Source organism: Methylocapsa aurea, from assembly GCF_000746085.1.
Lineage (GTDB): Bacteria > Pseudomonadota > Alphaproteobacteria > Rhizobiales > Beijerinckiaceae > Methylocapsa > Methylocapsa aurea.
This window is the reverse complement of the sequence record NZ_JQKO01000004.1, coordinates 1-57,671: the sequence shown is the minus strand read 5'-3', so window position 1 is coordinate 57,671 and position 57,671 is coordinate 1. Positions and strand designations below refer to the sequence as shown.

Below are 57,671 nucleotides of genomic sequence, written 5' to 3'. Positions count from 1 at the left end.
AGGGCGTACTATTCGGCGTTTCGATGCGCGTGCAGAAGAACGGCTATGTCGAAATGCTCGACGACGATCCGATGGGATTTATCGTCCGGCTTCAATGACAGAACGCAAGCCCGCCCCGATCTCGACAGTGCCGGAACAAAAAAACCTGCCCACTCGGATCAACGGGGAATGCCGGGCGGGCGGCATCGCACCGGCGGGGGGACCCACAAGAGGTGGGCCAAAAGGAAAAGGCCGCCAAACGGCGGCCCGTCCCTCCTCCCGGTCAATATTCGCTCGGCAACAGGATGGTGTTGTTGATGAAATACAGGGTGATTTCCGCCAGCGGAAAATCGGTGAACTCGATCGCCTTGGTGAACACGACGCCGCCATTGCCGTCTTCGCAATTGAGCGTGGCGGTGTGATCGAGATTGACGGTGAGTTTCCAGCTCTGAAACTCCTCGGCTGCAATGAGCTTGTCGAAACGTTGCGCGAAGGCGATTTCATCGATCAGCCAATGGGCGCCGCCAGTCTCGGCGACGTATTTCACGCCGTCGGTGTAATGAATGTCGCGCACCATTGCGTGACGATACCATTGCTCGCTTCCGGTGAACTGGATCAGGTCGTCTCTGGTGAGTGTTTTCGTATCGGTCATGGTCGTTCTCCTTTGCTTGGCGAGCCGCGCGATTACGGCCTCGTGGGGCAAAAGGGACCGGGACCATTGGACGAGGGATCAAACGCCGCGCGTTAGCGCGCCGCCCTGCGGGGCGGAGCTGCACGAGCCCGGACTTGATCCGGGGGCGGAAGCGAGCCGCGTTGATCGGGAGGCGGGACCGGTCATATGTTCCCACATGAGAGGCCGTCTGCGTGACCGCCTAGGGAAGGACGCTGGGAACCGATAGAAGTGAGCCTTACGACGGGACTGTTCTGCAAAATAATCGAGGTCGCAAATTTTACCAGAATCCGACACGCCGGATTTATTCCAATTCGTGTGGAGGAGACGGCATCCGTTTCTGTGACCCAAATTCCTATAAGTTGAATATACTTGGTTTACATGGCGATTCGCTTTGCGAAGAAGTGGGGCTTGGAAGATTAAATGTTCTTGAACGATCAAGAGACCGCAACAGATCTCCTCTACTACGAGGCGATTGCCAAGACCGTGGTCAAGCTCATCCGCGAGTCCCCTGAAGCGCCTGTTACCATAGGGGTCCACGGAGACTGGGGCGCGGGAAAGTCCAGCGTCCTCAAGATGACCGAGGCCGCCTTCGCTGACGACAAGCGCGTGCTTTGCCTCTGGTTCAATGGCTGGACCTTCGAAGGCTTCGAGGATGCCAAGACAGTCGTCATCGAAACCATCGTCGATGAACTGCGCCGCGCTCGGCCGGCTTCAAGCAAGGTCGCGGAAGCCGCCCGCAAGGTATTGAAGCGGGTCGATTGGCTGAAACTCGCGCATAAGGCAGGCGGATTCGCTTTCACAGCGGCAACCGGCATTCCGACCTTCGATCAGGTCAAAAGCTTTTTCGATATGGCAACGGCCGTATTGGCCAAACCGCAGGATCATCTATCGCTCGAAGATATGAAGAGCGTGGCGGAACAGGCCGGCGATTTCATCAAGAGGGCTCCTGAGGATGCCGACCATCTTCCTGAACACATCCACGCTTTCCGGGAAGAGTTCAAGGAATTGCTGGACGCCGCCGATATCGACCAACTCGTAGTCATCGTCGACGATCTCGACCGCTGCCTTCCGCAGACGGCCATCGCGACCTTGGAAGCAATCAGGCTCTTCCTGTTCGTCGAACGCACCGCCTTTGTCATCGGCGCCGACGAGCTGATGATCGAATACGCCGTCCGCGAGCACTTTCCCGATCTGCCCCCTAGCTCCGGTCCCGTAAGCTACGCACGAAATTATCTCGAAAAGCTGATTCAGGTGCCGTTCCGTATCCCCGCTCTCGGTCTCGCCGAGACCCGCGTCTACGTCACCCTGCTTCTCGCCGAGAATGCGCTCGGCACAAGCGATAGGCGCTTCATCCAACTTCTTGGGGCGGCTCGGGAGGACATGAAGCGTCCCTGGAAGAGCCGGGGGCTCGATCGGAAAACGGTTGAGACGGCGATGGGCGGAACCGTGCCGCCCGAGATCGATCAGGCGCTCGTCCTTAGTGCTCACGTCACCAAGATCTTGAGCGAAGGGACCCGTGGCAATCCGAGACAGATCAAGCGGTTCCTCAACTCAATGATGCTCCGCCACGCGATCGCCGAGGAGCGCGGCTTCGGCGCCGAGATTCAGCGGCCGGTTCTGGCCAAGATCATGTTGGCCGAACGCTTCTATTCCGAGTTCTATGAGCAGATCGCTCGGCTGACCGCAGGCGCCAACGACGGCAAACCCGAGGCGGTTGCCCGTTTCGAAGACTATGTTCGCAATCCCGCCTTCGAAGATGACGACGACGATAAGCCGGTCGGCAAGGGCGCTCGGAAAGCACCGCGCCCCAAGGCAACACCATTGCCTGCAGAAGCCGAGGAATGGACGAAGAACGAATGGGCGAAGGGCTGGGCGGCAATCGACCCTCTGCTCGCGGGCGTCGATCTTCGCCCTTACGTCTTCGTTACGCGGGATAAACGCAGCTCCCTTGGCGGACTCGCCGCAGCCAGCCATCTTGAGGGTCTTGTTGAAAAGTTGATGGGTCCCCGCATGATGGCCCGGGGTGCCGGACAGGAGATCGCCAAGCTGACCGGCCCGGAACCGGAAGAGGTTTTCGACGCCATCCGTGGGCGCATATTGCAGGAAGATAGCTTTACAACAGAGCCGAAAGGCATTCAGGGGCTAATCGCGCTCGTCGCGGCACATCCGCCGCTCCAGCGCCGTCTGCTCGGGCTTGTTAGAGAACTGCCAACCGCGAAGGTTGGGGCTTGGGCTGCATCGAGTTTGGGAAATTGTTTCACCGAGACGAACACCGCTGCCGAATTTCAAGGCGTCCTGAACGGTTGGGCCGAGCAAACCGAGAACAAGGTTCTACAGACTGCAGCCCACGCAATCGCCTCGATGAAGAAGGCCTGACCGGATGGGAACGTCGAAGGGATATGGCGGCCCCGCAACCGGTCTCGTACCTTCCTGGGTCGATGACCCGGTGCCGGGCGTGGCCCCCGCCGGGCCAGCGCCAGCTCCCGGCGCCCCCAATCTAACTGCCCCCGCTCAACCCTTACCAGGCGCGCCGGCAGTCCCGCGCGCGCCAGACGTCTCTGGCGCGGGTAGATTGGGAGGCGCGCGCGGTAGCTTCTCTCGGTTCGCCAGAACGAGCAGTCGGAGTGCCTTGGGCAGCGCCCTATCTAACTATGTGCGCAACGGGACCGGCGGAGCACGACGCGCAGCGCGGCGCATGGGGGCTTCCCGCGCAACGGGCGCGCGCCTCCTCGGGGTCGTCCGTGATGTCCAACGCTTCGGCGCGGCAGAAGCGCTGCGTCAGCTCAACCTGCCGGGGCTCGCTGGACGGCCAGCGGCAGACGTCTTCATGGCACTCCTGGAGTTCGTATGTCCGCCGGGCGGTGCGATAGACGAAGCGATCGCCCGGCAGGCAATGCTGGAAACGATCGGCGATCTCGCAGAGTCGGGGGTCGGCGACTTCGGCACTATGACGCCGGACCAGATGCAGGAGTTCTTTCTCGATTTCATTGCTCGTTCGATCGAAGGCCGCGTCGTGGCGGACCTGGGTGGACGTGGCGTGACTCTTCCTGATGATGTCGCTGCCGTCGAAAGCGCACAGCAGCAGCTCCATGACTTCGTGACTGGATGCACCCGCGGGGAACTTTCCGACCGATTGGACGGCGTCGATCGATTGAGCGACCGCAACATCGAGCGGGTCGTCGATCAAATCTATGAAGCGGCGTTCGAACTCGTCGCGGCCGCAGGGGAGGCAGCGAAATGAGACACCACAGCATCGTCTGCCGCCTCGGCGTAGGAGACACAGCACCAGTGAGGCCGGCGCGTTTCGACAGTCATGTCACCGAGATTCACTTCGTCGACGGTGACCATAGGCTCGGATTCGGCCTCGGACAAGCTCTCGATCAGCTTGGGGAACTCGGCCTTCGCCCTTCGGAACGAGCGGTTGATCTGGCCCTGCTTGCGGCCGTTCTCACCGCCGCTGATACCCGCGTATCACGAAAGACTGAATCTCAGGATTCCTGGACGCGAGAGATCGATCTACACATCCCGGTAGCAGATCCCGCAATCTGGGAGGATCTGGTTCCGCTGCTCCGACGAATGCTCGACTTCCTCACCGGCGATCGTTGGGGGCTATATTTCCGGCCAAGGATCGCCGGCCTGTCACTGCTGGTGACGCTGCCGAAGAAACTTCGCACCGCGAACCCGACGGGGGTCTGCTTGTTCTCGGGCGGTCTTGACAGCTTTATCGGGGCAATCGACCTTTTCGCTGCTGGCGCGAAACCGATGCTTGTCAGTCATTATTGGGACGGCATCACCAGCAAGCATCAGAAGTACTGCGGCGGAGTCTTGAAGCGACATTTTCCCGGAATTGAATTCAATCATATCAGGGCGCGTGTCGGCTTCCCAAACGACACCGTTGAAGATTCACCGTCTGAGAATACACTGCGGGCTCGGTCTTTCCTGTTTTTCGCCTTGGCTGCGCTCGCCGCCGACGCCATCGGTGGCGACGTCGTCATCCACGTTCCGGAGAATGGTCTGATCTCACTTAACGTACCGCTTGATTCGCTCCGATTGGGTGCGCTGAGCACTCGCACAACCCATCCCTATTACATGGCGAGATTTGACGATCTGCTGCGGGGCCTCAAAATAAGCGCCCGCGTCGACAACGCCTATCGGCATCAGACGAAGGGTGCGATGGCCAAGGGATGCGCTGATCTGGCATTTCTCCGCAAGCAAGCGCGCAACACCATGTCTTGCTCGGCGCCGGCGAAGACTCGATATGCCAAGGAGGAAGACCAGCGCCAACCCAAGCATTGCGGGTATTGCGTGCCCTGCCTGATCCGCCGGGCGGCGATGTTGGAAGGCCTGGGCTCGGATGACACGCCCTATCAGATCCCTGACCTCCATGCCCGTGTGCTGGACTCTAACAAAGCTGAAGGCGAACACATCCGGTCCTTTCAATTGGCGCTGTCCCGTCTTGCCAAAAAACCGGGCCGCGCCAGATTCGACATCCATAGGCCGGGCCCGCTCGGCGACTACCCCGGCGATTTAGGCGCCTACGAGACGGTCTACGCTGAGGGGCTGCGCGAGGTAGGTCGCTTGATTGCCGGCGTCAGGGTCAAACCCCTGTGACCGATCCTGCTCCGACACGCCCGAAGTGGGTCGATCTCCATTGCCATCTTGATCTTTATCAAGATCACGCTGCATTGATCGCGGAATGCGACCAAGACGCGGTCGCGACACTGACGGTTACCACTACCCCTAAAGCCTGGCCCCGCAATCGGGACATGGCAGCATCTTCCAAGCACGTCCGGGTGGCCCTTGGCTTACATCCCCAACTCGTCGCTGAACGTGCAGGCGAGCTTCCGCTGTTCTATCACCACCTCGCCGAAACCCGCTACGTCGGTGAGGTCGGGCTTGATGCCGGACCGCGCTTCTACAAGAGCTTCGAGGCTCAGGAGCGAGTCTTCGAGTCTGTCTTACGCGCTTGTGCAGAACAGGGCGGAAAAATCCTGACCATCCATAGTGTCCGCGCCGTCTCCAAGGTGCTGGCCCATATCGAGCGGAGCCTGCCGGGCGGTAGCGGTCGCCCAGTCCTGCATTGGTTTACAGGTACACCCGCCGAGGCACGTCGCGCCGTTGACCTCGGCTGCTATTTTTCTATAAATGTCGAAATGCTGCGATCTCCCAAGCACAGAGCGATGGTCGCCGGGCTGCCGGGCGACCGACTCCTGACTGAAACCGACGGTCCGTTCGTCGAAATTGATGGACGGCCAGTGAGGCCATCCGATGTGAAGCAGACTGTGATTGAACTCGCATCTCTGCGGCAAAATTCGACCGAAGTAATGGCGCGCCAGATTATATCGAACCTCGCGACTCTCGTTGGGCCTTAGTGTTTGATTGCGACGGCTGATGCAACCTTGCCTGACAGCCAGATTGGCGTTCCCATGAAGCAGACTAAAAAAACCGGGCCGCCCGAAGGCGGCCCCGGACCGGACGGCGCTAGCTTTGCAGCCCGATGAGATACGCTGCTGCCTCGGAGGCCTTGGACGCGGCGGTGAAGATCGCCTTCTTGTCTTCCTTCATCACGGTCAGCCAATGAGCGAGATATTGCGCATGATCGGCGCGGGGCTCGTCGCTGATCTGAAGATCGGCACAGAGGAAGGCGGCGCCCAGCTCCGCGACAAGCTCCTCCATCGCATAGGCATGATCGCCGAAGCGTTTTCCAAGTCGGCGATTGCAGCGGGGTTCGGCCGAAGTCCAGTGCGTGAGTTCATGCAGTAGCGTGGAATAATATGATTCCGCAGGCGAGCTGGTCGGCGACCCGATGAAAGCTTCGCGCGGGGGAAGCTGGATGCTGTCCGTCGATGGACGATAGAAGGCGCGGGTTCCGCCGTGGTCGATCCGCGCGCCGGTCGCGGCAACGAAGGCCTCGGCCTGCTCGATCGGAGTCATTGTGATGACTGGCGGCGCGTCGATCGCTGGCGGCTGATAGCCGTCCACCTGCTCGACGGCGAAGACCGGCGTGGCGCGGGCAAACAGGCGGGTTTCAGTCTCGGCCTCGCCCGTATTGGGGGCGATCTCAAGCTCCTTGTAGAAGACGACATAGGCGGCTTTCTCGCCCTTGCGGACCTGGGCGCCGGCCTCGGCCCATTGGCGGTAAGTGCCCCATGTGCCGGAACTGAAGCCGGATGCTTCGGCATAGGCCCAGAGGGCGACGACGTTGACGCCGCGATAGGCTTTCTTCGAGGCGATGTTGACCGGGCGCATGATGTTGCCCGTGCCGCGATGCCAGGGAAGGCGAAACTCTCCGGCGCCGCGCTCGATGGCGCTGACGATCTTGTCGGTGATGTGCTGGTGAATGTCGAAGCGTTCTTTTGTCATGGTCGTTCCCCTTTGCTTGCGGGCCGCGCGATTGCGGCCTCGTGGGGCAAAAGGGACCGGGACCATTGGGTGAGGGATCAAACGCCGCGCGTCAGCGCGCCGCGATGCGGGGCGGAGCTGCACAAGCCCGAAGGGTGCGGAAGCGAGCCGCGTTGATCCGGAGGCGGGACCGGTCACCCGTCCCACCTGAGAGGCCGTCTGGGAGGCCCGCTTAGGGGAACGATTCAGGAAATGGGTGCGGATTATATTCAGCAGCCGTTTTCAAAAATTTTCTGCCACGAGCAAAACCGGCTGGCGAGGTCGGACTTCCGACACTCTAGAACGAATCCCCGAGCGACCGGCGATATCCGTAGTTTTGGCTATCAAAATGTGTATCCAATGGGTACACTCCAAGAATGGGAACGAAGGATACAGGCTTTCGCATACGCGTCGAGCGTGATCTAAGGGATGCATTCTTGGAGGTGTGCCGCGCGCAGGACAAGCCGGCAGCGCAAGTAATCCGGGAATTCATGCGTCGTTGCGTCGCCAGACGGCGCGGTGGCTCAAGCTTGGCTCCGTCATCGGTGCGTCAGGTGGGGAGCACGAATAGACGATGAGCGAGATAACGGAACAGCTTGAACGCTTTCTCGACTACATAAAATTGCTCAAGGGGGACGAGAAGGGCGAGGCGCAGGTTTTCTGCGATCGCCTGTTCCAGGCATTCGGCCACAAGGGATATAAGGAGGCCGGTGCAGAGCTCGAATTCCGCATCAAGAAGAAGGTGACGCGCGGGACAAGTTTTGCGGACCTGATCTGGAAGCCCCGTCTACTTATAGAGATGAAAAAGCGTGGTGAGAACCTCTTTCTACATTACAAGCAAGCCTTCGATTACTGGATTCACGCCGTTCCGAATCGCCCACGTTACGTCGTACTGTGCAATTTCGATGAGTTCTGGATTTACGACTTCGACAAACAGATTGATGAGCCAGTCGACATTGTAGCTATCGCGGATCTTCCCCGTCGGTACACAGCACTTAACTTCCTCTTTCCGGATAATCCGGATCCGCAGTTTGGGAACGACCGGGAAGCGGTTTCCCGTGAGGCCGCCGACAAAGTCGCTCAACTCTTCAATACTCTCGTAGCGCGAGGGATAGACCGCGCAAGGGCGCAGCGCTTCGTCCTGCAGATGGTGGTAGCGATGTTTGCCGAGGACATAGGCCTGCTGCCCGCGGGCATCGTCTACGGCCTAGCGGATGATTGCCGGCGCAAGGGTCAAAGTCCGTATGATCTTTTCGGCGGCCTATTTTCACAAATGAACTCGACCAAACTGGCGACCGGCGGCAGGTACAAGAGCGTTCCCTATTTTAACGGCGGCGTCTTTCAGACCATCGACCCGGTCGACCTGAAGCCAGCAGAACTTGAACTCATTTGCGCACCCGACGAGGGAGCGGCGACTAAGGACTGGTCGAAAGTAAATCCTGCGATATTCGGCACAATTTTCCAGCAGAGCATGGATGCAGAGGAGCGTCATGCGTACGGCGCTCACTTCACATCTGAAGCGGACATTATGCGCATAATAACGCCGACCATATCGAGGCCGTGGGATGAGCGGATTAGCAAGGCGTCTACGATGAAGGACCTGCTGGCCTTGCGCGGCGACCTCATGAGCTTCAAGGTGCTCGATCCCGCCTGCGGCAGCGGCAATTTCCTTTACCTAGCTTATCGCGAGTTGGTGCGGGTGGAAATCGCACTAATGGCAAAGCTGAAGGAGACGGTGAGCGCCTCGAATTTTCAGGCGCAGGCAAAGACTATTTCTCTTATCAGTCCCAAACAGTTTTACGGGATTGATCGGGACTCCTTCGGGGTCGAATTAGCCAAAGTCACGCTGATGCTTGCCAAGAAGCTTGCCCTCGACGAGGCTATAGAAGTGCTGGAGCGGGATCAGATTGAACTGGCTCTGCACGGGGACGACGCGCTGCCCCTCGACAATCTCGATTCAAACATTCGCTGCGGCGACGCTCTATTCGTTGACTGGCCGGAGGTGAACACCATTATCGGCAATCCGCCTTATCAGTCGAAAAATAAGATGATCGAGGAACTCGGACGCGCGTATGTCAACAGAGTACGAAAGAAAATCCCTGGCGTTCCGGGACGCGCGGACTATTGCGTCTACTGGTTTCGCAAGGCACACGATCATCTCAAATCAGGAGAGCATGCCGGTCTAGTCGGAACAAACACCATCCGCCAGAACTATTCTCGAATGGGCGGGCTCGATTACATCGTGAAAAACGGCGGAACGATCACGGAGGCCGTTTCGTCCCAAGTGTGGAGCGGAGACGCAGTTGTCCATGTCTCTATCGTCAATTGGGTGAAGGGAACCTACAAGCCAAAGAGGAAGCTGTTTCGGCAAATCGGTGACCACAAGGACTCGCCATGGGAAATAAGGGACCTAGAGCGTATCGGGCCGTCCCTTTCGTTCGAGGTTGACGTTAGCACCGCCAGACCGATTTACGCGAACGCGTTCTCTACCGCATGCTATCAGGGACAAACGCATGGGAACGATGGATTTCTGCTAAGCCCCGAGGAAGCGAGAAACCTTATCAAGGGCGATAAGGGGCTAAAGCCTTATCTTCACCCCTACATGATTACGGATGACCTGATCGGCACCAAGGACGGCTTGCCGACCCGGTATGTAATTGATTTTGAAACTCTCGGCCTGCTTGATGTGCGGAAATTTTCGACAGTTTACAAAATCCTTGAACAGCGCGTTCTCAAGGCAAGGGTGAAGGCGGCGGAGAAGGAGAAGCTGAGCAATGATGAGGCCTTGCTTGATGACGAAGAAGGCAAAATAGCCAAGGATCACGCGAATGCGCTGAAGACCTGGTGGTTGCTTTTCCGCCGACGGGGTGAATTGCTCTCGCATATAGCTCCGCTGGAGCGGTACATCGTATGCGGCCGCGTGACAAAACGGCCGATATTCGAATTTATCTCGCCGGAAATTCGCCCCAACGATTCGTTAACGGCCTTTCCTTTGGACGATGATTACTCGTTTGGAATTCTCCAATCCGGGATCCACTGGGCGTGGTTCACCGAACGATGTTCGACAATGAAGAGCGATCCCAGGTATACCTCGAACACGGTATTTGACTCTTTTCCGTGGCCGCAGACACCGACACTCTCCTCTGTCAAGAACGTCGCAAAGGCGGCTGTTTCGCTCAGAAAACTTCGCCGCGATCTCATGAAAAAATACGATCTTTCCCTTCGGGAGGTGTACCGGACACTGGAAACTCCGGGAGCTTCGCCGCTCAAAGCCGCGCACGCCGATTTGGATGTGGCTGTGCGGGAGGCATATGGCATTAAAAAATCCGAGGACCCGCTGGTCTTCCTTCTGGATCTCAACCAATCCGTTGCAACAAAGGAAGAGGATAACGAATCAGTTGTCGGACCTGGGCTTCCTCCGATCGTGAAGAGGAAGGCTGGGTTTGTAAGCGCCGATCGGTTAGCGATGACGAAATAACAGACGGAAGCGCCACTGTTTTTCCTTGGGATGGCTGTGCCCCGTACCAAGGAATCTAGTTCTTAGCGGGCCTTTCCTCAGAGATTCGCCGCTGCTTCACGGCCTCTTCTCCTTGGTGCTGGGCGCTCGGGGACCGGCTCTTCCGATGGTGAATGCACGCTTCCTCTTGTTCGGATCTGAAACGCAAATACAGTAGACCGCGTTGGAGAGGCCCATTTCTGGCTCATCCTCAAACAGCCATGTGGTTGGCCGTGCCCGCAGCTCATCGCCCAGCACGGATACGATCTACAAAGAGCGGGAAAGATGCCAGATTTCGGCGGAATAGAGGCCGTTTTAATCTACAGCCAACCCTGGTCCGCCTGGAGGAAGCGGGCGGCCGATTCCGTAACGTGTGTGCGCACCAGTTCCGATCCCGTCGTCGCCTTGAAGTCAGCGGGCAGTGCCGAGAGCGAACGGGCGATCTTGAGCAACCAGAATTGCACGGCGGTCGCTTCACTCGCAGACATGTCTTTCAGTCGAGCCGATACGAATAGCGGGATGCCCTCAAGCACCTTAACGGCATAGGCGCGGTGGCTGTCCTCGGTCAGCATGCCATCTATGCGCTCCAACCCGGCCAGAACTTCTTCGATGTTCGTAATCGTACCACCCGGCCTTTCCTGGGTCGCGAACAACAGCGCAATCCGGAACGCCTGCGTATCGATCTGAAAGGTCTGAAAGCCGGGAAGCTCATTAGCCTTGCGATAGGCGGTCTGAATATATTCCCGCGCCGCGTCGAGTTTGGGGAGTTCGGCCATTGCAATGGCATATTGCAGCCAGAAGAGGGGTTCATCGTTGACCCGTTCGTCGTAGCGTAGCCGTTCATAAATCCGGAGGATCACAGCCATCGCGTCCGTCTTGTCCCGCAGCATACGGTGAAGACTGCTATAGGCCATCATGTTCGACATCAGGACCCGATAGGCACGCTGGGGTTTGCGCTCCGCTGCGGCCAGCGTCACCTCGGTGACCGCGTCGGCGATCTCCTCGGGCTCGATGAACGCCTTGATCACGAATGCCGAAAAGACTGCGGACCTGGCACGGAAACTGTCGGCCGACAACTCGAAGATTTCTTTGGCGAGGTCCTCCACGGGCTTCAGCGCCACAAAGGGATCGGCGCCAATAACCGATCGGATAAACCCGGCGCTGATCGATCCCTGGTATGCGGCGATCAACATTGTCATCACAAGGATGCGCCGCGTGATGCGCGTCTCGAACAACGGCGCCAGCGACTTTTCGATCCGGTCCCGGATCGACCGGTTGTTGAACAGCTCGAGGAGCATGTCTCTCAGATCGCTCGGTTGCTTCCCGCCGGTTGCAGGTAAAGGCAGGCCGGCATACTTGCAAAGACGGGTAAACGCTGCCATCTCGGGGTTGGTCAGCTGATTCAGGCTGATCCGTTCGAACGGCTTGGGCAGCAGTTCGGCGAATTCATGATAGCGCACCTCGAATGTGCCGGTGCGTACCTCGATGACAAACTTGACGTCGGGCAAAGCGGCACGGAGACCCTGCAGAGCGTCCTGGCTGGTCGAATATTGCTCGACGAAGATAACGAGGCGCTCGACGCTCCGAAGCGCAACGACCTCGCCCGCGATCTCGGGATGACCCGGCCGAAAAAGGAGGCATGTCCAGCCGCGCTTCGAGAGCTCGAATGCGAGCAGATGCAGGAATAGTGTCTTGCCATTTCCAAGCCTGCCATCGACGACAAGCGCGCGGCGATGCTCAATCGCGTCCGCCGCCGATCGAACGGCTTCCGCGCGCGCAATCGCATATGTCTCTCCCGGCTGAGATCTCGCTAGCCGGCCCGGATCAAAATTTCCATATACAAGCAGGTCGTATACCTCGCCCGCGGTCGGTTGCACGATGGAACTGCGATCCCGCACCGGATTTAACGGCCTGAATGACTTGAGCCGGGACAAGTCGGTCGGTGCCTCGGCTCTGGGGGCCTTCTTCAAGGCATCCGCGAAGCCATTCGTTCCGATGAACAGGGTGCGTCCATAAGGCGCTGTTCGTCGCAGAAAAACATCGTCCTGGTCTGGCCCTTGAATGAAAAGCGTCCGCGTCGCGAGCCCTGAATCTTCGAGGAGCAGAGCCGCAATATGGTAGTCGGCGAGGCTGTATCCTATAATGTATAAGGCGCTCGCGAACACCAGATCGCGCTGGAACTGGTCGTACCAGGGTGATCGGACAACATACTGATTGACGTAGGAGGCCTCGCCCAGAACCAAGCTGGTGCGGACATTCTCCGGGGTAACGAGCCTTATGCTGCCATGCAGGTGAACAACCGCGCCGTGTGGCAACTTGTTCGGGACCGGCTCAGACACGTCGTATCCATTCGGGGGCAGCTTCTTGCCAAGCCGGTAGACCTCGACGGCATCGTCGTAATTGGTCGTGTAGATCCTGCGCCACGGCTCATCCAAAATCGCCGCTTGCGCGTTGTCCAGAGAGGCGATCCGGAATATCTGGTAGACTTCGTCTCGAAGCCTCTGCGAATCGTCGCTCGCAAACTCCTCGGTCAGTACCTGAAGATCATAGCTCGTATCGGCTGGAAACTTGAGCTTCTGAATGAAATGCCGCCGCAGGCCATTTCCGTTCGGCGGCCTGCCGCCAGCGATGTTTTTCGCGCCAAGACTAAAGCCTGACCCAAGAAATATGATCGAAGTGCTCGGCTCGACTTCACCGATGGTATTGATTGATTCGGACACAATGCCCCTCCAATTCAAATGAATAGTGGTCTATCGATGCCGCTATCGCAAGCCGCAAATAGTCTTTGCATAACTCGGTCAGCATGGCGCAATAATGAACGGCGGGCGTTTTCTGGGAAGACGAACCCGTGGGCCGAGCTGAGGTCTGCTCAACCGGAAAAGCGTCCGGTTCGGGTGTCGAAGCGGACAGCCAGGGTCCACCGTAGGGAGCCGGACATCGTTAAATCGCGTTTGGGCGAACAAATGCGCCCTGCAACCGCAAGGGAAACTCCGCGATTTCCGGTGGGGGGGAATGGCTGTAGCGGGCCTCCGCTACCACCGTTACCCCACTATGCCGCCCATGCGGGCGGAATTTTGGTTCTGCGGTCAGTTCCGCCAGATAGCCTCGCAATTCAATATCCAGGGGAGTGCGGGGCGCGACGGGGTGGACGATCACCGCGTTGACCAGCGCCCGGAAGGAATCCGCCGAAGACCCGGCCATGATATCGCGGCCCGATTTTAGCGCGGCCGACAACTGATCGATCTGTTCGAGATAGCGCGCAATCGCCATCGGATGCAGCGCCGTGGCGTCGATCGGCTCGGGCATGTCCGCCAGCTCAGCCTCGATCCGCGCTCTTTCTCCTTCCAGATCCAATAGCCGGTTGCGAATCGCGCCAATATTTGCGCTTTCGTCGGCCAGCGCATCGACCAGACGCTTCAGAGATCGCGTCGTCTCGTTGCGGCGGCGCTCCGTATTCGCTCGCGCGACGACGGCCTCATGCGCGAGTTTGCTTCGCTCGGCATGATAGATCTTTGCGAATTCCGCGATCATCCTTGGATCGCGCAACTCCGCTCGCAGACCCTCCACGGTGACGCGCTCGATGTCCTCGAGATAATAGAGGCGCGCGTGCGAGCAGGATCGGCTCTCGCGGAAGGCGGAACAGCGCACGCGCGTTTTGCCTGTCTTGTCGCGATCGTGGATTGCCATGCCGGCTCCGCAGCAGCCGCATTTTAGCAGGCCCGAGAGCAAGCGCTTCGGCCGGCGGCTTTTCGCCGGCGCTTCCCCGCACCTGGCGCCGCGCTTGGCCCTGACGGCAGCCAATGTCTCATCATCCAAAATCCTCAGATGCAGCGCCTCGGCGGACAGCCATTCCGACTCCGGGTTCGGCCGCGAGACCCGCCGGTCTGTGTCAGGGTCCTTCACCATCCTGACGCGGTTCCAGATGATTTTTCCGGCATAGAGCTCGTTTTGCAGAATGCCATTGGCGCGCTGGCGGGACCCTTTATCGTCGCGGCGTTCCATTTTGCGCCGCGCGGCGGAGCAACCGCGTCCTGGTTCAGCGCGCCGGCGATATCGCGCGGCGTCGCGCCGGCGGCGTAGGCCGCGAAAATGCGGCGCACAATATCGGCCTCATCCGGGATGATCTCCATTTCCCCTGGCTTCCCAGCGATGGGCCGATATCCATAGGCTCGGCCGCCGGCGTGACGGCCGTCGCGGATCACGCCCGCCATGCCGCGCTTGACCTTCTTGGCGCCGTCCTCGCGGTAGAGCTGGGCGACCAGGCCCCGCAGGCCCACGGTGACCGTATCAGCTCTTCCGTCATGGACGGCGCGCAGCTCGATCCCGGCATAGGCTAGGCGCTTGTGGATGCCAGCCAGATCCTCCATGTCGCGCGAGAGCCGGTCCAGGGCCTCGACGACGACAACGTCGACGCCTCCCGCCCGCGTTCGCTCCATCATCGCGAGCAGGCCGTCTCGGCCGAACATCGAAGCGCCGGACCGCGCTTTATCCTCATAGGTTCCGGCGATCGTCAGGCCGCGTTTTGGCAATAGTCACGGCAGAGCTCTATTTGATCTTCAATGGATTTTTCGCTTTGAAGGTCTGTGGAAAACCGCACGTAAATGACCGCTTTCATTCCTTCGCCTCGCCCGCGCGCCTAGCGGCCATCCGCTCCAGCGCGAGGCGATGATCCCGCCTTGCGGCCTCGCGCGCAAGAGCCCGCACCAATTCAATCATCCGAGGATCGATGGGGCGTTCTTCCGGGGCTGAGCGGGGACGCGGCGCGCGGCGCATTCTCAGACGAGGTCCTTATCGACCGCCAGCCGCTCGGGCATAGTGACAATTGTCGAACCGTCCTTGGCGCGCTCGATCTCAATAGCCGCCTTTGGCAGCCAGACCGCTTTTTGGCGGTCCCCGTCATCTGAAACAAGGATCGCGCCCTCGTCCGGCCGGACTGCCTTTGTTTCATGGTGGCTGATGAGACCGTCTCAAACTTGGGGGTGCTATAGGTTTCTGGTCGTTATTGACCTGGGGACGTGGAATGAAGTGGCGGGTTTTGCTGGAGCTGACAGAGGCAAACGGGAACGTGGAGACGCGTGAGCTGGTGACTGGCCACCGACCGACAAGCGCGATCTTTCCAGAGGACATTGGGCTGACCTTGGCCGAGGGCAAGTCAGTTCTGGCCGCCATGCAGACCGAGCTGGTTCAAGCCCAAGCCGATGAATATTGTGATCATAGGCGCATTTGTTCGCATTGCGGCTCCCGTCGCGCCATCAAGGACGGGCGCACCCGGCAGCTGACGACATTGTTCGGGGTCGTGAAAGTCGAGGCGCCTCGCCTCAATCCCTGCCGTTGTGGAGTCGCCTCGCGCCGAATTGTCAGCCCGCTGGCTGAGATCATGCGGGATCGATGCACACAAGAATACGAGCGCATTCTCGTCAAAATAAGGAGCTTGGCCGCTTAAGGCCGCGCGGCGGCCTTGATGGCCGAGTTTCTACCCCTGGATAAAGCGCCTGCGGTCGAAACGGCGCGACGGCGAACCCTTTGGGTGGGAGCGAAATTGGAGCAGCAGAGCCTGGCCGCCAAGCCATTGGCCAGTCCGCCATCGGCTCAGTCGATCGTGGTCTCGCTCGACGGCGGCCATGTGAAGTCGATCAGAAGCTATCAGATGCGATCGTTCGAGGTCATGTTGGCTTGCGCCAGTAACGACCGAGGGAAGCAGCAGCTGTTCTGCAGCGTCCCGGTCGAGGCGGATCGGCAGCGTCAGCAGCTCAGCGCCGTCCTGCGCGACCTTGGCGCAACGCCCGCGACTCTGGTGACGGTGTTGAGCGACGGAGTAGAAGGCCCACGCTTTCTGGGTGAATCCGCGAGCCCGGGTCCGGCGCGTCATGTTATGGACTGGTTTCATCTTTCGATGCGAGTTCAGCACGTGACCCAAACGGTTCGAAGCTGGCCGCGCGGGACCAACGAGGATCTCCCGCAAGGCGATCTGCTCGCGAAGAAGATTGAACGGATCCGTTGGCTGCTATGGCACGGCCGCCCCCAAGGGGCTCTTGATCTAATCGACGAGATTTTGCAGGACATCGAAATGCCAAAGCGCCAAGTCCAGCTGACCGCGGCCTATCTCAAAGAAACTCACAGGCATCCTGCGAGATCTCGAGACTTACGTCTCGGGACAATTCTCCTCGATCATCAATTATGCCGCCGCGCGGCGTTCAGCCGAGCTAATCTCGACGGCCCAAACCGAGAGCGCAGTCCATAGACTGCTGCATCGGCGGATGACGGCAAAGCAGCAAATGCGCTGGTCGCCGAGAGGAGCGCACTTCATGCTCAAGGTTCTGACCGCCGTCTTGAACGGAACATTCGAACGCGACCATATCGCTCTCGGCCTGTCGACGCGCTCCCCCATATGCCAGGCGGGTTAGAACCCCCAAGTTTGAGACGGTCTCAATGGCGGCCTTTGAACAAATCATCTACGCTCAGCATGCCGCTCCCTTATCGGCAAATATGCCTCCCTTGCGCTGTTTGCACCAGAGCCTTAGCTCTCTGATTTTATTGCTTTGTGCAGCTACGCCAAATCAGGAACTAATAACTAAGTCATAGCGTTAAAGGGATACATTGGCGCTCACGCAATTGTCGTGCATCGGAGGCCAGCGTCAACTTCGGGGGGGCAACGAGGGAGAGAGGGCATGAAAATTCGAGGGCAAGACATCCCACTTCCAACCAGCATGGTGGGCAATTACCCCAACCCACGTTGGTGGGATGCTACGTGGGCGCGACATTTCAAGGGTGACCGGGAACCGCCGGATTCCATGAGCCGCGAAGCTCTCGAAGACGCCGTCGCAGCGGTTGTCCTGGATCAGGAAAACGCTGGCCTCGACATCATCACGGATGGACGCGTCCACGGCGACAACTACGCTGATACCGCAGTCTACCATTATTTTCGGCGGCTGGGCTACGATCTTCGAGGCAATCATCTAGGCTTCCCAATTTATAGTCGTCTGCATTCTGGGACGGTGGAGCATGAAATTCGGCGGCACGGCGCCATAATGGTCGAGCAGGCGCGGGCGCTCAAACGCGCGACGAGTAAACCGACCAAGGTGCAATACACAGGCGTCCAGGTTCTCGCCCAATGTACGAACGATCTCTACTATAGCAACTCCCGCGATCGAGCGCTGGCCATCGCGAAGGCCATGAACGAGGATATTCGGGAGGTAGACGCGTTGGGCGTCGACTTCATCCAATTGGATGAGTTCACTTGGCCCTATTTCTTCGAGGACTGGGCCATCGAAGCATTCAACACGGCGGTCGAAGGGGTCAAGAACGCCCGCATTATCGTCCATGTCTGCTGGGGCAATTGGGGCGGCACCCCGGCCTATTATCCGGACGAGACCGGCACGCCTGGCGAGATCTACGACTTGACTAAGCGCAAGGAGAAAGCGAACGCCCCGGCGGCAACGCGCTCGATCGTGCCGAAGGCTTACGAAGCGCGCATCAATGTCCTCAATCTTGAGAGTTGCGGCAGACGCGTCGATGATATGTCAGGTCTCGACGCCTTCAAGGAATTTCCGCTGCCGGACAATATCGACTTCTGGGCCGGGGTGATCGACGTCAAGAGCACGATCACGGAAACGGCCGCTGAAGTGGCGGACCGCATCACCGCCCTGCTGAGGGTCGTCCCGGCCGATCGGCTCGGCGTCACCACAGACTGTGGCCTGATCCTGCTGCAGCGCTACATTGCGCAGGACAAGATCCACGCCCTGGTCGAAGGGACCAAGCTGGTCCGCGAAAGGCTGCAGCAAGCCGTAGCCGCCGAGTGACTTGACCAGATGGCGCGGCCACTGACGCCCCCGCCATCTGACGCCGGAGCTTCTAAAATGCCAGTCTATACGATCGCCTGTCCCGACTGCGGGCGGGTTGCGAAGAGTTTCGTTCTGAAGGGCGCCCGCATGCCCACCGAGTGGACATGCTCGGGATGCGGGGGTCGCCGCGCGCGGCCAGATCCCAACAAGCGTCCTGAGCCCCATCCCTGGGAGACAGGTCATGGCGCCGGTTGTCCTTGCTGCGGCGGTTAACCCGGCGCGATCGTCAGGACAAGCACCGATTTCTACGCCCGATTAAGGGAGACAGATGGTGGATCAGTTCGTTGCTAAAGGCTCTGATCCGTCCTTCCTGACCATCGAACAATGGGCGAGGAAGATCGAGGAGGCGCTCGAGAAGCCAAACATCGTCGGCCCCATCAGGAATATCCGGGATGGCGACCGGCGCGAATTCGACGCCATTTTCATTGGCGGTGGAGCGGCGGGGCGATTTGGATCGGCATACCTTCGCGCCCTGGGCGGCCGTCAGCTAGTGATTGATCGCTGGCCTTTTCTCGGCGGCTCCTGCCCACACAATGCTTGCGTCCCCCACCATCTTTTTTCGGAGTGCGCGGCAGAATTGATGCTGGCCCGCGCTTTCTCCGGAACTCTCTGGTTTCCGGACATGACTGGACGGACGACCTCGATCAAGGAAGTGGTCGATCTGTTCCGGCGTGGCCGCACGGGGCCGCATGCCGTCATGAACTATCAAAGCAAAGAGCAACTCGACATCGAGTTCGTGCTGAATGCATCGGCCCGAATCCTCGACGCTCACACCGTCGAGGCGGCCGGCGAGGTCTTCAGAGCTCGCGCTCTGGTGCTGGCGCTCGGCGCCGAGCCAGTCCGCCTGGACGCGCCCGGGAGCGAACTGGACGGCGTGCACGACTACGCGACGCTGGTCGAGACCCTTGACCGCGAGCCGGGCGATGCCGTGGTTGTCATCGGCGGAGGTAAGACGGCCGTCGAATATGGCTGCTTCTTCAACGCCACGGGCCGTCATGTGGTCATGCTCGTCCGCAGCCGGCTTCTCGACCTCATACGCGACGGCGACACCCGCGCCTACGCTATCGACCGCATGCGCGAGCAGGGTATGGAGATCATAGAAGGGGCGACGGCATCCGCCATTATCGGAGACGCCTCCGGCCACGTTGCCCGAGTTGTTGCTGAGACGCCTGCGGGCCCGCTGCAGATCGACGCCGATTTCGTGTTTCAAGCGCTTGGCGAACGGCCACGGTCGCGCCCCGCGGTCGAAGCGCTTGGCGTCGCCGTCGACGACAGCGGCGCCGTGGTGGTCGACGAACAGCTGCGGACATCGGTCGCTGATGTTTATGCGGTCGGGGACCTCATTGGCGCTCCCATGGAGATGTTCAAGGCGCGCAAGAGCGGAGTCTATGCCGCGCGCGCCATTATGGGCGAGAAAGTCAGCTACCGGCCGTCCGACTGGCCGGACTTCCTGCACACCCATTACGAGGTGAGCTGGCTCGGCCTCGGCGAGGAGGAGGCGCGTGCGCGTTTTCTGAACGTCGTCATTCTGAAAATGCCTCCCGACAACCCCAACGGCCTCGCCATCGGCCTTCCGGCGAGCGACAGGACAATGCTCTACGCCATGGCGCGCCCGCACATGTCCGGCTTCCAAAAACTGGTGTTAGATGGCGATACCCGAAGGGTGTTGGGGGCGCATCACGTGGGCTATGGAGCCAAGGATGCGTTCCAATATCTCAACGTGCTGGTCCAGAGGGGCCTGACCATAGATGAGCTGGGAGAGATGGACGAATTGTTCCTCAACCCCACTCACTTCATTCAATTGTCGCGCCTGAGGGCCGGCCATCGGGAGCTCCGAAACCTATGAGCCGGGTGGTGATGGTCACGGGGGCGGCTTCGGGTATTGGAGCCGGGCTGGCGGCGCGCTTCCTCAGCCTGGGAGACCAAGTGGTCGCCCTCGACATGGACCGGGGCGGCCTCGCGTCGCTGGCCGACCAGCTTGCCAGTCCGAACCTGTTGCCAGCTGTCGCCGATGTCACTGATGATGCGCAGCTGGAGGGGGCGCTGGCCGAGGCGGTCGCGCGCTTCGGCCATCCGGAGGTGCTCATCAACAACGCTGGTACGACCGGCGGCGCGCAAGCGACGACCCTCCACGAAACTCCGCCCAATGTGGCCGACCGCGTCATCGATGTGAACCTGCGAGCCGTCATCCGGCTGAGCGTCGCCGTCCTGCCGGCCATGCTGGAGCGGCGCCGCGGCGTCATCTTGAACATAGCTTCGGTGGCCGGGCTCGTGGCGTTCCCCGGCCGGGCCGCCTATTCAATCGCCAAGGCCGCAGTCATCCAAGTCACCCGAGCCATCGCTGTCGACTATGGGCGCCAGGGAATTCGGTCCGTCGCCCTGTGCCCGGGAATGATCGACACGCCGATGACCCATTGGCGGCTCGCCCAGCCCTCATTGCGGGAGGAGGTGCTGGCCCGCATTCCCCAAAGGACGATCGGCGCGGTGTCGGATGTCGTGGGCGCGGCGGCTTTCTTCGCCAGCGACGAGGCCAGTTATTGTAACGGCGCCGCCATACCCATTGACGGCGGGTACTCAGCCGTCTGATCGATGCAACCACGTGGCTTTCGGTAGGTGGTTCTGGGATGTCTAAGCGGGCGGAAGGCAATCGGGTGAAGACCAATGGCACCGGCCACCGAATCGGCCCGTGATGGAAGCGGTCATGTTCGATTACATCATTGTCGGCGCCGGATCTGCGGGCTGCGTCTTGGCAAGCCGGTTGACCGAGGATTCCGCTTGCCGGGTATTATTGCTCGAAGCGGGCGGCGAAGACGACGCGCCCTCGATCCGGATACCGGCATTCTACGGGCAACTCCAGGACAGCCCCTGCGACTGGGCTGACAGAACTCTTCCCCAGGCGCATTTGAATGGGCGCCGTATCTTTGTGCCTCAAGGCCGGGTGCTCGGCGGATCGAGCTCCATCAATTACATGATTTACATCCGCGGCAACCGCGGCGACTACGACGAATGGCGCCGCCGCGGGAACGAGGGCTGGGGATACGATGACGTTTTGCCTTACTTTGTGAAAGCGGAAGGCAATAAGACCCTTTCCGACCGCTATCACGGCACGGGCGGTCCCCTTGATGTCGACAGCCATTTGCCTTCGAACCCTCTCGTCGAACGCTATCTCGCCGCGGCGGAGGAAGTGGGAATCCCATTCAACCCAGACTTCAATGGAGAGTTTCAAGAAGGGTGTGGCCCTTTGCAAGCCACGCTCGCAAATCGCGCCCGCTGTAGCGCCGCCAATGCATATCTCCACCCGGCGCGCTCGCGTCCGAACCTGACCATCCTGACCCATGCCCAGGCGACGAAGCTGCATTTCAGCGGCGCCCGAGCCGCTGGCGTCGATTATCTCCGCTTCGGAGTCCTGGAGCAGGCGCGCGCTGCTAGCGAGGTCATCGTTTCAGCCGGCGCTTTGCGTTCGCCTCAGTTGCTGATGCTTTCCGGGATCGGACCAAAAGCCGAGCTTGAACGGCGAGGGGTTGACATTCGCTTGGATCTTCCAGGCGTGGGCAAGAACCTGCAGGACCATCTCCATACAAGAGTGCGGTGCGAGATCGCGCGGCCGCTCACCTTCGCCCCGCTCCCGGACGAAACGAAGGCGGCCGCATGTCAGGAATACGCGGCTCATCGCAGCGGCCCGCTCGCGTCAAACTTCCTTGAGGCGGGAGCGTTTGTCAAAAGCGAGCCGAAAGAGGCGTATCCGGGGCTCCAGCTATTTTTCCTCATGACGCTGGCTCCTGACTATCCCGAAGGCGGGCCGCCAGACCGGCATGGCGTAACCTTCACCGCCTACATGAATCGGCCGCTCAGCCGCGGCGAGGTCACGCTCTCGTCGCCCGACCCTCTTGATCGACCGATGATCGATTTCAACTACTTGAGTGCGCCCGACGATATGAGATGCGCCGTCGCTGGCGTACGCTGGAACCTCAGGATTTTGTACGCTAAGCCCTTTGACGACATCCGAGGCGTCGAAATAGCGCCGGGAGCGGAGCTGAGAAGCGATGCGGATATCGAGTCCTTCGTGAGGCGCGCTGCCTCCACCACATGGCACCTGGCCGGCACCTGCAAGATGGGAGTTGATGAGATGGCTGTCGTCGATCCCCATCTCAAAGTGCATGGCGTCGAGGGACTGCGCGTCGTGGACGCGTCGATCATGCCGACAATCGTAAGCGGCAACACGAATGCGCCAACGATCATGATCGCAGAGAAAGCAGCGGATTTGATTCGCAACGGCTCGCGGCAGGGCGTATGATTTTTAGTTTAATGGGCGGTGAGATGTCCAAGACCGAGCCACGACCCATTTACGTCGACTCCGATAAGCGCACGGGCCTCGACGATCTTGCCGCGCAGGTCAAGGATGGCTCCGTCGTCGCGGTGGGAGGCGGCCTCTCCTCGCGGGAGCCCATGGCCCTGCTGCGGGCCATCCTGCGCCGTGGCGTCAAGGGTCTCACCGTGGTCGGCTCGGCGCATGGCATCGATATCGACCTGTTGAGCGGCGGCGGCGCCATTTCACGATCTTCGGAGAGCTACGTCGGCTTCGAGCAGGATTTCGGCATGGCGCCGAATTATCGGCGCGCGCTCGAATCCGGCGCAGTCAGCGTTGATGACAGCTGTTGCTATACTCTTGTGCAACAGCTTCGGGCCGCCATCCAGGGCCTGCCGTTCCTGCCCATCCGGTCGGTCAGGGGCACTAGCTTTCCGTCGCTTCACCCCGAGTACAAGCGGATGATTTGCCCCTTTACCGGCGAAGAGCTGTTGCTCGTCCCGGCCATCGAGCCCGAGGTCGCCCTCATTCACGCCCAGTACGGGGATGCCCAGGGCAACCTGCTGATTCAGGGACCACCTGTCGCGGATATTCTTTTCGCAAAGGCGTCGCGGGAGGTGCTGGCGACGGTCGAGGAGATCGTCTCGACGGCGCGGCTCAAGGAACTCGGCGGCGTCAGCATCCCATACTTCTACGTAACTGCGGTGAGCGAGGTCCCGATGGGCGCGCATCCCACCGCCTGTTATCCCTTTTATGCCTACGATCGACGCCATACGGTCTTGTACTATGAGGCGGCCCGCAAGGGCGCCGACGCCTTCTTGGCCGAGTATCTCTCCGTCTTTGTCCACGGCGCGCCCGACCACGCCGACTATCTTGCGCAGATCGGCGGCGAAAAAGCGCGCGCCCGTCTTTCCTCTTGGCGCGATGGCGCCGAAGCCTGGAAGCGCCTTTACATGGACGAGGCGATGGCATGACGACAAGCTGCACCTTCGGCGAGATGATGATCGCGGCGCTCACCCGCACGATCGCGGACGGGACGCTGGTCTTCCATGGATTCGGATCGCCGCTGATCCAGCTCGCCATGCATGTGGCGAAGCGAACCCATGCGCCGCGGATGATCTTGGTGGCGGGCGCTACCTATGGGGTCGATCCTGAACCGCCTTTTCTGGCCCCCACCTCGAACGATTGGGTGATGGATCGCGGCGCGTCGTCCTCGCTTGGCATTGAGGAGCTGTTCGACCTCGCGGCGGCCGGGCGCATGGGACGAATGTTCCTGTCCGGCTTACAGATCGACCGATGGGGCAACTGCAATGTGACGGCGCTGGGCTATCCCAACATCAAGCTGAAATTGCCCGGCGGCGGCGGCGGCTGCAACCTTTCCTGCGACGCAGCCCATATCACCCTTTGGACCACGGCCCATCGGTCGCCGAAGGACGCCAAGGGCCAACGCCGATTCCGTCTCGTCGAGGACTGCGATTTTATCACCAATCTTGGCCACCGCACCCGAGACGGACAGCCCGCAAAGGAGCTCGGCCATCGCGGCGGCGGCCCGCAATGGCTTGTGACCGAGCTCGGCCTGTTCGACTTCGACGCCGACGGGCACGCCCGGCTAACCGCAGTCTACCGCGACACCTCGCTCGACGAGGTTCTGGAGAACATGGGGTTCACGCCGAGGCTCGCCGCCAAGGTCGAGACGATTCCGGCGCCGGAGCGCTCGGTCGTCGAACTCATCCGGCGGCTCGATCCACTGAAGGTCCACGAGAAGGAGATTCGCGCCGAGGATCTGCGGCGCGAATTCGCAATCACCTAGAGCATGATCCCAAAACGTACAGACTTTTTCGATAAGATCATACGTTAAAACAAAGAGATAGAGAGCATGATAGACATCATGCTCTGGGCGCGAGGGAGGAATGTCCTATGCCCGCATCGGCCGGTCTGCTCGCGCCCCAAGCCAAAACCGCCCGCCCGCTGTTCAAGGAGAGGCTCAACGTGGTTCCGCTTCCCTACCGCGGAGTCAGCGTCCAAGCTTTCGATGGCCCGATGACGGAGCACGGAATTGCTGACTATTTCCTTGGCCGGGAGGCCTATCGCCGCACTGAGTTCATCGTGCTGAAGGCGCCGGGCGGAGGACATGCGGTCATCGCCGTCGATGTTTCCGACCGTGAACCCCTTTTCGCGCCGATTGTGCATGTGGAGGTCCTGGCCCTTGCTGAAGCGTGCATCTATGTGCGCGATCCCGAAACCGATTGCGCAAACCGGTCGGCCCTTGCCGCTCTGGCGGCCCTCCACGGCGTCAGCAAGGACCAGACGCTCATTTGCGAAGGAAAGTATGACCACGTCAACTTCATCCACCATCCGAGTCCTTTCGTTCTCAAGGTCGTCGAAGTGGCTCCTCCCGAGCCTCCCAAACTCTTCGACCTCGTTCGCCACGTTCTCAGCTACGCCGATCTGCCTCCCATCATTCCGGTCCTCGAACGGATAGACCTGAAGAATTTGGTGCGGAACATGTCGGCGCCCGCGTTCCTGGTCCCTTGCAGGTCGGGAGGCCTCGAGGACCTCGGCGCTCCGATCTACTATCTCGACGAGCGACCTCCCGAGCGTCATGACTGGACCTTGATCGGCTGCGAACGCAGCCTGCAATTCCACCGTCACTACTATGGCGACGAGCCGCCGCGAGTGGAAATGTGCCCGCGCGTGATCGGCGGTTGCAGGAGTGAGCCGACAATCCTCAAATGCTGCCTTTGGGAATTCGACATCGAACGTGAGGGCGAAGTCATGGTTGTCCCGTGGGGGGCGAACCTGGTGATGATCGAACGGGCGTTGAGGGAGTTGTCGCGTGACATCGACCGGGTTTAGATCGCCCTGGCAGGGCGTATGGTCCCTTGACGTGATCGTGAACCGCAGGATCCGCCGGCCGCGGACGACCGGCGTCACGATGGTCATCGACACCGGCCTCGGCGCCACCGCCCTGCGAGACATTTTGGCGCTGGCGGGGGAGCACATCGACCATTGGAAGTTCGGCTTTGGCACCTCGGCCTTGATGCCGCTGCCGATCCTCGAGGAGAAGCTGGCGCTACTCCATGCGCGCGACCTCTTGACTTACCCCGGCGGCACCTTGCTCGAAGCGGCCATCGTCCAGCAGCACTGCCGCGTCTTCATGCGACACGCGAAAGACCTGGGGTTCCGGGCGGTCGAGATTTCCGAAGGGACCATCGACCTGCCCGGCGACCGTCGCCGGCGAGTCATTGAGTGCGCGCGGGATTCTGGACTCGTCGCCATTACCGAGGTTGGCCGCAAGGACCCCAAGCGGCAGCCGGGCGCCGAGGAACTGGCCGAGCAGGCTTTGAAGGATCTGGCCTGGGGAGCCTCCTGGGTGATTATCGAGGGGAGGGAGTGCGGGCAGGGCATTGGCATCTACGACCAGAAAGGCGGCATTCGCACCGGTTTCCTGGATGAGATCATCAGGCTGGTCGGGGACTCTGCTCCTCGCCTTATCTGGGAGGCCCCCCTCCGGCCCCAGCAGGCCTATCTGGTTTGCCGATTCGGCGCCAATGTCAGCCTGGGCAATATCCGACCGCAAGAATGCCTGGCTCTGGAAGCCTTGCGCTGCGGCCTGCGTTTCGAAACGTTTTCGACGATCGCCCATCAATCCATGGATTCTGGCCGCTGGGATCCGACGCGGGTTGAGGACGCAGTCGGAATCGAACCCGCCCGGAGCGAAAAATGAGCCCGACCATTCCTTTGGGCGACATCGCGCGCGCGGCCGTCCTCGAGGTCGGTGAACGGTTGACGGAAGCGCCGTCGAAGCGCCTCACCGACATCGCGTTTAGTCGCGAGTTGCAAGCGCAGAAAGGTCTGGTCACGACGATTGGCTGGGTTGATCTCGCGCATACGATGACCCTGGCGGAGCGAGGCGTCATCCCCCGCGATAGCGCCCGCGCCTTGGTCGCGGCGCTTCTCGCGCTCCACGAGGCGCGCGCCTCATTCGCTCCGGCCGCCGAATATGGCGACCTATACACCAATCGGGAGGCTTGGCTCGCCGAACGCACCGAGGCGGTCGGCTGGCTAGGCGTCGCCCGCGCACGCCGCGAGGCGCTGACGACGGCCTACCATCTCACGCTCTGCGACGAATTGCTTGATCTCGGCGAGGCCCTGGCCAAGGCGGCCGAGGCTCTCAATTCCGCGTCGCTGCGACGCCGCGACGCGCTGATGCCCGATTATACCTATCTGCAGGCGGCCCAACCGACCACATTTGGCCATTACCTGCAGTCCTTCGCCTGGCCGATCCTGCGCGACCTTGATCGGGTCCAGGCCCTTTACGACCGCGTCGACCAGAGCCCCGCGGGCATCGGCAGCTCCAATGGCTCGGTGACGATGCAGGACCGGCCCAAGCTGGCGGACCGCCTGGGTTTTCGCCAACCGGTCCGGCACGCCCGCGACGCCATGTGGCAGGCGGACATCGCTCTTGAAGCGGCCGCCGTCGCCGTGACCGCGGCGGTGAATCTGGACCGCTTGGCGGAGGACCTGATGATCTTCGCATCGGCCGAATTCGGGTTCGTCAGACTTGCTGACCGCCATGCGCGGGCGAGCAAGATCATGCCGCACAAGCGCAACCCATATGCTCTGGCCTTCGTCAGGGCTGTCGCGAACCGTCTGATCGGCGTGCAGGCCGGGATGGCCGCCGCCGCCCGGACGCCCTCCGGCCAGATGGACAACCGCTTTTTCGCCTACGAGGCGGCGCCCGATGCCGTTCGATCCGCCGGCGAGGCCGCATCGCTCGTCGCCGAGTGCGTGGATGGGCTGAGCATGGACGAGGCGCGCGCTTTTGCCGCCTTGGACGATCGGTCGGCATGTGCGTCCGACCTTGCCGAGCGTCTGATGGCGGCGGTCGGAATCGATTACCGTTGCGCGCACGGCGTCGTCGGGCGTCTCGTCGGAGCGCTGGAGGAGAATAAGCGCACCCTCGCCGCGGCGACGGCGAGCGACGTCGCCAACGCCCTGCGGGCCGCCGGCCTGCCCTTCAATGGCGTTACTGATCAATTGGTCGCCGCGGCGCTCAATCCTACCACCTGCGTCGCGTCGCGGAGGGATGTTGGCGGCGCCTCACCGGAAGAGGTGACGGCGATGGCGGCCGCACTATTCGAGGCGGTCGGCCAGCGCCGCCGCGCGATCGAAGTCGCGCGCGCGCACCGGGAGGCCGCGCTCCGTCGCCTCCATGCCGAGGCGGAGGCTTTCGCGGGAGACGCCTCGTGACGGAATGGTCATTCGGGTCGGCCATCTACGGCGGCGCGTGGGCCACCCCAGAGATGAGGGCCCTATTCGCTGATGCGCCGCGAACGCGGCGATGGCTCGATCTGTTGGGCCTGCTCGCGGAAGCGCAAGCCGAACATGGGCTTATCCCGGCTGAGGCGGCCCGAGACATTCAGGCGGCGTGCCGGTCGATCGATGTCGACGCTGATTTTCTCGCCGAATGCCGGGAACGATACGAAGCAACCTGCCACTCGACGGCCGGTTTGATCGCGGCCGTCGCGCGCCGATGCTCCGCGTCCGGCGCTGAATGGTTCTACTTCGGGGCCACGGTCCAGGACATTACGGACACCTGGCTCATGCTGACGCTGCGTGAGGCCCGCGGCTTGCTCGTCGCGGACCTCGAGCGCGCGATGGCGGCGACGGCGGACCTCTGCCGACGCCACCGGGATACGGTCATGGCCGGACGAACCCACGGGCAGCAGGGACTGCCGATCACCTTCGGGTTCAAGGCCGCGGGGTGGCTGGCCGAACTGCGACGCCATCGACAGCGCTTCGAGGAAGCCGCTCGGCGCATGGAAGTGGGCCAGCTGTGCGGCGGCGTCGGCAGCCTTTCGGCCATGGGGCCGGAAGCATTGGCCGTGCAGCGGCGCTTCCTCGGGCGCCTCGGCCTGCGCGAGCCGGATATATCCTGGACGGCGAGCCGCGACATCCTCGCCGAATGGGCTCACCTCCTGGTTCTGTCCACCGGCGCCGCCGACCGGATCGGGCACGAGATTTACAACCTTCAGCGCGACGAGATCGGCGAGCTTTGCGAAAGCGCCAGCACCGAAGGGATCGGCAGCATCACCATGCCGCATAAGCGCAACCCGGAGATGGCCGAACATCTTGGAACCCTGGCCCGCGTCGTGCGGGCAAATGCTGGGCTTCTTGCCGAGGGCCTGGTTCACGACCACGAACGCGATGGCAGATCGTGGAAGGTGGAATGGCACGCCGTGCCGGAGTTGACCATGGCGGCGGGCAAGGCCCATAGCCTGCTCGCATCTCTCCTCGGGGGGCTGGAGGTGCGCGCGGACCGCATGCGCGCCAATATGGAAGCTTCCAGCGGGCTGCTCTTTTCGGAAGCCCTCATGATCGCCCTTGCCCACCGCGTCGGCAAGCAGACAGCGCATCGTGCGGTTCAACGGCTGGCCGCCGCGGCGCGCCGCGAAGGCAGGCCCTTCGCGGCCGCCGTCGCGGAGGATTTAGACATCCGCAGTCATCTGAAGACGCAAGAAATCGATCGGCTGTTTTCCATCGAGGCCCAAACCGGGCACTGTCGAGAGCTGGTGGACCGGGTTCTCAAAGGGAGCCCGCCGTGACCGCCTGGACCGCTAGCCTCGACGCCCTGCCGCGTCTGTCGCTCGTGTGCGAACCGACGCCACTCGCCCCCGCCCGCCGCCTCTCGGCGGCCCTTGGCGGTCCACAATTGTGGTTCAAGCGCGACGATCTTCTTCCTTTTGCATTCGGCGGCAACAAGGTTCGCTCCCTGGATCTCATCGTCGCCGAAGCGTTGCGTCAAGGCGCAGACACTCTGGTTACCGGCGCCGGTCCCCTGTCGAACCATGTTCGGGCCAGCGCCGGTGTGGCGGCCATGACCGGATTGCGTTGCATCGCCATCTATTGGGGCGCAGCGCCCCCGAGGGTCGAAGGAAACCATTGGTTGACCCGAATGCTCGGGGCCGAGATCGTCTTTACCGGCGATGCGGACCGCGCTTCCGTGGATCGCGGCATCAAGGCATCCGTAGCCAAGGTTGTCGCGCGGGGCGGCCGGCCTTTTAGCGTTCCTCGTGGCGGCGCCTGCGCCCTCGGCGCCCTGGCCCACGTCCTGGCGGTGCGCGAGACCCTCGAACAATGCGCGGATCTCGGCGTCATGCCGCAAGCAGTGGTTATGGCGGTGGGAGGGGCCGGGACGCTCGCGGGATGGCTATTGGGAACGGCGCTGTTCGGCGCGACTTGGCGGCTGGAAGCGATCACGGTCAGCCGGCCGGCAGCCGAAGCTTTGTCGCGGGCCCGGAATTTAGCAGCCGAAGCGGCCGCCGCGCTCGATTGTCCCGCGCAGCTCGGTAGCGTCAAGCTCTTCGTCCATGATGGTTTCCTTGGAGCGGGGTACGGTGTTCCATCGCCGGAAGGGAAGGGCGCGATTGTCGCAACAGCGCGCGCCGAAGGCGTATTCCTCGATCCCACCTATACCGGCAAAGCCATGGCCGGCTACCGCACCCTGCTGTCGCAAGGCCGATATGCCGGCGCGGATGACGTTCTCTTTCTGCATACCGGTGGGGCTCCGAGCCTGTTCACCGCCGCCGTGGAGGGAATGTCGTGACGGATTGGCAGGACGCCTTGTTCGCGCCGCGCCGCGTGGCGGTCGTCGGAGCTTCGGCCTCCCCCCGCAAGGCCGGAGCCTTGTTCCTGCGCAACCTGACGGCCCTCGAGGCGGGCTTCGAAGGCGAAGTCGTCGCGATTCATCCGTCGGCCAGCGAGCTTCTGGGGTGTCCCGCTTATCCCAGTCTTGCGGCCGTTCCTGGGCCGGTGGACTTGGCGATCGTCGTCACGCCGCCGGCGGCTGTGCCAAACGTCATTGCGGACTGCGGCGCTGCAGGAGTCCCTGTCGCTATCGTCATCAGCGGCGGCTTCGCCGAGACCGGACGGCGCGGCGTCGAGTTGCAGCGCGAGGTGGCCGGCATGGCGGCTGCGCGTGGAGTGCGGATTCTCGGCCCGAACTGCTTTGGCGTCATCAACACCGCTTGCGGCCTCAACGGCTCCCTATCGATCGGCTTGCCTTCACGCGGGGGCATTTCCCTGCTGACTCAGAGCGGCGCCTATGGCATGGCGGCCTACGGGCGCTCGACGGATGACGGCACCGGCTTCGCCAAGATAGTCGCCCTTGGCAACAAGCTCGACCTCGACGACGTCGAGCTGCTCGAATTTCTGGGGCGGGACCCCGAGACGAGAGTCGTCGCCATGCTGCTGGAATCGATCTCCGATGGCCGCGGGCTGTTCGAGGCGGCGGCGGCGGTAGCGACGAGAAAGCCAATCGTCGCCTTGAAGACAGGGCGTCACCCCGACGCTCAACGGGCGGCAGCCAGCCACACCGCCGCGCTCTCCGGCGACGCGGCCGTGATTTTCGCGGCTCTCCGTCAAGCAGGCGTGCATCTTGTCGAAGATGGGCTGGCGCTTCTCGACGTGGCCGCTTCCCTTGATCGCCAGCCGCCGCTGCGGGGCCGCAATATCGGCATCGTCACCAATTCGGGCGGAACAGGCGTGGAGCTAACCGATCTCCTGGAGTCGAAAGGTCTCGCCGTGCCGGCTCTGTCGCCGGGCCTGCAAGCAAAGATCGCAAGCCAACTGCCGCCGCAAGGATCGGCCGTCAATCCCATTGATGTCGCCACCGACTGGGAGCGCTTCGCAGCAATGTACGAATTTGCGGTTGAAGCCCTGATGACGTCCGAGGAAGTGGACGCGGTGGTTCCGGTCCTGCTGCAGCGCTCGGCGCTGATGCCTGAGGTTGGCGACGTCGTCATTGCGGCAAGCGCGCGAGCGCGTGAGAGGGGCTCGCTCAAGCCGATCCATGTCTGCTGGGTGGCGCCGCGAAGCGCGGACGCTAATCGCAAGAAGCTGCAAGCGGCAGGGGTGCCCTGCCACGCTTGGCCGGGCGCGACGGCTACCATTCTTGCGGGCGCCGTCTCCCGACCGCTCCGACCATTGGCGCGCCTGTCGGCAAGGGAGCCAATTCTCCAGCCAGCCGCTGTCGACGATGCAGGCTGGTTGACCTCCGCCGCGGCATTTTCTCTGTTGCAACAGTCGGGCTTCCCCGTGGCGCGTTGGATGGTGGTTACGGACCCCGCCGCTGCGGCAGCGGCGGCCGCCAAGATGCAATTTCCGGTCGTCCTCAAGGCGGAGCGTCCTAAGCTGGCGCATAAGAGTGACGCAGGCGCCGTGCGCCTAGGCCTGACCGACGGCGCCGCAGTCGCCGAGGCATTCGAGGATTTCTCTCGCCGACTGGGCGCCGGCCCGGCTCTTTTGCAGCGACAGGAGGGACCGGGTGTGGAGCTGATCCTCGGGGCTCGGCGCGATCCGCTCTTCGGCCCGATCGTGATGGCTGGCCTTGGCGGGGTGTGGACGGAAGTTCTGGACGACGTCGCCCTGCGTCTGGCGCCGATCGATGCCGACGAGGCGCGGACCATGTTGGATGAGCTGAAAGGCCACAAGGTTCTTGCCGGATTTCGGGGCCGCCCGCCGATCGACCTCATTCGCTTCGCCCGATTGATCGGGGACCTGTCGCAATGGTTCTGCGCCGCGGCCTGGCTTAGCGAACTCGATCTCAATCCCATCATCGCCAATGGCGATGATTTCACTATTGTTGACGCGCGCATGCGCGTCGTCAATTCTTCCCGGTCGCTTGAGCAAGAAGGACGAGACCATGGAGACGCTCACTAAGGCTCCCGCTGTTGTCCCCGCGGAAGACGAGGCGCGCTGCGAGATAGAAGCGATGGTGGGACGGGCGCGCGTTGCGCAGGCGGCCATAGAACATTATGCGCAGGAAGAGGCGGACGCCCTGGTCACGGCCGTAGGGTGGCAGGTCTACAAGTCGCGAGAAGCGCTGGCGAAGCTCGCAGTCGAAGAGGGCGGCTTTGGCAACGTTCAAGACAAGGTCGCCAAGTTCGCCAACCGCGTGATGGGAACGCTGACCGACATGGCGTCAATCAAGACGTGCGGCGTCGTTGAGGAAGATCCGGCGCGCGGATTGATCAAGATCGCCAAGCCGGTCGGCGTCATCGCCGCGCTCATTCCCACGACAGGGCCGGACGCCACTCCGCCCGTCAAGGCGTTGGGAGCGCTCAAGGCCCGCAATGCGATTATCATCGCGCCCCATCCCCGGACCAGGAAGACATCCGCCGCCGTCGTCGAGGTCATGCGCAAGGGATGTCTGCAAGTCGGAGCGCCAGCCGACCTCATCCAGGTCATCGAACGGCCGTCGATCGCAAAGACCGAACTGTTGATGCGAATGAGCGACTTGATTGTTGCAACTGGCGGCGCGGGAATGGTGAAAGCGGCGTATAGTTCCGGGACGCCGGCCTATGGCGTCGGCGTGGGCAACGCCGTGCATGTCGTCGACGAGACCGCGGATCTCGACGACGCCGCGCAAATGATCGCCAACGCCAAGACTTTTGATTATGCAACGAGTTGCCTCGCCGACAATTCCGTCGCCGCCCATTCCTCTATCTACGAGGCCCTCAAGCGGAAACTCGTCGAGCGCGGCGGTCATGTCTGCGCGCCGGCCGAAAAGGCTCGTCTGCAGGCTGCGATGTGGCCGAAGGGCGAGCACATTCCGTCGATCGAGGTTGTCGCCAAGTCCGCCGCGCGCATTGCCGAACTGGCTGGAATCGAGCTCGCACCGGACCGCACATTTCTCATGGTCGAGGAAGACGGCGTCGGCGAGGCGCATCCTTTCTCCGGGGAGAAGCTGTCGGTGGTCCTGGCGCTCTATCGGTACAGCGGCGGCATCGACGGCGCAGTCGACCTCGTCAACCGAATTACTTCATATCAGGGCGCCGGTCATACTTGCGGCATTCACAGCAGTCGCGACGATCACGTTCGCACTTTGGCCTTTGGCACAAGGACGGCGCGCGTGATTGTCAATCAGAGCTTGAATGAAGGAGCGGGCAGCGTCCGCAATGGCCTGCCTTATACTCTCTCGCTCTCCTGCGGGACTTGGGGCGGGAACATCACGACGGAGAACGTCAATGTCCGCCATTTCGTCAATCTGACCTGGGTCTCCCGCCCGGTCGCGCCGCGGCGCGTGGCGCCCGAGGAAGTCTTTGGCGTTCATTGGTTGAAATACGGCAATGAGTGAACGCGGGGCCAGGATACTAAGGCGCTGCTCGGAAATTACGGCTGTCATGCCGCCGATCATGCCGCACCTCCGGCCCTACCGCGGAGTCGACCCGGCCGATTCCCCATTGTCTGCGCCAACGCCGGCCACGGGGGTGGAGGTCCGGCTTCCGGTCGCTGCAGTCGAGCGCGTTCCATTCAAACTGGCAATGAATGGTCCAGGTTACAATTGCATCGGTAGCCGGATCGAGGTGGGAGGTCCAATAACTCCTGTTTTTAGCGTGCGATCGATGACCTGGCCTTGGCGGCGCATCAGTTCGAAGATCTGCTGCGGCTGCGTGCAGTGAAGGTGCTCGTAAACGCCATCCGGCCCCGAGAGCTGCGCCGGCGAAATGCGCACGCCGAAAGCGACGACCCGCTCGATGCCGTAGCGCTCCGGCAAGGTGGGGACCAGCTCGGAGCCGATCTGGCCGAGCGCGCCGGTGGCTAAGATTCGTTGAATGTCCCTTGTCGAACAAGAACACTCGGCTCCTCTTGATCTTGGCCGTAAACCCGCAGGCGCAGGCACAGCAAAATCCGGCAATGAATTGCGGGCTGCATCAGTTGGGTCGTCCGCCTTGCCCCTCGACGCTTACATGGATCACGCCCGCTCGAATAGGACACGCACATGGCGCGCTTGCCCGTCCGCTCGCATAAGAGCCTGATTCGCACAGTAGCTAGCCTTCACGCCCCATCACCGATTTATCGCCGCTCGTCCAACGTTTTGATCGTGGCCAAGACGCGATCGGTCAATCTCTTGCAGCGGACGCCATCAAAGGGAAAAACGTCCGACAGGCTGGCGCTGAGCTTCCTCTCGATCGTTTTTCGCAGCAAAGCGCGCGAGCGGTGCATCCTGGTTCTGACCGTCACCTCGGGAATTTTGAGCTGCAGCGCTATGTCCTCGACGCTCATTTCTTCGACCGCGCGCAAGACGAAGACCGCGCGGAAGAGAGCCGGCAATGAATCGATCGCCTCCTCGAGAATGCGCCGCACTTGTCTCCGCGACAGATCGCTTTCCGGGTCGTTCGCCGCGGAGGGGAACATGATCACACTCCCACTCGGACGCTCGTCGATGTCATCCATTTCCATCGTGGGCCTCGCGCGGCGTTTTCGTCCGAGCGCCTCATTCAAAGTGATGCGGACAAGCCAAGTGGCGATGCGGGCGTCGCCGCGAAATTCGGCGATGTGAGCATAGGCGCGCGTCCAGGCTTCCTGCACAACGTCTTCGGCTTCACCATCGTCGCCTGTGATGCTTCTGGCCGCGCGATAGAGCGTGCGGTTATAGCGCTGCATGAGCGCGACAAAGGCGTCGGCCTCGCCTGCAACGATGCGGGCGATGAGATCCGCATCGGAAGAGAGCGTCCACTCCGCTCGCGTCGCTCGCGCCTGCTCCATCGCATCCGTCTCCTATGCACATTGGATGCGGCGGGAGATTAAATGTTCCCGCTCCCAAATGCGGGAACGTTTCACGTCCCGTTGCATCCAATGATGGTCAAGGCCCGCAGCAGCGGGATTCTCATCAGGCGGGAGAATATCATGCTCCGTTTCGGAAGTTCGCTTGCAATAACCGTCTTGTGCTTTGCCGGCGCCAGCGCCATGGCTCAGACTGCTCCAAAACCGACCGATCCTCAGATCGCCCACATCGCCTATACGGCGGGGCAGATCGACGTCGAAGCGGCCGATCAGGCGCTGAAGAAGACGCAGAATAAGGATGTCAAAGCTTTTGCCGAGGCAATGGTTCAGGACCACACGGCGGTGAACAAACAGGCCCTCGCTCTGCTCGACAAGCTGAAGGTGAAGCCGGAAGATAACGACACCAGCAAGTCGTTGGCCGAGGCGGCGACCAAGAAGCGGGAAGAACTGTCGAAGTTGAGCGGGGCGGCCTTTGACAAGGCTTACATTCAGAACGAGGTCGCCTACCATCAAACCGTCAACGGGGCGCTCGAAAAGACGCTGATCCCCTCTGCGCAGAACGGCGAGCTCAAGAGCTTGTTGCAAACCGGCCTCAAGCTCTTCCAGGAGCATGAAAAGCACGCCGAGAACCTCGTGAGCGAGTTGAAGTAGGCTCTGATGAAGAGTCGATTGAACATCGTGGCAGGCGGAGCGCTGGCGCTCGGCCTTCTGCCGTTTGCTTTTCCCGCGTAGAGCGCCGAGCCGAGAATTTATGTGATCGAAATCGGCGAGCTGGCTTTCGGGCCGGCGCCTGAAGGGCATGTGGACGACATCGTCGAGTGGGCGAATGCCGACAGTTTCCAGCACGTAAGCGAGGACGCAACTGGCACGCTGCGGCATCGCAATTTGTCGCTGCACCGCAGGCCGAGCGACCGGATTTCGGATATCCGGGACGTCGGGGCTCGAATCGGCAATTGAGCTGATTTTCGGAGTTTCAAATACTATGATATGATTTTTTTATGCGTCTGACCAATTTCACTGACTTCGGGCTCCGCGCCCTTATTCTCCTGGCCGATCGAAGGCCGGAAATCCTGAGTTCCGCCGCGATCGCGGACCATTTCGGCGTCTCTCGCCATCACATGGCGAAGGTGCTGCAGGAACTCGCCGCCGCCGGCTTCGTCGAAGGGATACGGGGCGCACAAGGGGGCGTGCGGCTTGCGCGCGACCCGCGCGATATCCGGATCGGCGACGTCATTCGAACCCTCGATCGCGATCAGGCCATCGTGGAATGCTTTCGCGCCGATGGCGGAAATTGCATCCTGCTCCCGCGATGCCGCCTCAAGGGCATGCTCGCCCGGGCGAGCGAAGGGTTCTTGCGGGAACTCGATCGGTTCACGCTCAGCGATTGCCTCGTCGAGACGGCTTCGGTTCCGGCGCTTGATCTAACCAGCTGATATCCCAAGCATTCGTCGCCCTCGGGCCGGGTGCTTGACCTTATGGCTTTAAATAGGTATTTGAAATACCTGTTTAGGGGCGCCAACGCGACGCTCCGGTTAATCAAGACCAAGCGGAGGAAGCGCTGATGTTCTGTTACCAATGCGAGCAGACCTATCGATCCGACGATCTCGCCGGCTGTTCCGGCTCGAAAGGAATGTGCGGCAAGGACGCTGCGACGGCCGATTTGCAGGACGTCTTGATTCATGTTTGCGAGGGCATCGGCCAATATGCGGTCCGCGCCCGGGCGCTCGATGCAACCGACCCCGAGGCCGACCGCTTTCTCCTCTATGCATTCTTCACCACACTGACCAACGTGAATTTCAACGCGAGCCGCTTCGTCGACATGATCGCGCAGGCGGCGCAGATCCGCGACCGGGTCAAGGCCGCATACGAGGTTGCGGCGCGCGCGGCCGGCAAGGCGCCGGAAGCGCTTTCGGGGCCGGCGGCTTTCGTTCCCGCGCAGGATCTCAACGGCCTCTTGGCCCAGGCCGGCGAGGCGGCCGTGAGGATGGACCTGAGCGTCGTCGGCGCGGATGTCGTCGGGCTTCGCTCCCTGGTCCTCTACGGTTTGAAAGGCGTCTGCGCCTACGCCCACCATGCCGCCGTGCTGGGTCAAGAGCGGAACGCCGTCTTCGAGGCGGTCGAGCACGCTCTCGACCTTCTGGCCAGCAAGCCGACAGAACTTGGTCCGCTATTGGAGGAGGCGCTTGCCCTCGGCCGCGCGAACTTCACCGCCATGGAAGCGCTCGACGCGGCAAATACCGGCGCCTTCGGAACCCCGGAGCCGACCGAGGTCCGCGTAAGCCCGGTCAAAGGCAAGGCGATCCTCGTCTCGGGCCATGACCTCAAGGATCTGCACGCGATCCTCGAAGCAACGAAGGGCGCGGGCGTCAATGTCTATACGCATGGCGAGATGTTGCCGGCTCATTCCTATCCGGCGTTCAAGGCCTATCCGCATCTCGTCGGCAATTACGGCGGCGCCTGGCAGGATCAGCAGCGGGAATTCGCCGAGTTTCCCGGCCCGATCGTGATGACGTCGAACTGTTTGATCGAGCCGCAAACCCGTTATCGCGGACGCTTGTTCACCGCTGGACCGGTGGGTTGGACCGGCATCCGTCATATCAAGGACGAAGATTTCCGGCCGGTGGTCCAAGCCGCGCTGGCTTTGCCCGGCTTCGCCGAAGACGCCCCTGCGGAAACGATTACCATCGGCTTCGGTCGCGACGCTGTGCTCGGCGTCGCGGACAGGATCATCGCGGCGGTCAAGGCCGGCGCGATCCGTCACTTCTTCCTGGTTGGCGGTTGCGACGGCGCGGCGCCCGGCCGCAACTATTACACTGACTTCGCGGAAGCCGCGCCGCAGGATACCGTCATCCTGACCCTCGGTTGCGGCAAATATCGCTTCAATCGCAATGATTTCGGCGCGATCGACGGGTTGCCGCGCCTCCTCGACATGGGTCAATGCAACGACGCCTATTCCGCCGTCGTCGTGGCCAGCAAACTAGCCGAAGCGTTCGGAGTCGGCGTGAACGAGCTGCCGCTCTCGCTGATCGTCTCTTGGTTCGAGCAAAAGGCGGCCGCCGTGCTGCTGACCCTGCTTGCGCTCGGGGTCCGTAATGTGCGGCTCGGTCCCACATTGCCGGCATTTCTGACCCCCGCTCTCGTCGATGTGCTGGTCGACAAATTCGGCATTCTGCCGATCGGTGAGGCTAAAGCCGATATCGAAGCGGCATTGACGCGGGCTGCTTGATTTGTCTGGCGCGCCGGGCGCTCGACAGCGACCGTCCGGCTTCTCCTTGCAACTTGCATCGGCATTTTCATTCGCCAGCGAACAAGGCAGCGCCGAGCGTCTCCGTTTGGACCATCCTTCATGCCGACGATCGAACTGACCACCCGCGACGGCGAACGCGTGACCTTCGCCGCCGAACCGACCGAGACGCTGCTCGACGCCGCCGCTCGGGCCAATATTTTTCTGCCGGCCGTGTGCCGGGAAGGGGGATGTGGAAGCTGCCGGGTGACTCGCCAGACCGGTGAGGTCGAGCACGGCCCCTACAGCAAGGCGGCGCTGAGCGATGCGGAGCGCGCCGCGGGCGAGATCCTATTATGTCGCACACAGGCGAGGAGCGACCTCGAGTTGAAGGCGCCTTTCGATCGAGCCGCCATTGGATTCATGCCAATTCCGGAGCGAAACGCCGCGATCGCCGAACTCTCGTCCGCGGGTTCGAGCGCGGTGCGCCTCGTGTTGCGACTCGCAGACGATCCCATGTGGGGCCGGGCGGCCGAATTCATTCCGGGCCAGTTCGTGGAGCTCGCCCTTCCTGGGACATTGATCCGACGGGCCTATTCGCTCGCCAATACGCCGAACTGGGACGGGACGCTCGAGTTCCTAATCCGCTTGCAGCCGAACGGCGCGTTCTCGAGTTATTTTGCTGACCGCGCCAAGATTGGCGACATGCTTGTCGTGCGAGGTCCGCAAGGGAGCTTCACGGTCGATGAAGCAAGTCAAGCGCCGCGCTGGTTCGTTGCCGGGGGCACCGGCCTCGCGCCGATGCTGGCCATTCTGCGGCAAATGGCGGAGTTCGGCGATCCGCGCGACTGCCGCCTCTTCTTCGGCGTCAACCGGGAGGAAGAGCTGTTCGCCGCAGAAGAGATTGAAACGTTAAAGACGGCATTGCCCCAGCTGAAGGTAGCCCTTTGCGTTTGGAAACCGGAACCGGGTTGGACCGGCTTTTCCGGAACTCCGACCGATGCGCTTGCTTCGGCGCTAGCCGGTCTCGGTACGCTGCCAGATCTCTACGTCTGCGGGCCGCCGGCCCTGATCGAGGCCGCCGAGGCCGTCGCCCTTAAAGCCGGGATCGCGCATGATCGTGTGTTCAGCGAGCAGTTTCTGCGGGCTTAGCGCCTATCTTGCAGTGCGGAACGGCTTGGCTGGAGTCGCGGCCGCTATCCGAGAATCAGCGACTCGTCGTCCTTCGCCAAGTCGGAGAACTCGGCTGTTCCTGGAGATGGTTGAAGAGTTTGGCGCGCAATCGCCGTGCTCACATCATAATCGCTGACATCCGCACCAGGCGCATTTACGACCCAGCCGCCCCCGCCGATGGGGCGAGGGTCCTGGTCGACCGTATCTGGCCGTGGGGGGGTGCGTAAGGAAGCTACGGCGCTGACAGTGTGGCTAAAGGAGATCGCACCAAGCAAGGCCCTGCGCCAATGGTTCGCGCGTGCGCCGAAGCGCTGGGACGAGTTTCGCCATCGCTACCATGACGAACTCGACCGCAATATGGAAGCGGTCCGACGCCTGCGCGATCTTTCCAGAACGGGACGCCTTACCCTTTTTTGTTCGCTGCGCAAGATCCGGAGCGCAACAATCTCTCGGATGCCTTCCACATCAACTGGCCGATTGGCGCGCGGGTCCGGATGCTCGCCAATAGCGTAACCCGCGGAGAGCGCGGAAATCCCTTCTCAGAAACGAGAACTATCATCGGCGAGGAAGAAGGGCGACCGATCTATCTTTTCAGCACGGACTCTCCGCTCCGCTCGATGACGGGCGATTTTGAAGCGATGGCGCTTTACGCCGGTCAAGGCGTTGGACGAGTTACCGCTATCATCTCCGCAGACGAGAGACTGCGTGCGATCGTCTCGGACGCAGCCGCAATCCTGGCTAACCTCCCTCGGCATGCCGGATGAAGCCTCGCTTGAATGGCCGCGCCTGCCTCAAACTGCATCGAGCAAGAACGCTTCTGATCAAATTGTCATACGAGCGCGGAGAATGAAGGAGACCCTGATTAAGCGCCGCGCGACAGCGCCTCAAGCAGCCCCTTGCGAACCAGCGCCCCAATCGAGTCTGTCGGGGCCGCGGCCGGTGGGACGCTGATGCTCTGCGCGACATCGTGCGGGACTACGTGGTGGAGACCTTGACCGATCAGGACGCCGTGCTGGTTCTGGATGAAACCGGCCTTCTGAAGCAGGGCAAGGCCTCGTGCGGCGTTGGGCGCCAATACACAGGCTCGGCCGGCAAGATCGCCAACTGCCAGATCGGTGTGTTCGCCACCTACGCGTCGCGCCACGGCCACGCCTTCATCGACCGGGCTCTCTACCTGCCCAAGGCCTGGACCGATGATCCCACACGGATGGCGGCGGCCCATGTGCCGGAGGGGACGGCCTTCGCAGCCAAGCCTCGGCTCGCTCTCGACATGATCGATTGGGCGATCGCTGCGGATGCGCCATTCGCCTGGGTCCCGGCCGACAGCGTCTACGGGGTCGGCGATATCGAGATGGCGCTGCGGCGCGCCGGCAAAGGCTATGTGCTCGGGGTCAACGCCAAGCACCGTTTCGGGTCCTGGGGCGGCAAGCCTGCCATCGCCGGCGCGGCCGAGGAAATCGCGCGATATCTCGATCCTTCTGCTTGGCGGCGCCTGTCGGCTGGCGAAGGAACCAAAGGGGCGAGGCTGCACGATTGGGCATATTGCGAACTGGCCGATCTCGACGCCGCCGAATACGATGAAAAACGATCGGGTTTGTGGACGCGGGGCCTGTTGATCCGCCGCAACATCGCGGATGAGGATCTCACCTACTTCTCCACCTGGCATCCGGTTGGAACGAGCATCGAAACCCTGGTCAGGGTAGAAGGTCATCGCTGGGCGATCGAGGACAGCTTCGAGACGACCAAGAATGAATTGGGGCATGACCATAACGAGACTCGCTCCTGGCATGGCTGGCATCGCCACGTCTCGCTCGTGATGCTCGCGTTCGCCATGATGGCTGCGATCCGTCGTCATGCCAACAGCGCGCCGCCCCCAAAAACGAAGCGCAAGACCATGAGACCAACGCCAGCGAGGCCTCGTCAGCCTTGATCCGCTGGTCGGTCCAAGAAATCCGCCGCATAGCCACGCGGCTTGCTCAGCATCGCATCCAACCTGCCCACATCATTGCATGGTCAATCTGGCGAAGGGCCCATCAAGCCGCGGCACGAAAAGCCCATGTCAATTCAAAAATGCAACTGTAATGCTAGGTCAAGATGATATCAATTTCAATCGAATGGGCTGGGCCAACCCATTCGGAAAGCGCTCGTTTTTCCGCCACGTTGAAGAGTGTTCGATTTTTCCGAAGTTGCTGATAATGGGCCTTTTCTTGAGAGCCTTGAGCGCTGCGACGTCTATTTCCTGGACCTCGCGCCGCCTTCGCCGCCGCCGGATCTTCCTCCGGCCTCGGGCCGGAGGACGTTGGGCATCATCGGCGGCGGCAATAAGTAAGAGCTGACGACCATGATAACATTTAAGCGGCGATTTTTTTCTGGAAACGGAGAGCGAACACGTCTCGTCGTTTAGTGGGTTTACGGATGTAGCGGACCTCCGCTACCATCAATCCAGGTCGACTTCTCGCCAAAATCTGTGCGAATTTAGTCGTTGCGTCGATTGTCGCGTGCGCGGCGAAGGGCGCCGGCAAGATCAGGCTTTGTGGGCGATCGCCCCGACTTTTTCGGCGGAGCGCGAAGGCTGGTTCAAGGTCCTGGCCTCGTGCGCTGCTCCTTAGAATTTCTTGCAGAGCTCCTCTGGCTTTTCGACATCCAATCGAATCCTTCGGCCCGGCGAAAGAGTCGCCAGCGCGGTTTCGGTCCGAAAAAGAACATACTCGGATCGCACAGAAGGGCTTCGAGCGCGGCGGGAGGCTAGCCCAGGCCGGTTCAAGAGAAGGTGATCGGCGCATTCGATTCCGACGCGCGTCGATTTTTTGAATTTGCGCCCGTCCAATTCGATCAGGTGAGTCCGTCGCATTCGGAAGCTTCCTGGAACTCGTGCCTAAATCACGGGGAGGCCGACCGCCGCGCCGTTGCGAAAGGCGCTACCTTCCTTTACAAGGGCGAAAAAATGAGGGCTCGCGATGGCTGGTGATGAGGACGAGCGTAGAGGGACTAAGGCCGCGCAGGGCTCGGCAAATGGGCTGCGACAGGATTCATCGGGGAGCCCATCCGAAACGTCCGAGCCTGGCGAAGGTGAACCCCTTGCCGGCGCGTCCGCGTCCGCTGCGCCCCCTGAAGATCAGTCCGATTTGCAAGCAGACCAAAAGCCGGCGCCTGAGGCGAATCTGATCGGGAGCGCCCGGTCGACGCCGGAACAGACGGGGTCGCGCTCCAGCCTGCCGCTATTTGCCGCCGCCATCGTAACCAGCGCCGTCCTCGCCGTTGGCGGCGCTTTCGGCCTTCGTTATTTCGACGGCTCGGGTTCCGCCACTGCCGCCTTTGACGAACGCATGGCCGCCGCGAACGCACGCGCCGATGCAATCGGAAGCAAGACCGATTCGTCCATTGCTGCGTTGCGCGCCGCTGTGACCACGCTCGAGCGGCGCGTCGGCGTGGCCGAAAGCGCTGCGGGCAAAGCCGCCAGCGATGTGAATTCGGCGCTGAGCGAGATGCAAAAGACGCTCGCCGCGCGGCTGGCGTCGCTGGCGCGGGCGGCTGGCGGCGCGACCGCGGAGCTCGTCGATCTTGGGCCGCTGCAAACCCGCATCGAGGCGATCGAGCTGAAACTCGGATCGCTCGAAACAGCGCTTGCGGCGCCCAAGGCGGACGTCCGGGCGCAGCAGGACCGCGAAAGCGCCTCCGCCGAGCCGAATTCGCAGGTCCAGGCCATCGCGATCGTTGCTGAAAGTCTGCTGCGCAAGTTGGACCGCGGCGCGCCATTTTCAACCGAGCTCGCGGCGCTCGAAAACCTTGGCGTCGGGCCGGCCGAACTTGCGCCTCTGCGTCCCGTCGCCGGAGCCGGCGTTGTGAGCCCGCGTAAATTGGCCGACGAGTTCTCCGCTCTTGCTTCGCCGATTCTTGCGTCCGAGCCGGCCAGTGAAGACGCCGGCATCATTGACCGCCTGACGCGCAATGCGGCCAATTTGGTGCGCGTTCGCCGCGTTGGCGAGGCCGGCGCCAATGATCCAGATCTTCCCGGCCTTGTCGCGCGAATCGAAAATGCCCTGAAGCGCCTTGATATTGAAGAGGCGTTCACAATATGGACCGAACTTCCCAGCGCGGCCAAAGCCAAGTCTGACAGCTGGGGCGAGGCCGCAAAGGCGCGGCTCGGCGCTCTGAGCGCCGCGCGATCGATCGAGGCCGACGCCGTGGCGGCTCTCGGCAAACCGAAATCGTGATTTCGTCTCGCCAAGACCCGAAATCGAAGCCTCCGACGAGAAAAACATGATCCGGGTTCTCCTATTCTTCCTCATTTTGATCGCCTTGGCTTTCGGCGAGGCTTGGCTCATCGACCGGCCGGGCGAAATCATCCTGACCTGGCAAGGGTATCGGATCGAAACCTCTGTCCTGGTGGGTCTTGGCGTCGTCGCCGCTGCGGCAATGGGCCTTTCTTTGATCTGGAGCCTTCTCCGCTTTGTGTTTCGGTTTCCCTCGCTCATCTCCCTGACCTCGCAGGCTCGCCGCCGCGACAAAGGCTACGCGGCGATCTCGCGCGGCATGATCGCCGTGGGCGCCGGCGATGGGCAACTTGCCCGTAAATCCGCCGCCGAGGCGCAAAAATATCTTCGTCATGAGCCCTTGACGCTGCTTCTGACGGCTCAGGCCGCCCAGCTCTTGGACGACCGGGGCCAGGCGGAAGCGGCTTTCAAGGAAATGACCAAGCGGAGCGACACCCGTCTCCTTGGCTTGCGCGGGCTGCATGTCGAAGCGCATCGGCGCGGCGATGTCGAGACCGCGCATCATTTCGCCAATGAAGCCCATCAAATCGGCCCGTTGCCTTGGACGGCGAAGGCCCATCTCGAGCATCGCGCCGCAACCGGGGATTGGCATAAGGCCCTGGCGACGCTGGAAAGCAACGTCGGGGCTCGGCTCGCCGACAAGGAAACCCGCGAACGGCAGCGCGCCGTGCTCGAAACGGCGATCGCGCTCGACAAGGCCGAGACCGCGCCTGACGAGGCTCTTCGCTACGCCCGTTCGGCGATTAAGCGCCAACCCGGCCTTGTTCCGGCTGTTGCGATCGCCGCCCGCCTGCTTGGCCGTAAGGGCGACGTGCGCAGGGTGACGAAAATGATCGAGACGGCTTGGCCGCTCGCGCCCCATCCTGACCTCGCGAAAATATATCTCAACTTGCGTCCCGGCGAATCCAACGCCGATCGTCTGGTGCGGGCGCGGGCGCTTGCGCGGCTTGCGCCGCGTGATCCTGAAAGCCGGATCGCCGTTGCGCAAACGGCGATCGCCGCGGGCGAATACAAGGTCGCTCGCGAGAGCATGCAGCCGCTGATCGAAGCTGGCGCGCGGCCAACCGCCGGCATGTGCCGGATCATGGCCGATCTCGAAGAGGCCGAGCATGGCGCAGCGGGTTATGTGCGCGAATGGCTAGCGCGCGCATCCCGCGCGCCGCATGATCCGGTCTGGATAGCCGATGGCGTCGTTTCGGACCAATGGCTGCCGGCCTCGCCGGTGACCGGCAAACTCGATGCGTTCGTCTGGCAAAGGCCGGTCGAGCGGTTGAGCGCCGAGGCCGAAGCTGAAGAAGCCGTTTTTGCCCCGATTTCGGTCTCTCCTGCGCCGATCCAAATCGAAGAGACGCCAGCGAAGGCGCTTGCTGCGCCCCAGCCAGCGCCGATCAAGGCCGAGGCCGAGCGACTTCAAGGACCCGGAGCCTCGGTCGCAGTGGAGCCTGCTTCGCAAGCGACAGTGAGCCAGGCCGCCGACATAGAAGCGGCAGTGGGCCAGCCCGTCATTTTTCCCGTACCTTCGGCGCCCGATGATCCCGGCCGCGCTGAGAAGCCGAAGCCGCGTCTTTTCCTTTAGCTTTGAGTTCGAGCCAGCCGGTCAAGGGCGCCCCCGTTCTGTCGCCGGAAACAACCAGTGTTGCGAACATTGGCCGATCCGGCTAATAGGTGGCCCGTGACGTCTCGGTTCGTGTTTTCCTCGGGGTCACGCCGCAATAGCTCAGCTGGTAGAGCACCTCATTCGTAATGAGGGGGTCGGGGGTTCGAATCCCTCTTGCGGCACCAGTTTTTTCAAATGGTTACCGGCCTTTTTAGGCATTCTAGCGGCAAGCGCGCTCTACTCGGTAAGCACTCGGTAAGCAGAAATCGGAAATTCAGGGAAAACATCGGCCACTGTGCTGGCCGGGAACCCTCGTGCGCCTTGCTCAAGCTTGTCTTCCCGCACCCTGCGCTTTGTGCTCGAGCCAGTTCGGCCGCACGTCCAAGGGCCGGGCTCCGCATTCGGAGCATTTGAGACGCTCCCGCGTGCGAGGAACGGGGAAGGAGTCCACCAAGCTCGACACGTCGGCCCGGCCAGCGTGCCCGCAAGCGCATTGCGCCATGACCGATCGCACGCCAAGAGCGCGCATGTTGCCAACGGCAAACCAAGCTCAGGCTGGGGACTACGCCGGGCAGATCATGGGCAAGGTAAACGCCGCCGGGCGCGGGGAGAGGGTGAACTGATCCAGCCAAATCGGATGTGAAAGAACTCGCCGCGTTTCCAATAGCCAAGAAAAATCTTATTCGGCGAATGCCGGTTCCAGATGCTATCTAGTATTGTTAGGTACTAAAGGCGCGGGCGCGACATGATGAATCGACATAACATTGGCACTTTGAAACGCGCGCTTTCTGGAGCGCGGCGCCTCTCGGCTTTGGCCATCGCGCTCGCCTCAATTGCATGGAGCGCGCCGGCCTTCGCTTGGCCGCGTCAAGTCGGCCCCTTTATTTATGTTGCGACCGCTCCGCAGGGAGTTTCCGTCATCGACGCCTCCACCAACAAGGTGGTCGCCTCGATCTCGATTCCCGCCGCCTATAGCAGCAATGGCGTCGCCGTAACGCCCGACGGAAGATATGTCTATGTTGACGGCGGCGACGTCATCTCGGTCATCGACGCCGCGAAGAATTCCGCGATCGAGACCATTCGCGCGCGCGGCGCTCGAAAAGCGCTGGCCGTCTCGCCGGACGGCAGGTTTCTCTATTTCACAGATCTTAATGCGGGAACCGTAACCGTCGTCGCGACTGCCACGAACACGCCGGTGGGCGCTCCGATTTCTGTGGGGGCTAGTCCTAGGGCGATCGCGGTTTCACCGGACGGCAAGCACCTTTATGTCGCCGGGGGAGACAGCTACCCCGGATCCGTGGCGGTCGTCGACCTCGCCGCCGCCAAGGTCATTGCGTCGATCGCGGCGGATGACACGCCGATTGCCTTGTCTGTCACACCCAATGGAAAATCTGTTTATGTCGCCGACCAAGAGGCGACATTTGGGGGCGTTCAGGTGATTGACGCAGCCACGAACACGGTCACGAAGAATATTTGGCCATATCCCGACTTTCACGCGTCAGCGCTCGCCGTGTCGCCCGATGGGAAATTCGTTTATGTTGCGAATGAATATTACAATGGCTCGGTTTCCGTGATCGATGCAAATACGAATGAGGCGCTTGGAAGCTCGATCCGGGTTGGGCTGGTTCCCGCTGGACTCACCGTGACGCCCGACGGAAAACGCCTCTATGTGATCGATCTTTACGGCGCCGCCTACATTATCGACACGGCGACGAAGGCTTTGGTTGGGCCTAAAATCGCATTGCCGATGGAACCGATCGCCGTCGCCGCTGTCCCGCCGCCGCAGGGACTGCCATTTCAGGACTTCAAGATCGCGGGCCTCCACATCAATCTCGGGACCCAGCGAAACAAGGATTCCTTTATCTACTACGCCTCGTTCACCCCCGGCGCGACCAGCAATGGGATGAGCCCAAGCGAAGCCTTCATTCTCAAGATCGGAGACGTCTCTATCACAATTCCACCCGGGTCGTTCCAACGGCAGAGCGACGGGAGCTACCGATTCATTGGGACAATCGCGGGCGCACAAGTTCAAGCCTATATCGCGCCAGCCGACGCTAAGAGCTTCAACGTCCATGTGGCCGCGCAGGGTCTCAACCTCACGAATATCGCCAATCCGGTCTATGTCCGCCAGATCGTCGGCGACCATGCTGGCCTTGTCGCGGTCGAAGCCAAGATCTCAAACCCGGTCGTTGTCGGTGGCCCCGCACCATTGGATATAGGTGGGAGGGGAAGAGGCATGGGATTCCGCTCAAGTCTCGCACGGTGAATCGCCATCGCGCGCGCCTGACTTAGACAAACTGTTTGGGCCGGGATCTGCGGCTCTGGCCTTGGCGTCTCACAAGAAAATGCAGACGGGGGAAAGCCAATGACCGAGGGCATGCCAGCGGACGAGCCCGAGACGCAGATTGAGCAAGCCCCCGGTCTACAGGCCGAGCCGCTCAGCCTATGGGATCGTTTGATTGCGATCGTCGGAAAGCCGGAGGTCGACGACCCGCCACGGCGCCGGCCAAAATTCACCGTGATCAAGGGTGGCCGAGAATTGGCGCTGCGGCGCGGGGCGGGCGGTTTGCTTCGCCCTGTCCGCCGGCGTCAGGTCGCATCGATTTCGATAAGTTTCCTCTTTGCGGCGTCGATGGCGGTCACCTTTTCTACGGCGTTGCACGCCCATTCCTTGGATTCGGCGAATATAATGCCCTTTCTGGCGTTTTTCAGCATTTTGAGTTCCGGATTGTCGCTTATGCGGCTTTCGATTTTCGCAGATATAGCCGCCGTCGCGAAATCAAGGACCAGGTCGATTTCTTCAAATGTTTTCGGAACCAATTTCGAAAGTTTGCTTTTGATTTGATCCTGTTCCTGCACATGTAGGTTTCGGTGCCTGCTAAAAGGCTCCACCGTATTATCTGTTTCGATAGCCTCCTGATATTTCCGATCGGCGTCCAAAAAGCGCCAGCGCAGGACCAGCGTGCGAATATTGTCCGCCGCGGTCTTTTCCGCGCCTGCTGTTTCCTTCAAGCTTGGCTCTGGCGCGATTGACTTGGCCGCGGGCGCCTTGCGTGTCTTCGATTTCGTTGTCATTGGGGCTTCTCCTTCAATATGTGCCGCATAAATCATTGATTTCAAACGGTCGAAAATTCGACCCTCTGAACTCTTGGGAGCATTCAAGGCAAGTGCCGGAAAAGAAACACCATAACGGCTGTGAACAGGCCGCCCGCTGCGCACCACTTTGCAAATCTCCCAATACCGACAGCGTTGCTCGTCTCCAGCTTCAGCGCAGGGCTTTTCGAGTCCGGGTCGCTGATCCCGCCGAAAGTCATGGTGTTTTCCCGGAGCTCTTTGACCTTGTGTTCGATCACATTAAGCAGCGCCATCATCGGTTCTGATCGATCGCTGCGCATGCCGTCGGCGGCGAGAAATGCGGCGGCGAGCAGATGGGAAACTTCGGTCAGATCGTCATAAATTTGAATTGTGTTTTCGTTTGTCATAGGGGTTCCCCTTCAATATCTACCAGTTAAGTCATTGATTTCGAACGATGCAAAATTGCAGCGTCGCCTTCCGCAAGCGCCGAGCCGAGTCGCCGCAGGAATTCTCTCCATCGTAGAAATGCCGCCTGACGGCATGAACGGAACTGACAAGCTGAGCAGAATTCGCAACGAAGTCCTTGGCGCGCTTCGTTTATTTGCGATTCAACGCGGGCGGAAAGCTGATTGATCAGCTGATGATGATTTGGCGCCGTTACCTCGTGTAAATAAGGCAAGCCGGTATCGGCCGCCGGAATGGGTTCATTCGGCATTGCAGCTGCTCCCGTTGAGGTTGGGTTCATCGCCCTTGCCGGCCACGCGCCAGCTTGGATCGATCTTTTCGAGGAGTTCCCCGGAAATCCGCATAGCCTCTCCGGAGGCCGCGCGCCGGAGCTTTTCCGCCTGTTCGGCGAGGCGAAGAAGAGCCATCGCATAGCGGAATTGAAGCCGCATCCAAATGACTTCGTGCAGCGGAAGTTTCAGGCGTGGCGCAGGCAAGCCGGTAGCGCTTGCCTGAACGGTGGGGTTCAGCATTGGGGTTGCTCCTGCGGATGAGAGGATATGAGCGCGTCAGTCTCCGGATGTGATCGCGAAGGCGTCGCCCTCGATTTGGATCACGGTCTTGCCGTGCTTGATCAGCGCGGAAAATTGTTCGCTGGCCGAGACCAGGCGAAGGCTTCGGCCCGACGTTCCGACTTCGCCCGCAATGCGTTCGGCGTCGGCTTCGAGGCGCTGCATCGCGCGTCCCGCCATCGACGCGGCCCGGCGGACGCCGTCGAGCTCACGCGTCGCCGAGGCGATGGAAAGATCGGTGCTTTTCGGCTTTGACATTTGCGTTGCTCCTTTGCATATGATATTAAAAATATCGATGAGGGTGGCGTATGTCAATATTAAAAATATCAATTCGGCAAATAAAGGCAGCTCGTGAGCTGCTGGCATGGTCGCAAGTTGAACTTGCGGAGCGCAGCGGCGTCTCCTTGCCGACGGTCAGGCGACTGGAAGCGCAGGACGGCGTTTTAGGCGGGCGGGCCGAAACCGGCTCGAAAATCATCGCCGCCCTCGAATCGGCTGGCGTGATCTTCGTCGAGGAAAACGGGGAAGGTGCAGGCGTCCGGCTCAAGAAACGTTCAGAGACGGTTGCCGATCTAACGGGCCAGATTGACGCCCTGGAGGCCGATATGACACCGGATCCGACCAACGAGAAGCCCAGCCCAAAGCGAGGAATGAAGCAGCTGAGGCGTGCGCACGATCTGAACGAATTGGCGGAACTGAAGAACCGCCGCAGGAAGTCGCGCACTCAGGAAAAGGAATGAAACCCGCCCTCAATCAACCAGCATCGAGTTTATCGCCGAGAACGGCGGCGGGGCTGGCGTGAGGCTGAGGAAGCGAGGATAAAACCCGCAATTAGGGTCTCTAAGGCAGACGAATTGCCATATAAAAGAGCGAACCATTGGAGGTCCGTAATGGCCGAGCTTGAGCCCGTCATTCTTCACCAGGATGAAAACACTGGAGACCGTTTCTTGATCTACGGGACTGACAAGGGCTTACGGCTTGATATTCGTTACGTTGGTGAAACGCTTTGGATGACTCAGGCGCAAATAGCTGAATTGTTCGGCCGCGATGTTTCTGTCATTTCAAGGCATATCGCGAACATCGTCGAAGAAGGGGAACTTACGGAACAGAGCAATTTGCAAAAAATGCAAATTGCTGGAGCGACGCGCCCGGTTGCTCTTTACAGTCTCGATATGGTGATATCGGTCGGATATCGAGTATCCTCGGCACAGGCGACGCTATTTCGACGCTGGGCAACTGAGAAACTGGTGCAGTTCGCAACAAAAGGATTTGTCGTTGATTCAGTGCGCCTAAAACAGCCTGAAAACGCCGATCGCATCGCCGAGCTTCGCGAAATTATCCGCGATATTCGGTCAGATGAAGCAAATGTCTACCGCGAGATCCGTAGCATTTGCGCCATGTGCCAGGACTATAAAGGTTCATCTGAAGTTTGGCAGGAGTTCTATCGCAACACTCAGGCGAAGCTTCTCTATGCCGTGACGAGCTATACGCCGGCCGAAATTATCAAGTCGCGCGCCGACGCCAAAGTGCCAAACATGGGCTTGACGAACTGGCCGAATGACAACATCCGCAAGCAGGATGTCACGGTCTCAAAGAGCTACCTTTCGGATTCGGAAATCAAAGAATTAAACCGGCTTACAACAATACTTCTCGACATTTTCGAAGATCAACTTGATATCGGCCAGCTTGTCGTCATGGATGATGCCAAGAAGCTGCTGGATCAGCAGCTTAGATCGCTCAACAGAGTCGTTCTTACCCACGGCGGCCACGTCAAGATGACAGACGCCAAGCAGCGTGCAGAGCAGCAATACGAAATCTTTAGCGCGGATCGAAAGATTGAACGCCAGAAAGAAGCCGACCGAGTGATCGCGGAACTGCGGCGGACGGAAAAGTCACTTCCGAAAGCCAAGCGTCCGAAACCATAGAGGCCTCACCTGATAGTTTCCGGTGATGCCGCTCGCTTGGACCGGCGCAGGACGGCCAAGGCCTTCCTGCTTGATTGAAGTGCCAGGCAAGCGCGGCGCAGCCTCTATACAGCTATTGCCCACTATGACATATTATCGCAGATGATATTTGAAATATTTAAAAGCGTGCCTGACCTGAGGGTTTTGAAATGAAATTAGTTATAGCTGCAATAATACTCTTCGGCTCGACCAGCATCGCATCTGCTCAATATTATGGAAGCGGCTCAAATCCGAGCACTCATGAAACCAGTGGGTATTATCGAAACAACGGAACATATGTCCCGCCGCACCACCAGACAAATCCGAACTCCACTACCAATGACAATTACAACACACGTGGGAATTACAATCCTTATACCGGCCAAACTGGGCACCATAGTCCTTATTGAGAACATGACTCTAAGCTAAGATCGGCCCCTTGCTTTGAGCAGAAGCAGATGGCCCGGGAACGATGCTCCGCGAAAAGGCCAAATATGTCTGTGCGGCAAGCAGTCTGTTTGGCCATATTATTCTGATCGGGCCGGAAAGCTGTCGGCGCCTATTCTCGGCCGCCCTTGATCACGGCGAATTTTGGCCGGCGCTGTGGCGCCTCGTCGACGTCCGGCTTTCCGACGATCTCGATCAAACGATCCCATAGGCTGAGCGGCTCGGCCTGTAGACGAGGGCTTTGCTCCAGCTGCGTCTCGGGCTCGTCTGCTGGCGTGTCCTCGGTCATTGGCTTGCCCCCGTCTGCATTTTCTTGTGAGACGCCAAGACCAGCGCCGCGGAACCGGGCCCAAACAGCTTGTCGAAGTCAGGCGCGCGCGATGGATTTTGGATCAATGCCGTGATCGCGCCATTGGGCGGGGCGATTCTCTTGCCCGCCTGCGCCGATGTCTCGCCGCGCGCCGCCGCCGCCATCGCGGCATTGGTCTGCGCCTGTTGCAGCGCGGCCGCGTCGGTCAGGCCGGGCCGCTCGCCATTATGCAGCTTGCGCATAAGGTTCGCCGCGATCCCGGCGGTTTCATTGTCCTGCCCGGCGACCTGTAGCCCGAACTGCAAGACCCGATCGGCATAGGGGCCGTAGGCCTTGTCCAGCGCCGGGATGATCTTCGACAGGGCCGCGCGCTCCTGGCCGGGCAACGCCGCTGTCAATGGAGCCATGATCTGCTTGACCTCGTCCTTGGTCACCGGCTGGCGCGCTGGCTCGGGGATTCCAATCCGCTCCTGTGCGATCAGCCGCGCCTTGGCGAGGGCAAGGACGGTGTTGGGGTCCGCCGGATTGGCTTGCGCCTTCGCCGCGGCGACCTCCGGCAATTGATCGGCGGCCCCGGCCGGATCTTCGGCGCGCTGCTTGGCGATGCTCTGCGCATATTTCCGGGCCGAATCGTAATAGGCTTGTTGCTCGACAAAGCCCGGCGCGCCCGGCGCGGGCTTCAACGCCGCGACCCGGCTTTCAAACTCCTCTGCCGGCAAGACGGGGAAGTCATGGGTTTGCGTGTAATAGGCCTGCCCTCGCGCCCTCGTCGCCTCGAAGTCGGCGCGCGCCTGCGGCCCGAGCACCGATCCGACCCTATCGGCGGTCAATCCGTCGACGGGCTTCCCCGTGCTCATCAAGGAGGCTTCGTCATCCTTGATCAGGCTGGCGAACTCGGTCCGCTCCGCCCGGCTCGCCGCCTCGGTCTTATGAATGTCCTGGATGACTTCATGCTCGGATTGCGTGAGCAGAGCTTGGCGCTTGTCCACCGGGAGAAGATCGGCGATCTGCTTATCCCGCCCGCCGAGGCCATGCCGGGCATAGCTGATCACCGATGTTCCATTTGCGTCGCGCACGTCCTCGCCTTCAAGCGCGCGCTTGGCCCCGCCCGGCCCGCCAAGGTGCATCATGGCGTAGAGGCCTTCCTTGGTGATCTCAACGCCGCCCACGGTCTTGCCAACGTATTTGCCGAGCCCGTTTGATGCGATCTCTTCGTCCATCTTGCCAACGTGGGCGCCGAACGCAGCCTTTTGCGCATCGGAATTGGTGAGGAAGTCTGGCAGGGTCTTGACCTCGGGGAAGCCCGGAACGTTGAACGTCCCGCTCCATTTTCCCGGCGCCGACGCAGATGTTTTCGACCAGCTCTTCAGGTCCTCGCCGGGGCCCGGCGCATAGACCCCGATATCGGCGAGGCGAGGCGCTCCGAATTGATAGGTTCCGGCATAGCCGAACTGGTTGACCTTGGCCGGATTGCCGCCGCTCTCTTGGGTCGAAAGCGATTTGTCCCACCCGCCGAGCAGGGCGACGCGCTTGGCCGCCGGTTGCGCGCCGAGCCAGGCGTGCGAGAAATCTTGCGTCCAGATGTTTTTGCGCTGTTCCGCTTCCTCTCTCGAGATGTAGCCTCTCTCGGCCATCGCATCGATGAAACCGCCAGCTGTCTGGAAAATTCGGGAATGCTCAAGGGGGTCGCTGGATTTCAGCGCCGCGTCGCGAAGACCGGCGAGGCTTATTTCGGTCCCCGCCTTGAACTGATCCTCGTCCAGACGATCAGCGCGCTGATTGGAGGCGATGCCGCCCCTATCCACATCGATTTTGTTCCTGAGCAGGAACAGTTGGCGGATTTCGGGGTTCTGAATGCCCGCCGCCGATTGTTCGAGCGCGGCCCGATAGCGATCCGGATAGTCCTTGCGCAGCGCGCCTTGGTCCTGCTCATCCTTTACCGCGGAATCGATGTCGACCTTTGCGGCGAGCCAATGCGCGCTCGCTTGCGCTTCGGCCAGCTTGTCGGCTTTGTCATTCTGCTGAATGGCATAATCGGCGGCAGTTTTCCCGGCTCTGGCCAGCCCCTCGCCGAAAGCCTGTAGGCCGGTCCCGGCCTTCGCCGCCGTCTGCGCAATTGTCGCTCCAGCCGATGTGTCGACGCCATAATCCGCTGGCCGCCCGGAGTTGCCGGACGGGGCGCGGCCTAACGATCCAAAATCGGGCAATGTGGGCAATGTGATCTCCCCCGATTACGTTGGGCCGCGCAAACCGCCGCCGCGCGGCCAAGATGCCGGCCATGGCGCAAATGTTGGTTCCGGGCTCTTTGTGGGTTCCGGCGGAACTTCCGGGAAGAGGTCCTCCGGCGCTAAATCGGCCCTCACCCAAAAATCCATCCAGCAATCGAACCGACCACCCATTTGGGCGACGACTTCGGCAAGCCTGTCTTTCCAGTTGACGAACTTGCGGCCCTGGCCGCCTTTCTGAACACGCTGCTTGCTATAGTTCCAGCTGTAGACATCGAAAATAGCCGGATCCGGTCTTGCGCGTAGGCAAATTTCGACGTCGCGGCCTGGAAACAAATTCTCGTCGAAGCCAAAGAGATCGGGCGTGTCGTTCGTGACGGTCAGGTCGTAAGCCGGGATTTTTGAGGCGATGCGCTCGAGGACGCGTTTCAGCGTTGTCGGAGGCTCCGGCCAAGGCGACAAGCTCCAACTCCTGACGCCTCGGTCCGCCGAGCGCCAGCCGTCGCCGTCTCGAAAAACAACGATATGTGCGCGTGTAGGCAGCGCTTGCAGCGGCGGCTCAACGCCCTCGACGGTTCCCACGTGTTCCTGCTGCATCTCAGACCTTTGCGCCTTCAGAGTTGCGGATATATTCCTCCGCCAAGGCGCGATCTTGAAACTTGTCTTTGACCACGTTGCCGTCGCTCTTCCGCATGACGGCGAACCGCGCATGAGGGCCTCGCCAATCAACATGGAGACCTTCGCCTTCGTCCTGTGCAACCGCGCTGGCGCCGGCCTTCAGGCTTTCGAAGCGCTGGAGCTCGACGACATTGGCCCAGGTTGCGCCAGCCGACGCCACGTGCAGCACAAGCAGCCAGTCCCCGGAGTCGATCGCAACGCGGATCTCGTCATAGGGGCGTAGGTTGCGGGCGATATGCCGCCAATAGTCCCGATGCAGGATTTCTTCGATCGTCGTGCCGGTCTCGGCCGTGACGAACCATCGATTGAAGGCGTGTTCAGACAGTTTAAACCGGGATTCATTTAAAGCTTTATTGGTCATTTCATTTTCCTTCCAAAGCTCGGCGAGCTTTCTCAAAAATAAAGGCAATTCGTCGGGCCGTTTCGAGCGGCGAACTGTCGACGGTTTCGATCGGGCCGCCATTCCTGCCGGTCATCTCGATCGCCGCAAGACGCGGGTGCACATAGGGGGCACAGTACTTTGCGGCGTCGAGCCGAACGGCCGGCTGGGCGCCAATGTCACGCATGACCGACAGCATATATTCGAGAGGGGTCACCCCTTCTTCAAAGGCCCGCTCGGCAATCTCGCGCGTTCGCGTCGTGGTCGAGCCTTTGCGGCGTCCTGCGCCTGGTCTCTTACCGCCGCGGGCCATCTTTGATTTCTCTGATTTCGATTTGATTGTTTTCGAGGGTCATTTCGACATCATCGACCTGCGCGAGAAATTGACGAATGATCTCTGCCGCCTCGGATTTGGCCCCGGCTTCGTTCGTCAGCGCCAGGCCTTCGCGCAGGCCTTCACACGCCCGCCGCATAGCGCCGCCGGTCGGATCAGCGGCCCACGCAAAGGCGTCGAAGAGGCATGCGAGGGCGATGATCTGCTGGTCGGGCACGTTCAGTCCTCCGATGTTCGTGGAAGGATAGCGACCCTCGAGCCCAATGCGCCAGACGCTGATTGCGGAAGTTGCGGGCTTTGCGGAGTTTGCGCGCATTGAAGTTCGGCGCGGCGAGCAGCCTCGGCGCGGCGAAAATACTCGGCGACGCGGCCGGCCCGTTCTCCGGCCTGATATTGGCGCAGCGCCTCATCGTCGCCATCCAAAAACATTGCAAGCGCGGGCCGGCTGATTTGCCAAGGTCCCCCAGCGACGCGGCGTCCGATGTTGTGTTGGGAGCACCAGTTTTGCACGGTCCGCTCCGAGACCCCCGCCAGCCGGGCCGCGATACGGACGCTTATCGCCTCTCGCCGATCATAGGGGATCAGGACCTTCGGCTCGTCGATCATGCTGAACCGCCTTTCTGGTGATAGGGATTTTGCCAGTAGGTGCGCGTCAGCCGGTCGAAGACCCGCCCGCTCGCCGTGACGGCGTGTTCAGGTCCAAGGCTCCGCACTTCCTCGCCGTGGCAAAACCAGATCACCCCGCCGGTCTCGCCATCGCGCGGAACGTCGAATAGATCCCCCGGCGACCATTCAAATTGGACGGCAAGGCTCCCCCACTGATCTAAGAATAAGCCAGCGGCGGCGATCGCTTGGCGCCATTCCTGGTCAGAGACGCCTATCGGCTTCTGGATTTGAAGCCGGGCCCAGGCGTCGCGATAGGGTTCCGGCACGCCATCGGCGGCGGCAGCCCGTTCCTCAAGCGCGGCCGCGCCGAGCTCGGGTGTCGGGCTTTCGGCCTGCCGAAGCAGAGTGACGATTGCGGCTTTGTGCTCCCGAAGTTTTGCGAGTAGGTCCGCCGGCGGTTTGGCTACCGCCTTAAGCGCCAACCTGTCGCCGTTCAGGCTGACAAGGACGCCGCACGCAGACGCTTCCTTGATGATGGTTAGAGCGCTCAAATCTCGCCCTCCCAGCTGCCGGTCGCGGCTTCGTCCAAGCCGAAATCATGCTCGCCAGTTTCGGCAAGTCCGCCAACAACGCCGTCAACCCTAAAACCTTGGCGGTCTTGGCGGTGTTGGTTTTCTTGGCGGTCTTGCCTCTCGCTAACCTGTTGTTTTTCTTGAAGACCGCCAAGGCCGCCAACTACGCCAGGGTTAGAAGGTGTTGGCGGACTTGGCTCGAAGCCTTGAGGAAGCGTCCAGACCCAACCACCTTCGCCCGATTTCTTTGAGATGATCTCCAAAGATTGCTTCGCTCGTTCGATCGTTCGCCAGCTATGGCAGGCATCGCGGCCGCCCACCTTGACCTCCTTCGCCGATCGCGGACCGTCGACAAGGAAATCAAAAAGCCAGTCCTTGGCTTCCCGGAACGCCGAGCCTTCGCCGGTATCGTCTTCTGGCCGGGCCTCGGCTTCGGCGAGGATATCGCGCGCCGCGCCGGTGACCGCCTCGCCCCATGAGACAACCGACGCGATAATATCCGGATGCTCGCGCATCGGGACCGCTTGCAGCTCGTAATTGAAGCCGCCGTCATCCGGGCCGATGTTCGACTTC

52 protein-coding genes, 1 tRNA gene and 3 pseudogenes (1 of these 56 running past the window's edge) are annotated in these 57,671 nt (G+C 61.2%); 34 read left to right on the top strand and 22 right to left on the bottom strand.

Features of this window, described 5'->3' with window-relative positions; all coding sequences use genetic code 11:
- Nucleotides 1-98: the 3' end of a hypothetical protein gene (locus DL86_RS03330; RefSeq protein WP_156964449.1), read on the top strand. The gene continues 481 nt to the left of window position 1, outside the view; 98 of the gene's 579 nt are visible here — the last part of the coding sequence; the start codon falls outside the window, past its left edge; it ends in the stop codon at nt 96-98.
- Nucleotides 99-262: 164 nt separating this feature from the next.
- On the opposite strand, the gene DL86_RS03325 is transcribed toward DL86_RS03330, so the two are convergent.
- On the bottom strand, nt 263-631 hold the full coding sequence (locus tag DL86_RS03325; protein WP_084572691.1) for a DUF6876 family protein: 369 nt from the start codon (nt 629-631) through the stop codon (nt 263-265).
- A 441-nt stretch (nt 632-1,072) separates the two neighbouring features.
- Between DL86_RS03325 and qatA the strand changes: the two genes are divergently transcribed.
- The 4 genes from qatA to qatD are packed head-to-tail and all read left to right on the top strand — an operon-like array spanning nt 1,073 to nt 6,024.
- Nucleotides 1,073-3,028: a Qat anti-phage system ATPase QatA gene (gene qatA, locus DL86_RS03320; RefSeq protein ID WP_036258236.1), complete on the top strand. Its 1,956-nt coding sequence runs from the start codon at nt 1,073-1,075 to the stop codon at nt 3,026-3,028.
- Between the two features lie 4 nt (nt 3,029-3,032).
- Complete coding sequence (gene qatB / locus DL86_RS20735) at nt 3,033-3,893, top strand: Qat anti-phage system associated protein QatB (protein ID WP_342585843.1); 861 nt, start codon at nt 3,033-3,035, stop codon at nt 3,891-3,893.
- Nucleotides 3,890-5,263: a Qat anti-phage system QueC-like protein QatC gene (qatC, locus tag DL86_RS03310; protein ID WP_036258233.1), complete on the top strand. Its 1,374-nt coding sequence runs from the start codon at nt 3,890-3,892 to the stop codon at nt 5,261-5,263. The genes qatB and qatC overlap by 4 nt, the downstream gene beginning before the upstream one ends.
- Nucleotides 5,260-6,024 carry a Qat anti-phage system TatD family nuclease QatD gene (qatD, locus tag DL86_RS03305; protein WP_036258231.1) on the top strand — a complete coding sequence of 255 codons (765 nt, stop codon included), beginning with the start codon at nt 5,260-5,262 and terminating at the stop codon, nt 6,022-6,024. The genes qatC and qatD overlap by 4 nt, the downstream gene beginning before the upstream one ends.
- Before the next feature lie 109 nt (nt 6,025-6,133).
- Here qatD and DL86_RS03300 read toward each other — a convergent pair whose 3' ends face one another.
- Nucleotides 6,134-7,015: an ArdC family protein gene (locus DL86_RS03300; RefSeq protein ID WP_036258229.1), complete on the bottom strand. Its 882-nt coding sequence runs from the start codon at nt 7,013-7,015 to the stop codon at nt 6,134-6,136.
- 592 nt (nt 7,016-7,607) lie between these two features.
- Here DL86_RS03300 and DL86_RS03295 point away from each other — a divergent pair.
- Nucleotides 7,608-10,511: a DNA methyltransferase gene (locus DL86_RS03295; RefSeq protein WP_036258228.1), complete on the top strand. Its 2,904-nt coding sequence runs from the start codon at nt 7,608-7,610 to the stop codon at nt 10,509-10,511.
- A 338-nt stretch (nt 10,512-10,849) separates the two neighbouring features.
- Here the strand turns inward: DL86_RS03295 and DL86_RS03290 are convergent, their stop codons facing one another.
- The 4 genes and pseudogenes from DL86_RS03290 to DL86_RS20730 all read right to left on the bottom strand — a co-directional run bounded on the left by DL86_RS03290 (nt 10,850) and on the right by DL86_RS20730 (nt 14,995).
- Nucleotides 10,850-13,249, bottom strand: a complete 2,400-nt coding sequence (locus DL86_RS03290) for an SIR2 family protein (RefSeq protein ID WP_036258226.1) — start codon at nt 13,247-13,249, stop codon at nt 10,850-10,852.
- A 220-nt stretch (nt 13,250-13,469) separates the two neighbouring features.
- The gene (locus DL86_RS18555) at nt 13,470-14,216 is read right to left on the bottom strand and encodes a hypothetical protein (protein WP_245276209.1); all 747 of its coding nucleotides are present in this window, start codon (nt 14,214-14,216) and stop codon (nt 13,470-13,472) included.
- A 150-nt stretch (nt 14,217-14,366) separates the two neighbouring features.
- Nucleotides 14,367-14,483: pseudogene (locus DL86_RS20680) on the bottom strand (hypothetical protein); the annotation flags it as partial.
- A complete protein-coding gene (locus DL86_RS20730; protein ID WP_342585842.1) occupies nt 14,429-14,995 on the bottom strand; it encodes a recombinase family protein in 567 nt (188 codons plus the stop codon). The gene DL86_RS20730 and the pseudogene DL86_RS20680, both read right to left, overlap by 55 nt.
- A 554-nt stretch (nt 14,996-15,549) precedes the next feature.
- On the opposite strand from DL86_RS20730, the pseudogene DL86_RS20780 reads away from it, so the two are divergent.
- The 14 genes and pseudogenes from DL86_RS20780 to DL86_RS03210 all read left to right on the top strand — a co-directional run bounded on the left by DL86_RS20780 (nt 15,550) and on the right by DL86_RS03210 (nt 33,816).
- Nucleotides 15,550-16,933: pseudogene (locus tag DL86_RS20780) on the top strand (ISKra4 family transposase).
- 264 nt (nt 16,934-17,197) lie between these two features.
- Nucleotides 17,198-18,328, top strand: coding sequence for a uroporphyrinogen decarboxylase/cobalamine-independent methonine synthase family protein (locus DL86_RS03270; protein WP_036258221.1), 1,131 nt, complete (start codon nt 17,198-17,200; stop codon nt 18,326-18,328).
- A 310-nt stretch (nt 18,329-18,638) separates the two neighbouring features.
- Nucleotides 18,639-20,216: an FAD-dependent oxidoreductase gene (locus DL86_RS03265; RefSeq protein ID WP_051952583.1), complete on the top strand. Its 1,578-nt coding sequence runs from the start codon at nt 18,639-18,641 to the stop codon at nt 20,214-20,216.
- Nucleotides 20,213-20,956: an SDR family NAD(P)-dependent oxidoreductase gene (locus DL86_RS03260; protein WP_036258220.1), complete on the top strand. Its 744-nt coding sequence runs from the start codon at nt 20,213-20,215 to the stop codon at nt 20,954-20,956. The genes DL86_RS03265 and DL86_RS03260 overlap by 4 nt, the downstream gene beginning before the upstream one ends.
- Before the next feature lie 115 nt (nt 20,957-21,071).
- Entirely contained in the window at nt 21,072-22,664 is a 1,593-nt protein-coding gene (locus tag DL86_RS03255) for a GMC family oxidoreductase (protein WP_036258527.1), read from the top strand.
- A 23-nt stretch (nt 22,665-22,687) separates the two neighbouring features.
- Nucleotides 22,688-23,650 carry a CoA transferase subunit A gene (locus DL86_RS03250; protein ID WP_036258219.1) on the top strand — a complete coding sequence of 321 codons (963 nt, stop codon included), beginning with the start codon at nt 22,688-22,690 and terminating at the stop codon, nt 23,648-23,650.
- On the top strand, nt 23,647-24,486 hold the full coding sequence (locus DL86_RS03245) for a CoA-transferase (RefSeq protein ID WP_036258217.1): 840 nt from the start codon (nt 23,647-23,649) through the stop codon (nt 24,484-24,486). The genes DL86_RS03250 and DL86_RS03245 overlap by 4 nt, the downstream gene beginning before the upstream one ends.
- Before the next feature lie 107 nt (nt 24,487-24,593).
- Entirely contained in the window at nt 24,594-25,532 is a 939-nt protein-coding gene (locus tag DL86_RS03240; protein ID WP_051952580.1) for an XcbA family protein, read from the top strand.
- Nucleotides 25,513-26,403, top strand: a complete 891-nt coding sequence (gene comA, locus DL86_RS03235; protein WP_280948971.1) for a phosphosulfolactate synthase — start codon at nt 25,513-25,515, stop codon at nt 26,401-26,403. Before DL86_RS03240 ends, comA begins: the two co-directional genes overlap by 20 nt.
- A complete protein-coding gene (xcbC, locus tag DL86_RS03230) occupies nt 26,400-27,929 on the top strand; it encodes a 2-phosphosulfolactate phosphatase XcbC (protein ID WP_051952578.1) in 1,530 nt (509 codons plus the stop codon). The genes comA and xcbC overlap by 4 nt, the downstream gene beginning before the upstream one ends.
- Entirely contained in the window at nt 27,926-29,284 is a 1,359-nt protein-coding gene (gene xcbD / locus DL86_RS03225; protein ID WP_036258215.1) for a 3-sulfopropionylcysteine synthase XcbD, read from the top strand. The genes xcbC and xcbD overlap by 4 nt, the downstream gene beginning before the upstream one ends.
- Nucleotides 29,281-30,285 carry a coenzyme M biosynthesis enzyme XcbE gene (xcbE, locus tag DL86_RS03220; protein WP_051952576.1) on the top strand — a complete coding sequence of 335 codons (1,005 nt, stop codon included), beginning with the start codon at nt 29,281-29,283 and terminating at the stop codon, nt 30,283-30,285. The genes xcbD and xcbE overlap by 4 nt, the downstream gene beginning before the upstream one ends.
- The gene (locus tag DL86_RS03215; protein WP_036258214.1) at nt 30,282-32,399 is read left to right on the top strand and encodes an acetate--CoA ligase family protein; all 2,118 of its coding nucleotides are present in this window, start codon (nt 30,282-30,284) and stop codon (nt 32,397-32,399) included. Before xcbE ends, DL86_RS03215 begins: the two co-directional genes overlap by 4 nt.
- A complete protein-coding gene (locus DL86_RS03210; RefSeq protein WP_036258213.1) occupies nt 32,383-33,816 on the top strand; it encodes an aldehyde dehydrogenase family protein in 1,434 nt (477 codons plus the stop codon). The genes DL86_RS03215 and DL86_RS03210 overlap by 17 nt, the downstream gene beginning before the upstream one ends.
- A gap of 201 nt (nt 33,817-34,017) precedes the next feature.
- Here the strand turns inward: DL86_RS03210 and DL86_RS20235 are convergent, their stop codons facing one another.
- A complete protein-coding gene (locus tag DL86_RS20235; RefSeq protein WP_036258211.1) occupies nt 34,018-34,236 on the bottom strand; it encodes a hypothetical protein in 219 nt (72 codons plus the stop codon).
- A gap of 299 nt (nt 34,237-34,535) precedes the next feature.
- On the bottom strand, nt 34,536-35,228 hold the full coding sequence (locus DL86_RS03200; RefSeq protein WP_036258209.1) for an RNA polymerase sigma factor: 693 nt from the start codon (nt 35,226-35,228) through the stop codon (nt 34,536-34,538).
- A gap of 201 nt (nt 35,229-35,429) precedes the next feature.
- Between DL86_RS03200 and DL86_RS03195 the strand changes: the two genes are divergently transcribed.
- The 12 genes and pseudogenes from DL86_RS03195 (at nt 35,430) to DL86_RS03140 (ending at nt 47,779) form a co-directional block, all read left to right on the top strand.
- Entirely contained in the window at nt 35,430-35,897 is a 468-nt protein-coding gene (locus tag DL86_RS03195) for a DUF4142 domain-containing protein (RefSeq protein ID WP_156964467.1), read from the top strand.
- A 102-nt stretch (nt 35,898-35,999) separates the two neighbouring features.
- Nucleotides 36,000-36,203 carry a hypothetical protein gene (locus DL86_RS03190; protein ID WP_036258208.1) on the top strand — a complete coding sequence of 68 codons (204 nt, stop codon included), beginning with the start codon at nt 36,000-36,002 and terminating at the stop codon, nt 36,201-36,203.
- A gap of 41 nt (nt 36,204-36,244) precedes the next feature.
- Nucleotides 36,245-36,679, top strand: a complete 435-nt coding sequence (locus tag DL86_RS03185; RefSeq protein ID WP_036258207.1) for an Rrf2 family transcriptional regulator — start codon at nt 36,245-36,247, stop codon at nt 36,677-36,679.
- 128 nt (nt 36,680-36,807) lie between these two features.
- A complete protein-coding gene (gene hcp / locus DL86_RS03180; RefSeq protein ID WP_036258206.1) occupies nt 36,808-38,472 on the top strand; it encodes a hydroxylamine reductase in 1,665 nt (554 codons plus the stop codon).
- A gap of 120 nt (nt 38,473-38,592) precedes the next feature.
- Complete coding sequence (locus DL86_RS03175) at nt 38,593-39,621, top strand: 2Fe-2S iron-sulfur cluster-binding protein (RefSeq protein WP_036258204.1); 1,029 nt, start codon at nt 38,593-38,595, stop codon at nt 39,619-39,621.
- A gap of 8 nt (nt 39,622-39,629) precedes the next feature.
- Entirely contained in the window at nt 39,630-39,869 is a 240-nt protein-coding gene (locus DL86_RS20775; protein ID WP_425348891.1) for a DUF488 family protein, N3 subclade, read from the top strand.
- Nucleotides 39,820-40,155: a DUF488 domain-containing protein gene (locus tag DL86_RS20410; protein WP_342585841.1), complete on the top strand. Its 336-nt coding sequence runs from the start codon at nt 39,820-39,822 to the stop codon at nt 40,153-40,155. Before DL86_RS20775 ends, DL86_RS20410 begins: the two co-directional genes overlap by 50 nt.
- A 415-nt stretch (nt 40,156-40,570) precedes the next feature.
- Nucleotides 40,571-41,572 (top strand): annotated as a pseudogene (locus tag DL86_RS03165) (IS701 family transposase); the annotation flags it as partial.
- Between the two features lie 1,195 nt (nt 41,573-42,767).
- A complete protein-coding gene (locus DL86_RS03155; protein WP_036258200.1) occupies nt 42,768-43,856 on the top strand; it encodes a COG4223 family protein in 1,089 nt (362 codons plus the stop codon).
- A 46-nt stretch (nt 43,857-43,902) separates the two neighbouring features.
- The gene (locus DL86_RS03150; protein ID WP_036258199.1) at nt 43,903-45,492 is read left to right on the top strand and encodes a heme biosynthesis protein HemY; all 1,590 of its coding nucleotides are present in this window, start codon (nt 43,903-43,905) and stop codon (nt 45,490-45,492) included.
- Between the two features lie 130 nt (nt 45,493-45,622).
- Nucleotides 45,623-45,698: transfer RNA gene (locus DL86_RS03145), tRNA-Thr, on the top strand.
- 560 nt (nt 45,699-46,258) lie between these two features.
- Nucleotides 46,259-47,779, top strand: coding sequence for a YncE family protein (locus tag DL86_RS03140; RefSeq protein ID WP_036258198.1), 1,521 nt, complete (start codon nt 46,259-46,261; stop codon nt 47,777-47,779).
- Nucleotides 47,780-48,102: 323 nt separating this feature from the next.
- On the opposite strand, the gene DL86_RS03135 is transcribed toward DL86_RS03140, so the two are convergent.
- Genes DL86_RS03135 through DL86_RS03120 form a run of 5 tightly spaced genes read right to left on the bottom strand, consistent with a single transcriptional unit; the run spans nt 48,103 to nt 49,862 of the window.
- Nucleotides 48,103-48,735 (bottom strand): hypothetical protein, encoded by a 633-nt coding sequence (locus tag DL86_RS03135; RefSeq protein ID WP_156964446.1) that lies wholly within the window; start codon nt 48,733-48,735, stop codon nt 48,103-48,105.
- Entirely contained in the window at nt 48,672-48,995 is a 324-nt protein-coding gene (locus tag DL86_RS03130; protein WP_036258196.1) for a hypothetical protein, read from the bottom strand. The genes DL86_RS03135 and DL86_RS03130 overlap by 64 nt, the downstream gene beginning before the upstream one ends.
- Nucleotides 48,996-49,021: 26 nt before the next feature.
- Nucleotides 49,022-49,303, bottom strand: a complete 282-nt coding sequence (locus DL86_RS19605; RefSeq protein WP_156964445.1) for a hypothetical protein — start codon at nt 49,301-49,303, stop codon at nt 49,022-49,024.
- Entirely contained in the window at nt 49,293-49,565 is a 273-nt protein-coding gene (locus DL86_RS03125) for a hypothetical protein (protein WP_036258194.1), read from the bottom strand. Before DL86_RS03125 ends, DL86_RS19605 begins: the two co-directional genes overlap by 11 nt.
- Nucleotides 49,566-49,601: 36 nt before the next feature.
- Entirely contained in the window at nt 49,602-49,862 is a 261-nt protein-coding gene (locus DL86_RS03120; protein ID WP_036258193.1) for a hypothetical protein, read from the bottom strand.
- A gap of 50 nt (nt 49,863-49,912) precedes the next feature.
- Here DL86_RS03120 and DL86_RS20725 point away from each other — a divergent pair, with 50 nt between their 5' ends.
- Both DL86_RS20725 and rhuM read left to right on the top strand, forming a co-directional pair.
- Nucleotides 49,913-50,344, top strand: a complete 432-nt coding sequence (locus DL86_RS20725) for a helix-turn-helix domain-containing protein (protein ID WP_084572663.1) — start codon at nt 49,913-49,915, stop codon at nt 50,342-50,344.
- A 150-nt stretch (nt 50,345-50,494) separates the two neighbouring features.
- Nucleotides 50,495-51,529, top strand: a complete 1,035-nt coding sequence (gene rhuM / locus DL86_RS03110) for a RhuM family protein (protein ID WP_036258192.1) — start codon at nt 50,495-50,497, stop codon at nt 51,527-51,529.
- Nucleotides 51,530-52,106: 577 nt separating this feature from the next.
- Here rhuM and DL86_RS19600 read toward each other — a convergent pair.
- The 9 genes from DL86_RS19600 to DL86_RS20075 all read right to left on the bottom strand — a co-directional run.
- Entirely contained in the window at nt 52,107-52,283 is a 177-nt protein-coding gene (locus DL86_RS19600) for a hypothetical protein (protein WP_156964444.1), read from the bottom strand.
- A complete protein-coding gene (locus tag DL86_RS18540) occupies nt 52,280-54,520 on the bottom strand; it encodes a hypothetical protein (RefSeq protein WP_156964443.1) in 2,241 nt (746 codons plus the stop codon). Before DL86_RS18540 ends, DL86_RS19600 begins: the two co-directional genes overlap by 4 nt.
- Nucleotides 54,521-54,535: 15 nt before the next feature.
- Nucleotides 54,536-55,126, bottom strand: coding sequence for a hypothetical protein (locus DL86_RS03090; RefSeq protein ID WP_036258185.1), 591 nt, complete (start codon nt 55,124-55,126; stop codon nt 54,536-54,538).
- 1 nt (nt 55,127) lies between these two features.
- The gene (locus DL86_RS03085) at nt 55,128-55,568 is read right to left on the bottom strand and encodes a hypothetical protein (protein WP_036258183.1); all 441 of its coding nucleotides are present in this window, start codon (nt 55,566-55,568) and stop codon (nt 55,128-55,130) included.
- 1 nt (nt 55,569) lies between these two features.
- Nucleotides 55,570-55,899, bottom strand: coding sequence for a hypothetical protein (locus tag DL86_RS03080; RefSeq protein WP_051952573.1), 330 nt, complete (start codon nt 55,897-55,899; stop codon nt 55,570-55,572).
- Complete coding sequence (locus DL86_RS03075) at nt 55,883-56,137, bottom strand: hypothetical protein (RefSeq protein ID WP_084572661.1); 255 nt, start codon at nt 56,135-56,137, stop codon at nt 55,883-55,885. Before DL86_RS03075 ends, DL86_RS03080 begins: the two co-directional genes overlap by 17 nt.
- Before the next feature lie 2 nt (nt 56,138-56,139).
- Complete coding sequence (locus DL86_RS19055) at nt 56,140-56,526, bottom strand: helix-turn-helix domain-containing protein (protein ID WP_202899154.1); 387 nt, start codon at nt 56,524-56,526, stop codon at nt 56,140-56,142.
- Nucleotides 56,523-57,077: a TubC N-terminal docking domain-related protein gene (locus DL86_RS03065; RefSeq protein ID WP_036258180.1), complete on the bottom strand. Its 555-nt coding sequence runs from the start codon at nt 57,075-57,077 to the stop codon at nt 56,523-56,525. Before DL86_RS03065 ends, DL86_RS19055 begins: the two co-directional genes overlap by 4 nt.
- The coding region (locus tag DL86_RS20075) for a hypothetical protein (protein ID WP_036258179.1) at nt 57,074-57,671 on the bottom strand (598 nt) is incomplete at its 5' end. The genes DL86_RS03065 and DL86_RS20075, both read right to left, overlap by 4 nt.

Excerpts from the sequence above, each read along its gene's own strand:
- DL86_RS03240 (WP_051952580.1), top strand. The coding sequence starts at position 24,594 with ATGCCCGCATCGGCCGGTCTGCTCGCGCCCCAAGCCAAAACCGCCCGC.
- DL86_RS03150 (WP_036258199.1), top strand. The coding sequence starts at position 43,903 with ATGATCCGGGTTCTCCTATTCTTCCTCATTTTGATCGCCTTGGCTTTC.
- DL86_RS03120 (WP_036258193.1), bottom strand. The coding sequence starts at position 49,862 with ATGTCAAAGCCGAAAAGCACCGATCTTTCCATCGCCTCGGCGACGCGT.
- DL86_RS03265 (WP_051952583.1), top strand. The coding sequence starts at position 18,639 with ATGGTGGATCAGTTCGTTGCTAAAGGCTCTGATCCGTCCTTCCTGACC.
- DL86_RS20730 (WP_342585842.1), bottom strand. The coding sequence starts at position 14,995 with ATGTTCGGCCGAGACGGCCTGCTCGCGATGATGGAGCGAACGCGGGCG.
- DL86_RS03080 (WP_051952573.1), bottom strand. The coding sequence starts at position 55,899 with ATGGCCCGCGGCGGTAAGAGACCAGGCGCAGGACGCCGCAAAGGCTCG.
- qatB (WP_342585843.1), top strand. The coding sequence starts at position 3,033 with ATGGGAACGTCGAAGGGATATGGCGGCCCCGCAACCGGTCTCGTACCT.
- DL86_RS03185 (WP_036258207.1), top strand. The coding sequence starts at position 36,245 with ATGCGTCTGACCAATTTCACTGACTTCGGGCTCCGCGCCCTTATTCTC.
- xcbC (WP_051952578.1), top strand. The coding sequence starts at position 26,400 with ATGAGCCCGACCATTCCTTTGGGCGACATCGCGCGCGCGGCCGTCCTC.
- DL86_RS03325 (WP_084572691.1), bottom strand. The coding sequence starts at position 631 with ATGACCGATACGAAAACACTCACCAGAGACGACCTGATCCAGTTCACC.
- DL86_RS18555 (WP_245276209.1), bottom strand. The coding sequence starts at position 14,216 with ATGGCAATCCACGATCGCGACAAGACAGGCAAAACGCGCGTGCGCTGT.
- DL86_RS19605 (WP_156964445.1), bottom strand. The coding sequence starts at position 49,303 with ATGCCGAATGAACCCATTCCGGCGGCCGATACCGGCTTGCCTTATTTA.
- DL86_RS03295 (WP_036258228.1), top strand. The coding sequence starts at position 7,608 with ATGAGCGAGATAACGGAACAGCTTGAACGCTTTCTCGACTACATAAAA.
- DL86_RS03090 (WP_036258185.1), bottom strand. The coding sequence starts at position 55,126 with ATGCAGCAGGAACACGTGGGAACCGTCGAGGGCGTTGAGCCGCCGCTG.
- DL86_RS03130 (WP_036258196.1), bottom strand. The coding sequence starts at position 48,995 with ATGACAAACGAAAACACAATTCAAATTTATGACGATCTGACCGAAGTT.
- qatA (WP_036258236.1), top strand. The coding sequence starts at position 1,073 with ATGTTCTTGAACGATCAAGAGACCGCAACAGATCTCCTCTACTACGAG.
- DL86_RS20410 (WP_342585841.1), top strand. The coding sequence starts at position 39,820 with ATGGGGCGAGGGTCCTGGTCGACCGTATCTGGCCGTGGGGGGGTGCGT.
- DL86_RS03200 (WP_036258209.1), bottom strand. The coding sequence starts at position 35,228 with ATGGAGCAGGCGCGAGCGACGCGAGCGGAGTGGACGCTCTCTTCCGAT.
- DL86_RS03250 (WP_036258219.1), top strand. The coding sequence starts at position 22,688 with ATGTCCAAGACCGAGCCACGACCCATTTACGTCGACTCCGATAAGCGC.
- DL86_RS03175 (WP_036258204.1), top strand. The coding sequence starts at position 38,593 with ATGCCGACGATCGAACTGACCACCCGCGACGGCGAACGCGTGACCTTC.
- DL86_RS03260 (WP_036258220.1), top strand. The coding sequence starts at position 20,213 with ATGAGCCGGGTGGTGATGGTCACGGGGGCGGCTTCGGGTATTGGAGCC.
- DL86_RS03245 (WP_036258217.1), top strand. The coding sequence starts at position 23,647 with ATGACGACAAGCTGCACCTTCGGCGAGATGATGATCGCGGCGCTCACC.
- DL86_RS03125 (WP_036258194.1), bottom strand. The coding sequence starts at position 49,565 with ATGCTGAACCCCACCGTTCAGGCAAGCGCTACCGGCTTGCCTGCGCCA.
- DL86_RS03195 (WP_156964467.1), top strand. The coding sequence starts at position 35,430 with ATGGCTCAGACTGCTCCAAAACCGACCGATCCTCAGATCGCCCACATC.
- DL86_RS03140 (WP_036258198.1), top strand. The coding sequence starts at position 46,259 with ATGATGAATCGACATAACATTGGCACTTTGAAACGCGCGCTTTCTGGA.
- DL86_RS19055 (WP_202899154.1), bottom strand. The coding sequence starts at position 56,526 with ATGATCGACGAGCCGAAGGTCCTGATCCCCTATGATCGGCGAGAGGCG.
- DL86_RS03255 (WP_036258527.1), top strand. The coding sequence starts at position 21,072 with ATGTTCGATTACATCATTGTCGGCGCCGGATCTGCGGGCTGCGTCTTG.
- DL86_RS19600 (WP_156964444.1), bottom strand. The coding sequence starts at position 52,283 with ATGACCGAGGACACGCCAGCAGACGAGCCCGAGACGCAGCTGGAGCAA.
- DL86_RS03300 (WP_036258229.1), bottom strand. The coding sequence starts at position 7,015 with ATGACAAAAGAACGCTTCGACATTCACCAGCACATCACCGACAAGATC.
- DL86_RS03085 (WP_036258183.1), bottom strand. The coding sequence starts at position 55,568 with ATGACCAATAAAGCTTTAAATGAATCCCGGTTTAAACTGTCTGAACAC.
- DL86_RS20725 (WP_084572663.1), top strand. The coding sequence starts at position 49,913 with ATGTCAATATTAAAAATATCAATTCGGCAAATAAAGGCAGCTCGTGAG.
- qatC (WP_036258233.1), top strand. The coding sequence starts at position 3,890 with ATGAGACACCACAGCATCGTCTGCCGCCTCGGCGTAGGAGACACAGCA.
- hcp (WP_036258206.1), top strand. The coding sequence starts at position 36,808 with ATGTTCTGTTACCAATGCGAGCAGACCTATCGATCCGACGATCTCGCC.
- DL86_RS03210 (WP_036258213.1), top strand. The coding sequence starts at position 32,383 with ATGGAGACGCTCACTAAGGCTCCCGCTGTTGTCCCCGCGGAAGACGAG.
- rhuM (WP_036258192.1), top strand. The coding sequence starts at position 50,495 with ATGGCCGAGCTTGAGCCCGTCATTCTTCACCAGGATGAAAACACTGGA.
- DL86_RS03270 (WP_036258221.1), top strand. The coding sequence starts at position 17,198 with ATGAAAATTCGAGGGCAAGACATCCCACTTCCAACCAGCATGGTGGGC.